This window comes from Streptomyces sp. NPDC058637, from assembly GCF_042717325.1.
Lineage (GTDB): Bacteria > Actinomycetota > Actinomycetes > Streptomycetales > Streptomycetaceae > Streptomyces.
Map to the genome: position 1 here is coordinate 216,425 of NZ_JBHXRD010000001.1, position 56,052 is coordinate 272,476.

Consider the following 56,052-nt stretch of genomic DNA (forward strand, 5'->3'; position numbering starts at 1 on the left):
TGCACGAGGGACGGCCGGTGGTGTACGTGGCCCAGTGCGGCACCGCGACCCGCCCGGCCGGTTACCGGACGGCGGCCCGGGTGATCCGGCTCGCGGACCGGCTCGGCCTTCCGGTCCTGACCCTGATCGACACCCCGGGCGCGGCGAACGACGCGGAGGCGGAACGGGCGGGTGCGGGCGCGGCCATCGCCGACACCTTCGCGGCGATCGCCGCCGCCCGGGTGCCGGTGACGACCCTGGTGATCGGCGAGGGCGGTTCGGGCGGGGCACTGGCCCTCGCCTCACCGGACCGTACCCATGTCACGGCGGACAGCTATTTCTCGGTGATCGCACCGGAGTTGGCGGCGGCCATCCTGAAGCGCGGGCCCGAGGAGGTGCGTGCCACCGCCGACCAGCTCCGTATCCGCCCGCAGGATCTGGTGGACCTGGGGGTGGCCCGCTCGGTCGTGGGACCGGTCGTGCTGCCCTGAGGGCTGCGGGGCGCGGTGCGGGCTCGGGTGCGGCGCGGGCCACGTGCCGCTTGCCGCTACGGCTGCGGGTCCCGGGCGTCGTAGCGGGCGAAGTCGCGCCATCGCAGCCCGAGCAGGCACACCAGCAGGATGCACGCGATGCCGCCGCCGGTCACCGCGACGGCCGGGGAGGACAGGTCGGCGACGGAGCCGGCGGCCAGGCCCACGGAGAGCCCGAACGATCCGGTCGCGCTGAACAGGCCGGTTCGCGGCGGTCGACGGTGTCCGCGAAGGCCCCGCTGTACAGCCCGAGCAGCACCAGCGGGACGAACGAGCGGAGACCGATCAGCCCGACGGAGAACGCGGACCCGGTGATGTCGTAGACCTGGAGCGAGACGGCCAGCGCCGTCATGCCCTGCCCGATCCAGGAGACGGTGTTCCCGAACCAGAGCCGCCGGTGGTCGATCGCGTCCGCAGGGGCGTCAGGTCGGCGAGTATGCGCGTGCGGGGTACAGGTTGTTCGGCTGTTTCGGTCACAGGGGATGGTAGCGACCGCGTACGGTGCGGGGCCCGCCGCCCGGGACGGGCCCCGCGGTGGTCACGCGCAGGCGGCCGGGTCCGGCGGCCCCGTCCGTACGGCGCTGATGGTCACCGGGACGCTGCTGTCGACGGTCCCGTCCGGGCGGTACACCGTCGAGACCCCGGAGCTGGTGAAGGAGGAGCCGCTCTGCTCCGCGTCCTGGTCGATGTCGACCCAGCCCGTCACGGCGCCGCCCTCGTCGTGCCACGTCTCGCGTATGCGGTAGTCGAAGGCGTCGGTTCCCGTCCTGCTCCAACTGCCCTTGCTGGCACCGGCCGGGGACACCAGGCAGACCGTCCGGTCCAGCCGGAACGACAACCGCACCTCGTAGGCGGCGCCCTCGCGCGTCACCTGCGCCTGCCAGCTCCCCACCGGTACGGAGTACCGGTGGGACGCCTCCGCGGTCCCGGCCGCCAACGGGGCCAGCAGACCGACGGCCGCCGCACAGACGGCGGCCCGCCGGGCCGGTCTCGACGTGAGGTTCTTCCACTCCAGCCGCGCGGGCTTCATCCGATTCATGTGCGCAGTCTCGTCGCACGGCCTCTCACCGCACTCGACCGCCGCTGCAGAGAGCCCCGGGGGACTGGAGCACGAGAACCGCAGGCCTGGGACCGCCCGCTCATATCCGAGGGCGTGGACCCGGCCCGCGAGACGGTCGCGTCGGGCGGCGCCCCTACGCGCTCCGGGCGGCGAAGAGCGCCGCCCCCGACGAGGCGATCGTCCGAGGATATGCCAAGCGTCTCGACGGGTCCGAACCGGAGAATCTACGGTACGACGAGGTCTGAGCACGCCGCCGTGCCTGAGCAGCCGCCGTGCCTGAGCAGCCGCCGTGCCTGCCCATGCCGCCGTGCCGCAGGCCGGTGCCCGGCCCCCTTCCCGGGCTGTGGCAACGGTCCGCTCGTCCGCTCGCCTGCCGTAGCGGTTCGTCCGCCCGGTGTCGGCGGGGTTTCTGCCGACACCGGGCGGGTCGTTCTCAGTTCTGGTTCAACGGGAGCGCGATGTCGACGACCGGGCGGCCGGCCGGGAACGAGCCGACGAGGGACGTCTCACCGTCGAGGATGCCGACCTGGTAGAAACGCTGCTTCCCACCCGTGGACAGTGCGGCGAAACCGCGGTTGGAGCCGTCGGAGGGCGTGTAGTAGATGTCGAACCCGGCCCAGGGTCCGGTGTTCACTCCCAGGCTTCCGGTGGGGGCGAGCGTGCCAGCGTTGGCCGGGGACTGGAGGGAGACCCGGTCGTTGACCGTGTCGATGTCGAACAGGGTGGTCGCGGTGGCCGCGTTGAGGTCGTTGTTGGTGTAGGCGGCCCCGGTGACGCCGAGCGCGGTCGAGGGCGGTGCGGTCGGGTTGGTGAGGGTGCCGTCGACGGTGGTGGTGCGCGGTGCGGCCGGGTCGTCGATGTTGTGGCGCAGGTTCTGGCCGGTGTCGCTGATGACGCGCAGGCGGTTGGCGGCGGGGTTGAAGTCGACGCCGAAGTTCCTGCCCGCGAGGGCGACGGTGAGCTGGGAGACCTTGACGGCCCGGGCGTCGCTGTTGACCGTGTAGACGCCACCCCGGTCGCCGACACCGTAGAGCTTGCCGTTCTGGACCCGGAAGTCGATGCCGACCAGCTTCCTGTCCGCCCTCAGGCCGGAGACCTTGCCGAACGACCAGCTGTCGCCGGGGTCGGTGACCTGGAAGCCGATCAGGCGCTGGTCGGAGGTCAGCCCCACGCTGATGAGACCGGGCGACGCCGCACGCCCGCGTGGACCGAACGGGGTGGGCTCGGTTCCGGCCGATGCGAGAGCGGGGGCGGCAAGGGACAGAGCGATGGCGCCGGCTGCGGCGGCCGAAAGAAGACGAGTACGCACGGTTGCACTCCGAACGGTAGTCAGCCCGCCCACGGAACGGGGCGGGTCCACCCGTTACTTCGGCGCCACCTTCACTCCGGTTTGGTCAGACAGGGCAATATGCACCGAATGGCCCATAAGGTACCGGTAGCCACGGACCCGCGGCGGAGGCCTTGCCGTCACCCCACGCACCGATCCGCTGTGCGCGTCAGCTGGTGAGCTGAACGTCACCTACCGGCTGGTCGGCGAGAGCGGCGGCGAGCTGCTGTCGGGCCTTGGCCAAGGCCGCTTCGGCGGTGAGTGTCCCGGTGGACACGCACAACGTGTAGGTGACGTCTTCCAGTTCCCGGCGGATGCCGGCGGAACATTGCCCGGTGTCCTGCGCGAGCAGCGTTTCGTAACGCTGAAGGAGACTGCGAAGTATCGCGGGATGGGCCACCAGCATGGGGAGACTCCTTCGTTTGCCGACCCGTTTCGCCAGGACCGGCTGCCTGCGGGAATGCGCGTACGACGTACCGAGGGCCCGCATCGAGCGGCGTGTACCGCGTTCGGTGGGCTCTCGCGTTCAGCGTGGCCGGCGTTCGCCGCCGGCCACGAAGGGGGTTCAGGCGAGCATGCCGGTGCGAAGCTGGCCGAGGATGCGGTTCAGGAGCCGGGAGACGTGCATCTGGGAGAGGCCGAGTTCCGCGCCGATCTGGGCCTGGGTCATCTCCTGGCCGAAGCGCATCTCTATGATGCGCCGCTGCCGGTCGTCGAGCCGGCCGAGGAGCGGGGCCAGGGTGTGCAGGTTTTCCACGGTGTCCATGGCGGGGTCCGCTTCGCCGAGTACGTCGGCGTAGCTGCGGGCGGCACCCGAGGAGTTCTCACCGTCGCCCGGTAGCTCCAGGGAGCCGGCGGTGTAGCCGTTGGAGGCGACGATCCCTTCGATGATGTCGTCTTCACTCAGTTCGAGGTGCGCGCCGAGTTCCTTGACCGTCGGTTCGCGGTCCAGGGCGGTGGCGAGCTGCTCCTTGGCCTTGGCGATCTCCACCCGTAGTTCCTGGAGCCGTCGGGGCACGTGGACGGCCCAGGTGGTGTCGCGGAAGAATCTTTTGATCTCGCCGACGATGTAGGGGACGGCGAAGGTGGTGAACTCGACTTCGCGAGAGAGGTCGAATCGGTCGATCGCCTTGATCAGGCCGATGGTGCCGACCTGGATGATGTCCTCCATGTCCCCGCTGCCGCGGTTACGGAACCGGCGCGCGGCGAACTGGACCAGGGAGAGGTTCATCTCGATGAGGGTGTTACGGGCGTACTGGTACTCGCGCGTTCCCTCTTCCAGTACCTGGAGCTGATCGAGGAACAGCTTCGACAGGGCCCGGGCGTCCTTGGGTGCGACCTTTCCCGCGTCCTCGATCCACGGCAGATCGCCGGATCTGTCCAGGGGCGGATTCGCGGCCTCGGTGCGTGCGGCGCTCGTGGTGGGCGCAGAAGCGGTTGCCATGGTCCATCCTTTCCAGGTGGTGCGTTCGTCCTGGATCCGCTCCTGCCCCCATGCGGTTACTCCACGCCCGTCCCGCGGTACAGAAACCGTTCCGGGCCGGAAACAGCCGGTGGGCGATGCGGTGCCGGCGCCCCCCGCGGGCCGCTGACAGGCCGTGACCCGGCTCCTGGAACCTGTTGTCCGAAGGCCGTCACTGTCTTAGAACGGCATGCGACCGCGGGAGCGCCGACCGGCTGACCCACTGCGGCCCACCGCCTTGGAGCTGCTGCGGAAGGGCTTGCTGAAGATGCGGCCCAGGACGCCCGGGGCCTTGCCGCCGGCCCGCGATCCCAAGCCCAGAGTGCGCTGGGTGCCACGTTCGGGGCGGCGGGACAGGCCGGGGACGAAGAAGGCGAGGATAGCCAGAACGGCACAAAGGGCGATGATACCGACAATCATCATTCGGGGGCTCCTTGGGTCGGGGTGTATCTGTCGCATGCCCGTAAGGCGCGACGGCATGCGCGGAGATGACCGCCGAGGGAGGACAGGGTGCCGGACCACGGGGTCGGGGGCACAGGTCCACAGGCGTACAGTCGGCTCGCTGTACCAGCCCGCGCCGGACCGGGCCGTGTACGGACCCCGATTCCGATCCTTTTGCCGGCCAGGTGAGGTCATGACCAGTACGCAGAATCCCCCGGAGCTGACCGACGACTCCCCGGAGCCTCGAACCGGAGCGTCGGCCGAGGAGCGCGCTACGCGGATAAGACGTCGGCTGGAGCGGCTGATCGGCGTCGCGGCCACCGAAGGCAACGCCCTCGTCCCCTTGCGGAACGGGGACGAGATCTTCGCGGCGATGCTGGAAGGCATCCGCGCGGCCCGTTACACCGTGGACATGATGACCTTCGTCTACTGGAAGGGTGACATAGCCCGACAGTTCGCCCAGACGCTCGCGGAGCGGGCCCGCGCGGGCCTGCGGGTGCGGCTCCTCCTGGACGGTTTCGGCAGCCGGCTCATCGAGACCGAGCAACTGGAGGCGATGGAGCGGGCCGGGGTGCAGGTGGCGTGGTTCCGTAAGCCGCTCCACCTCTCACCGTTCAAGCAGAACCACCGTTGCCACCGCAAGGTTCTGGTCGTGGATGAGGAGACAGCCTTCACCGGCGGCGTCGGCATCGCCGAGGAATGGTGCGGTGACGCGCGCGACGAGCACGAGTGGCGCGACACCCACGTCCAGGTCCGCGGCCCCGCCGTGGACGGCATCGCAGCCGCGTTCGCCCAGAACTGGGCCGAGTGCCACGACGACCTCTTCGACGACCACGACCGCTTCATCAAGCACAGCCCTCAGGGGAACTCGGTCGTGCAGGTCGTACGCGGCTCAGCCAGCTTCGGCTGGCAGGACATGCAGACCCTGATGCGCGTCATGCTGGAATCAGCCGAGGAACGCTTCCGGCTCTCCACCGCCTACTTCTCACCCGACAGGTATTTCATCGAGCTCCTCTGCGCCACCGCACGCCGGGGCGTCGAGGTGGAGATACTGCTGCCCGGACCGCACACCGACAAGCGGGTCTGCCAGCTGGCGGGGCAGCACTTCTACGAGGACCTGACCGCCTGCGGGGTCAAGATCTTCCAGTACCAGCCGACGATGATGCACGCCAAGGTGATCACCGTCGACCACGTCGCCGCCCTGATCGGATCGACGAACTTCAACCGGCGCTCACTCGACCACGACGAAGAGGTCATGCTCGCCGTCCTGGACGAGGAGTTCACCGCGACGCTGGACAGTCACTTCGATCAGGACATGGCCGTGAGCCAACTGATCAGCCGGGGTCGCTGGAAGAAGCGCTCGCTGGCACAACGCGCCCGCGAGGCGGCCGTTCAGCCCATCCGCCGCTACCTGTGACCGCCTCGGCCGGCCGGCGCCGCGTCACAGCCCGTGAGGCGACTCCCGATTCCGGCGCGGCGTCCCCCTGGTGGCCTTCGCCGAGGCGTTGAGCATCGAGGCGCGGCCGTCGGCGTCAGCCGCCGGGGCGGCTTCATCCCCTCCAGGTTCGGCGGGTACTCCTTCGGTGACCACGGCATCGCGACGCACGTCACTCGCTGCCGTGCGCGGCCCGAAGCACGAAGGCAGCGACGTCCGCACGGCTGGGCCACCGCGTCGTCGGACACCGCGCCTTCACAGCGTTCCGCGCGAAACGCCGCCTCCCTTCGCAGCGTCCGGGCAGCCCCGCGCAGGGGATGTGGACGGCGGTGCGACCGCCCTGAGGTCATTCGTCGGCACTCGGCTCGCGGAACTCACGGATGGCCGTGGCGGTTTCGATCCCGTCGTCGTGCAGCAGATGGCGCATACGGGAGGTGTCGACGTAGGCGGCGTCGAGGGGGTGCGTGAGGAGACGTGAGAGCGCTGTGCCGTGCTTGGCCATCGAGCTCCTGCCCGGCATGAAGATCGACAGCTCGTCCCGGGATTCGAACGTCTCCACCTCGATGTCGGCAGGCAGGGACGCCAACACCACCTCTTCGTCCGCCGCGACGGGGACTTTGACCAGCCACTGCGGTCCCTCACCGGCGAGGATCCGGCTCTTCTGTTCGGGGGTCCCGGCGGCCAGGGTTCGCCAAGGCGTCCCGGCCACCACGGCTCCGTACGACTCCACGGTCCTCACCACATCCTGAACCGCGGCAGTGACCGCGGCGTCGGCCGCGTTCCAGTCGTACGGGTCGCGCCCGGCGGGTGGGCACGGCACCCGCTTCGACGCCACGGTCATCTCGTCGACGTGGCGCAGGACCGCTTCGGGAGGCGACGTGAGCAACTCGCGTGCGTCTCTGATGGCCTCGTCCTGCACCCGGCGCTGCTGTCGCACCTCCGTCACGTGCTGCCGCAAGAGGATCGGTGCCCGGCCAGGCTGGTCGAGAGCGCGTCGGACGAGCGTCACGCTCATACCTGTGCCGCGCAGTACGGTGATCAGCATGGCCCGTTCGACCTGCCCGAACGCGTAGGAGCGGTAGCCGGTCCGCTCGTCGACCTCGGCCGGAACGAGCAGGCCTTCGGCGTGGTAGTACCGAAGTGTCTGCGGCGGCAGGTCACACATCTCGCTGAAATCACTGATCGACAACATGCTGCCATCCTCGGCCTTGCAGCGACCGCGAGGTCCGGTACCGAGCCCATGCACGTGGCACGGGCCTGTCAGCCCGCGCCACGTCGAGGTCCCACGGCGAGCGGCGCGCATGTCGGGCCCTCATCCGTACTCCCCGTTCCGCTACCCGCTGTTCTGTGCGGCGACCGCTGCGACACCCCGCACCCGGCACGCGGCAGGTGCCGTCACCGGCCGGGCAACCGCCCCTGCGCGGCTGCCCGGTCGTGCTGCCGCCATGATGCGCGTCGACCACTGTCGTCGGCTCGACGGCATGCTTCGCGCGGCTCACGGTCCTGCGGTGCGGCAGCGGGGGTACGGCTCGGCTTCCCGCCCTGCGCGTAACCTGCCGCGTGCCACCTCGCGGCAGGTGAGGCGTCGGCCGCTGGTCACTTGGCGAGGAACGTGAGGAGGGCGTCGGTGACTTCCTGGGCGTGGGTCCACAGCAGGCCGTGGGGCGCGCCGTCGATGACGACGTAGTCGGCCTGCGGGAGTGCCTGGTGGAAGCGTTCTCCGGTGGCCTCGATGGGCAGGATGCGGTCGGCGGTGCCGTGCAGGATCAGCGTCGGAACATCGATCTTGGGCAGGTCGGCACGGAAGTCGGTGGACCAGGTGGCCACGCAGGCCAGGGAGGCGTACGAGGAGGCGCCGGCGGCGACGTTCCAGCTGTTGCGGACGGCTTCCTCGCTGATGCGGGTGCCGAGGTTCTCGTCGAGGTTGTAGAAGTTCTCGTAGAACTCGGTGAAGTAGGCGTAGCGGTCGGCGGTGACAGCGCCTTCGATGTCCTTGAAGATGGTGCCGTCGACGCCGCCGGGGTTGTCGTCGGTCCTGAGGAGGAAGGGTTCGAGGGAGGCGAGGAAGGCAGCCTTGGCGATCCGGGCGGAGCCGTAGGTGCCCAGGTAACGGCCGACCTCACCGGTGCCCATGGAGAAGCCCACGAGAACGGCGTCGTTGAGGTCGAGGGTCTCCAGGATGACGTTCAGGTCGGCGGCGAAGGTGTCGTAGTCGTAGCCGGTGGTGGGCCGGCCGGAGCGGCCGAAACCGCGCCGGTCGTACGTGATCACGCGGTAGCCGGCCGACAGGAGTGCGGCGGACTGCTTCTCCCAGGAGTGGCCGTCGAGCGGGTATCCGTGGATCAGAACGACGGGCTGCCCCGTGCCGTGGTCCTCGTAGTACAGCTCGATGCTGGTGGAGTTCTCGTGGTCGACGGTGATGAACGCCATGGTGGTGCTGCCTTCCGGTGTGAACGCGTCTGATGGTGAAGTGCCCGATCGGGCAGGGTTGTGCGGTGAGGTGCGATGAGGCGGCAGGGTGAAGCTGCCGGTCATCGGACCGTGCGGGCCGCCTGCTCGACGATGCGGGTGACGGCCTCGGGGCGCGATACGGACACCGCGTGAGACGCGTCGATGGTCGTCGTGCGGGCCTTGGCGCGGGTCGACATGAAGCGCTGGGCGGCCACGGGGATGTTGCGGTCCTCCGTGGTGACCAGTGACCAGGAGGGGATCGTCTTCCAGGCTGCCTGGGTGGACTTCTCCTCCAGAGCGGCGGCGGCGATCGGACGCTGCCCGGCTGCCATGAGCCTGGTCCTGTCCGCCGGAACATCTGCGGCGAACTGACTGCGGAACTTCTCCGGCTTGATGTACACGTCCGCGCCCTGACCACCGTCGGGCAGGGCGTAGTTGACGGACTCGACGGCCTGCCCGAGTGTGCTGCCGGGGAACTTGTCCGTCAGCCCGATCGAGCTCTCGCCCGTGTCGGGCAGGAACGCCGCGATGTAGACCAGGGCCTTCACCTTGTCCTCGAGGCCCGCGGCGGCCTGGCTGATGACGGTGCCGCCGTAGGAGTGGCCGACCAGGACCACGGGTCCGTCGATGTGGTCGAGGACGCTGCGCAGGTAGGCGGCATCGGTCGCCGGGCCGCGCAGCGGGTTGGCGGCGGACACCACCGGATAGCCGGCGCGCTGCAGCCGGGCGACGACGCCGTCCCAGCTCGATGCGTCGGCGAACGCTCCGTGTTCCAGCACGATCGTCGGACGTATCGCGTGGTGGGGCGCCGCGCCGGCTGTGCCGGGCAGGGTCACGGCGGCGACGGACAGCCCTACGGCCGCGGTGACGCCGAGCAGCGCGGTTCTGCGGCTCGGACGGACGTAACGGGTGGTGCGCATGCGTGAGATCCCTCTTGGTTGGTTGATGGCCCTCGACGGACCGGACAGGCGAAGCAGACCGGTGCGTTCCAGGAACAGGGCCCCGGGTCGCTTCGCCGACGACTGCGTCGGCGTACGTCCGCCCGCGCCATGTGATCAGCACGGATCGGATCGGACTGCTGGTGGCCGGCGGGCGGCGGCTGCCGGCCTGCGGCTCGAGTGGTTCCGGGGCATCGCTCTCGCCCGGTCACCGGGAGTGGAGCGCGCCCTTCGTCTCGTATCTCGTATGACGACGGGACGGCCGGAGCGGTTCACCCGGAAACGGGCTGCTCGTTCGCTGACAGTGGATGGGCTGTGCGGGGCACCGCGATCAGCGGCTTCCCGACGTGATCGAGCCTATGACCGAGGGGACGCCACAGCCCTCACCCTTCGGGGCGATTACCGCCTCGCACCGTGGGTGCAGAAGCTGCAACCCAGGTAAGAGGCCGGGCTCCCCCTCCAGCCGGACGACGGCCGCTCCTTCGCGGTCCTAGTCTTACGTCCGCCATGAACCGAACCGATGACCGACTGCTGCCGCTCCTTCTGACAGGCTCCCAGGCCGCGGTGTGGCCTGGGGCGGACCTGGTCCGCGGAACCGTCCCGCCCGGGTCGGCCCTTCTCGTGGCGGCCCTCGTCGTCGGCCTGGTGGCTGCCGCGCTCTCCCTGCGTCGCTCCAGGCCGGTGCTTGCCCTCGTCGTGGTCGCCGCTGCCTGCGCGCTGGGCGCCGGACCGCTGCCCACGGGGGCGATGGCGGTTCTGGGGACCGCGGGCGTCGCTCTCGCCCTGTACACCGTGACCACTGAACGCGACTCCTTCACGGCGCTGTTGTGCGTGATCGCGCTCACCGTGTGGCAGACCCTCTACGGCCTCACACTGCACGGGCTGGAGGAGCGCGACGGACTGGACATCGCTCTGACAGCGGTGCTGTACGCCGCCGCGTCGACGGCCGGGCTGCTGGTGCGGCGGACCCGTCGTGCGCGACGGGCCGCGCGACAGCGACTGCACAGGGCCGAGATCGAACGGCACCGGCTCCCGGCCGTCGAAAGGCGTCGGATGGAGAGGGAGTTGCATGACGTCAGCGCCCACCATCTGACGGCCGTGGTGGTCACGGCGGGCGCGGCTCTCGGCTTGCGTGACCGTCGTCCCGAGCTGGTGGGTGAGGCACTCAGCTTCGCGGCCGAGACCGGCCGCGAGGTGACCCAGGCACTCGGTGCGGTCAGGTCACCGGCGCCCTCACGGGAGCAACTGCCCACTCCGGCGGAGCGCCTGCTGGAGTTGGCCGCCGGGTTCTCCCAGCTGGGCCGGGGGGTGGAGTGCGCGATCGATCCGATGCCGGACGGTGCTCCGGCGGACGCGGCGTACGGCATCGTGCGTGAGGCCCTCACCAATGTGGCACGGCACTCGCCGGGCGCCGCCACGACCGTGACCTGCCGGTACGGTGACGCCGGCACGGAGGTCGTGGTCACCAGCGCACCGGCGCCGGCCGGGTCGGTGGCGCACGGCGCGGGCCTCGGTTCGGGACGGGGCCAGGGCTTCCTGCGGTCGCGGGCTCGGGAAGTGGGTGGCACGCTGACCAGCGGCCCGACGGCCGAGGGCGGGTGGGAGGTGCGCGCCGTCCTGCCCGGGCGGGCCGCCACAGCCTCGAAGGAACGGTCGGTTCCGTACGGCTATCGCCTCGCACAGGCCGTGGCCGCCGCCGGTCTCGCGACGCAGCCGCTGCTCCCCATGCTGGTGTTCGGGGAGGACATCGCGTCGAACACACAACGGGTGTCGGCAGGGTCGCTCTTCGCGCTGCTGGCCGCGGCGCAGGCACTCGCGCTGCTGTGGCGGCGTCGCGCCCCCGGCACCGCACGAGGCATCGTGCTCGGCCTCGTCCCGCTCTGGCCGGTGGCGATGGCCGTCGGTGAGTACACCGGCTGGGTACTTCTGCCGCCCTTGCTGAGCATGGTCGCCACGTGCGCGATGGTCGCCTCGGCGGCGGCCGCGGCCACTGCCCGCCCGCTCGGCACCGAACGGCGCCCGCGTCTGCGGGCCGAAGCGCTCGTGGCTGCCGCAGCCGTGGGAGTACACGGGACGGCCACGACGGCCGCCGTCCTGCACCGGGGTACGGACCTCCCCCTCTGGTCACTCGTCGCGGGAGCGACGGCTCAGGCGGCGCTGGCGGTGGGTGCGTCCTGGTGGGCCGGCGCTCTGCGCGGGCGCCGGGACCGGGCCGTGCGCCGTGAACAGACGAAACACCTCGCGGCGTGGACCGAGGAGGCGGTCCGGGACGCGTGGGCGGAGCGCCGTCGCATCGCCGCCGGGCTGGAGACCACGGTGCTGGCGCGCACCGCCGACATGGTGGCGCAGGCCGAGGCGGGCCGACTCGACGCGGTCGTCGCACGCGCCCGCGAGGCCCTCGCGGCGATGCGGGTCCTGCTCGACACCGTCCGCGAGACGGATACGGCACCTTCCCTGGGGCCGCAGCCCACCCTCCAGGCTCTCGACCTCCTCGCCCTCCAGATCCGGGCGACCGGTCGTGAGGTCGACATACGATGGAGCGACCGGATGCCGAGACGGTTGCCCACCGCTGTGGACCTGGCCGCCTACCATGCCTGCGAAACGTTTCTCACGGTCGGCGGCGATGGTCCGATGACCGTGGCACTCGACGCCGACGGGTCCGCGTTGACCGTGACGGCGACCGGCGTGCCGGACACCGCCCGCTCCGCCCTGTGCCGGCGGCTCGCGGTACGTGCCGCGGTGATCGACGGGACTCTCACCACCGGCCCGCGGGGCCCGGTGTGCGTCCGGCTGCCTCTGACCGCGCCACCGACGGTGCGGCAGGACGACGAGGAAAGACAACGATGAGTCTCAGAGTGCTGGTCGCCGACGACCAGGGCATCGTGCGGGCGGGATTCGCGGCCGTGATCGACGCCGAGGTGGACATGACGGTCGTCGGCGAGGCCGCCGACGGCGCCGAAGCGGTACGTCTGGCCGAGGAGTTGGCGCCCGACGTGGTCCTCATGGATGTCCGCATGCCCGGACTCGACGGCATCGCGGCCACGCGGATCATCACGGGCCGCCCCGACGCACCCCGTGTCCTCGTGCTGACCACCTTCGACCTCGACGCGTACGTGTTCGACACGCTACGCGCCGGCGCCTCCGGCTTCCTCCTCAAGGACATAGAGCCCGGTGAACTGCTGGAGGGCATCCGCGTGGTTGCCGCCGGCGAGAGCGTTCTCGCCCCGTCCGCGACCCGCAGGCTCATCGGTCACTACGCGTCCGGACCGGGCGCCGGAATCCCGGGCGGCGACGTCCCCCGCGAGCTGGGCAGCCTGACCGGCCGTGAACGCGGCGTCCTGCCCCTGCTGGCCTCCGGGCTGACCAACGCGGAGATCGCCGACCATCTCGGAATCACCGTCGGGACCGTGAAGTCCCACATCAACGCGCTGCTCCGCAAGCTCGAACTACGGGACCGGGTCCAGGCGACGATCTTCGCCTACGACCTCGGGCTCGTCCACCCGAACCCGCCCCGCTGAAGTGCCGTTTCGCAGCCATGCCCACCGAGGAGTCCACCGTGGTGACCCGACCAGACTTCCTTCCTCTTCGCTCGGCCGGCCGGGCCCTGAACACCCTTGCCGCCCGGCTGTACCTCACAGCCTGCGCGCTCCTGCTCGTCTGGGCGATCCTGGCCGCCTCCGAGGGGTCCATGGCGCTCGTCCTCCCGTTCGTCGCCACCGTCCCGGCCGGTGTCGTGCTACTGCTCGTCCTGCCCGAGGGAGCCGCGGCGTTCTACCTCTCCATCGTTCTCGGTGCCCTGCTCAACGCCCTGGTCATCGGGTGGTGCGCCCGCGCCCTGAGGCGGGGGCGCACCCCGGAGACGGCGCCCTGACCCGCCGGGGCGACAGCGCCACGCACGGAGCCCCAGGGGCCGAGCGCGCGCGGCTCCCACCTCAGCCGGTGGACTCCAGGACTTCGTAGACATGCCTGAGGTAGCTGTGGGTGCGCTCCGAGCCGAGGATCCCGTCGCCCACCCGGTTCATCGTGTACGAGAACGTGACGCGCCGGTCGAGGTCCATCATGACGATCGAACCGCCCCTACCTACCCAGAAGCAGATCCTCCCGGTGGGCATGTTCGGCATCGTCCGCGGATCGGCGAGTGCGTAGCCCATGCCCCAGCGGACGGGGACGCCCAGGAACAGGTCGACTCCGTCGGCCTGGACGTCGAACACCTTGTCCACCGTCTCCGCGGAGAGGAGCCGGAGGCCGTTGACCTGGCCGCGCCGTGAGATGACGGAGAGCGCTCTGGCCAGACCTCGTGCGTTGCCGTGACCGTTGACGGCTCCGAGTTCGGCGGAGCGCCACCGCGGGGTGTCGACGTGCTCGTCACGTGCGGGGCTTCCGAACAGCGTCCTGGTGAAGATCCCGTCGGGATCGAGGCCGGTGGGTATACCGGAGAGCTGTGAGGGCGCCACCAGATCGGCGATGCGCGGCCAATCGGCCCGGCGCGCGCCGATCTGGACATCGGCTCGTGCCGGCCCGGCGATCTCGGTGTCGACGAACTCCCTCAGGGTACGGCCACTGACCCGCCGGACAAGCTCTCCCACCAGCTGACCCTGGGTCTGCACGTGGTAGCCCGAAGCGGAGCCCGGCTCCCACCAGGGTGCCTGCGCGGCCAGCCGGGCGCTCGCGGTGGGCCAGTCGTACAGGTCCTCCACGGAGAAGGGCTGCTCCCAGCCGGAGAGTCCCGAGGTGTGGGCCAGGACGTGCCGCACCTCGATGTGCTCCTTCCCCTGGGCGGCGAACTCGGGCCAGTAGTGCGCGACCGGGCGGTGCAGATCCAGTGCGCCCCGGTCGACGAGGACGAGGGCCGCGAGATTGGTGAGGGTCTTCGTGGTCGACCACATGCTCACCAACGTGTCCCGGTGCCACGGAACGGTCCGCGCTTCGTCCGCGTGGCCACCCCACAGATCGACTTCCATGACCCCGTCCACATCGACGGCGATCGACGCCCCCAACTCCTCGCCGGCTTCGAGGTGCGCTGCCAGCGCCGCTCGTACCGGCTCGAACCGGTCAGTGCTCGTTCCCTCGACGACCATGCTCTTCTCCACTCCGGACGACAACCGTTCGCTCACTCAACGGGCTGAACGTCACGGCGGTTCACGCATCGCCACAGGTCATGACATCTGCTCACATGCCGCTCCCGAAGGGGCCGGTGACGGAGCCCGTCCGCACGCGTCTCGTTCTGCCGTGCGACCCCGGAGCGGACGCGCTCCGCACGAGCCGTCGGACCCGGACGGCGCAGGGACCCGTCCGCGGGTTCGCGGGCAGCGGCTACCTGTCGGTGGACGGACGGGAGGCGTTCTCCACCCTTGGTTGCACGCGACGATCATCCATCCTCCTGAGGACCGGACAGGGCCTCGGGCCCTAGTCTCGAAAACGTCGGGGAGGCAGCCCGGGGCGATCCGCAGACGGTGTCACCGTCCTTCCCGCCCCGGCCCTCCCGTCCGAATCGCCAGGCACACCACGCCGGCTCCCGCACGAACCAGGAGACCCCCATGTCCAAGCGCGTCCTTCTCCCGTCCCTCATCGGCGTCGCCGTCATCGGCGCGGTGACCGCGGGTGGCCTCGCCATGGCCTCGCCCGCCACGAAGCCGACCGTGAAGAGTGACTCGCCCCATTACGTCGCTCCGACGGGCAGCCGCGCCGGGTCGCTGACCTTCTCGGCAGAGGTGCACGACGATTCGGGCGTCCGCGGTCTCAAGGTCCTCGTCTGGCCGGCGAGTGCCGAGCTCGATCCGACCGAGGCGGAGATGCGCGACGTGGAGAGCGCCACGTGCCGCGGCACCGCGGACGGAACCGCTCGCTGCGTCTACTCACTGGAAGTCGGCGCCGAAGAGGCGGCGGAGCTGGGCCGGGGCACCTGGTACATCTCGACGCTGGCGACGGCGAAGGACGGGGAAACCGTGTTCCTGCGCCACGCCGCAACCTTCGACCTGGCCCGCTGACCCACCACCGGCATCCCGGGTGGCGGGGCGCCCTTGTCGCGGCGGCGCATCGCGCGGTTGACGAATCCGGCCGCCGGACGACGTCCTGCTAATGTCCTGTCCGATATGCGGGAAGCGGACAACGACGTCCTCGTCGCTCTTGTCCCCAGAGCCACCGCGACAACATTCCTGTGGGTTTCCGGTGGGGTCGAGACCGGTTTCCGTCACCGCGCGAACAGGTCATCCACATGCCAGGTCCTGGTCGGTGGATGCTCCCGGGGTGACGCCGTCAAGTGAGATTCTGGTGGGTACGGTGACAGCTGTGGGACAAGATCTCGACTTCGGACTGCTGGGTCCGCTGGAGGTACGGCGGGCGGGGGCGGCACTCGATCCGGGTCGCCGCAGGCAGCGACTGCTGCTGATTCGCCTGCTGCTCGCCGACGGCCTGGCGGTCTCCCCGCAGACTCTGTGCGAGGAACTGTGGCCGCGGCAGCCGGGGCGGGCACCGGGTACGGCGATGGGTTCCCTGCACGCCCACATCAGCAAGGTACGCGCGACCCTGGAACCCCGGCATCTTCGCCGGCAGGGGGCCTTCGAGACGCTGGTCACCGAACCCCTGGGCTATGCCCTGCGGGTGCCGCCCGGGAACCGCGACACCACGCGCTTCGAGCGCGCCGTTGCCCAAGCACAGCGGTTCATGGACCAGGGCCGACCCGATCGCGTCGTGGAAGAGGCCCAGAAGGCCCTGGGCATGTGGCGTGGCACGGCGTTCGCCGACGCCGCGCACCACCTGTTCGCCGCCCAAGAGACAGCACGCCTGGAAGAACTGCGGCAGACCACTCGCGAGATCCGCACCACCGGCCTCCTCCTGCAGGGCCGGATCACCGAAGCCCTCAACGCGGCACAGGAGATGACCGCGCAGCACCCCCTGCGGGAAACCGGCTGGGCCCTGCTGCTGCGAGCCCTGTATCTCGCCGGCCGGCACCCCGAGGCGCTGCGGCGCTATACCGACGTGCGCCGGCACCTCGCCGACGAGCTCGGCCTCGAACCGGGCCCGGCCCTGCGCGCCCTGCACCAGGGCATCCTCCACCATGACCTGCCGCCACTGCACCCGGCCGGCCGGCCGAACGACACGGTGACCGAGCACGGCCGCCACCCGGGCGTGACCACCCCGGCCGGGGCGCCGGACGGGGGCGAAGCAACCTCGTCGACCGGCCCTGCCGCCGACCGCCCCGACGACGCGGAAGCGGAGTCCGACGCACGTGGCGCAACGGTCGCGGATGGCGGGAGAACAGCGTCCCTGTCCCTGACCTCGGCGCGTCCGGCGCAGCTGCCGCGTAGCCTGCCGGTGTTCGTGGGACGGGCGGCCGAAGGCGCGTGGCTGTCCGCCGTCAGCGGTGCACCGGGCCGCCCCGGACCGACCACTGCCCCCGCTGTGGTCATCAGCGGTGCTCCCGGTGTCGGCAAGACCACCTTCGCCGTGCACCACGCGCACCGCATCGCCTCCTCGTTCCCCGACGGGCAGCTCTTCGTCAATCTGTGCGGATTCCACCCGCACGCACCCGCCGTCGAACCCGGCAGCGCCCTGCACGGCTTCCTCACCGCGCTGGGCGTCCCCGCCCCGCGTATCCCCGAAGACACCGCCGACCGGAGCACACTCTTCCGGAGTCTCCTCGCCGACCGGCGGATCCTCCTCGTCCTGGACAACGCCCGCGACGAGCAGCAGGTGCGCCCTCTGCTGCCCGCAGGAGCGGGCTGCCTGACCCTGATCACCAGCCGCAACCAACTTCCCGGCCTGATCACCACCGACGGTGCCAAGTCCCTCCGGCTCGCGCTGCCCTCACCGACGGAGGCGCACGAGGCCCTCGAACGGCGTCTGGGAACCGAACGGCTCGCCGCCGAGCCCGCCGCCGCGGCCGACATCATCCGTCTGTGCGGACGGCTTCCCCTGGCCATGGCCGTGGTAGCCGCCCGCGCGGAACTCGATCCCTCGCTCCCCCTCCACGCCATGGTCGACGACCTGGACCACACCCACGGCGGCCTCGAAGCATTCGCCGGCTTCGACACCACCACCGACGTGCGCACCGTCTTCTCCTGGTCCTACCGGTCACTGGATGAGCACACAGCCCGGCTCTTCCGCCTGCTGGCCCTGCATCCCGGTCCCGACATCACCGCCCCCGCCGCAGCCAGCCTCGCCGACCTTCCCCTCTCCCGGACCCGCCGCGCACTCGCCGAACTGCTCAGCTCCTGCCTCGTGGAGCAACCGCAGCCCGGTCGCTACGGCCTGCACGACCTCCTACGCGGCTACGCCACCGAGCTCACCCACGCCCACGACACCGGCCAGGGACGTCATCACGCCACTCTCCGGGTCCTGGACCACTACATGTTCACCGCCTGCGAGGCGAACCAGTTCCTCAAGCAGGACACGTCGCACGACCTGGAACTCGGTGCGCCCCGCTCGGGCGTCGGTCCGGAAGTCCTCACCACCGTGAAGCAGGCGACCCGATGGCTCACCGCCGAACAGCACGTGCTGACCGGCCTGCTCCACACCGCCGTCAGCCAGAAGCTCGACCACCACACCACCGGGCTCGCCTGGTCGCTCAAGGAGTACCTCAACCGTCAGGAGTTCTGGCCCGAAGCCATCGCCGCGCTGACCCCCGCCCTCGAAGTCGCCCGGCGTCTGGACAACCCCGTCGAAGAGGCCCGTTGCCTACGACACCTGGGTGGCATCCACGGCTACCTCGGCCATCAGGAGCAAGCTCTGCACCAGCTGCGACGAGCGACAGCGATCTTCGAAGAGCTCGACGACATCGGTGAACAGGCACGAGCCCACTACGTCACGGCCTGCGCGCTGTTCCTGTTCGGGCGGACCACGGAAGCTGTGGCGGCCTCCGAGCGAGGGCTGGAACTCTCCCGGGAAACGGGAGAGGAGTTGTGGTTGGCCGAGTGCCTCCTCGAACTCGCCTGGTTCCACTCCAACCTGGGCAACCTCGAGAAGAGCCTTCTGTACAGCGAGGAGGGCATCGCCTTGTTCCACCGTCTCGACGCGCCCTGGCAGCTCGCCCAGGGGTGGGACATCCTGGGCCACAACCTCCGCCTGCTCGGCCGTTACGAGGACTCGGTGACCACGTACCAGCGGGCGTCGCGGGCGTTCGAGGAACTGGGCGACCACAGAAATGCCATCGGCACACTGATGCGGCTCGGCGACACCCGGCTGGCCATGGGCGACCGGGAAGGCGCACGGACGGCCTGGGTCGACGTCCTCGAGAACGCTGAAGCGCGGGAGATGGCACACAGCGCTCAGCAGGTCCGTGACCGGCTCACCGCCCTCGACATGGACGAGGACCCCGCGCCCCCCGTGCCGGAGAGGGTGGTCGGGAAGCACGAGCTCCCGGTTCCGAGGAGTATGGGTCCCGCGCTCGGAGAGCCTTGACCGGGGACGGCCCGGCGGGCCGAAGGACTCCACGAGCCGGCAGCTGGTCAACTGACCGCTGTGGAACGGCATGGCGTCGGTCGAGCCGCTGCCGACGTCGGGTGTGCTGTTCGGGCCGGAGGAGAAGCGGCCTTCGTAGTCGCTGTGCTGCCGGATGCGGAGGTGCCGGGAGGACACCGGCTGTGGTGCGCCTACGCCGCTGGGGTGTTGACCGTCATCAGTGCGCCTGCCGGCACTCTTCCGGACAGCGGGACTCGGCGAAGCCGTGAACCGGTCACAGATGTGCCTCCTCGTCTCGTCACGGGCGAACTCGCCGGCCCCTCAAAAGACGCGGCGGTACGTCCGCCGCGGAGCTGCGTGCCATGATCACCGAACTGTGTGTCCCTCTGCTGTGAACGACCGGAACGAGGCGCCGGTTCACCTGTGTGTGGAGACGCGCGAGGGTGCGCCGGTGCGTGAACCGATCCTGCCGTTCACTCGTCCTCATCCGAGGAGAGGCCGTGCTGTCCGCCGCCCGGCCGTCGGCAGCCGAGTGGTCGAACCGCGCCTCTTCCGTCTCGGCGTGGTGTCTGCCCACGGCCCAGGCCCGGCCCTGGACCAGGGCGTCTTCACGTACCGGGACACCGAACGGAGTTCGGACATCCCGGGCGGAGAAGGCCGCCGACGTCGTCCTCGGGCCCGTCTGCCTTCCGCACCGGGTGTCCGTCCACCGGCCCCACCTCCCGACCCACCCCTCTGACCCCTCGGACGAATGAGAGCAAGAACGATGCCCCAGACGGACAGCACGGATCCAGCCGGCATCCCGGCGGGTGGCGGGACAGGCCCCGGGCCCAACCCGTTGCCGGTCCGGAAGCCGTCGACGGGCCCGGCGAAGACGTCCGGCGAGACCCGGACACCGGACGAGGCGCAACGCGCCAACGTCGCCCGGGCGCTGCGGGCGACCCGCCGTGCGGCGTCCGGCACGTCCGGAACACCGGTCCCCACGGCTCGCCCTTCCGGTGCCGGGGGCACACCCCCGCCGCACGGCCACCCGCCTGAGGAGAGTGCGGCATCGTCGTCCCGCCTTCCGCGCAAACCGGTCCTCGTCAGGGCGGTCGCAGGCGCCTTACTGCTTCTCGGGGCGCTCCTGCTGCCCGGTATCGGCGACGACCCGACAACCCCCACCGCGTCCCAACGCGCCGGCGAGGACCCGCGGGCCGGAAGCACCCCCGAAGTCGCCCCTTCCGACGACGGGGCGAAGAACAGCGCGGAGGAGAAGCGGAAGGCCGGCGACACGGAGGAGGTCCCGCCGGACGGCGCGGAGAAGGACCAGGAGAAGGGGAAGGGCAAGGGCAAGGACACCAGCGGGTCCCCTGCGCCCGAGGACGTCGGCGAAGCCGTGTCCGATGACTCAGGAGCCGGTACGAAGACGTCCGGCGACGAGGTGGGCCCTGACCGCAAGGACGGTACGGTGACCGGGCAGACGCTGACCGGCCGGCAGTCGGGCAAGTGCCTCTCCGGAGGAGGCACCGGGGCTCAGCTGACCATCCGGACCTGTGACGGCTCCGCCGATCAGCGTTGGGATTTCCGCTCGGACGGTACGGTCCGTTCGCGGGGACTGTGCATGGACCTCGTCGGCGCCTCGAAGGACAACGGCACAGCCGTCCGGGTGGCGTCCTGCTCCGGCGCGGCGGCTCAGCAGTTCCATCTGAACGCGACCGACGACTTGGTGGCCCGCTTCGCCGCCAAGTGCGTGGATGTCTACGACAGCCGGTCCACCGACGGAACCCGAGTCGTCCTGTGGCCTTGCACCGGTGCCGCGAACCAGACATGGACCCGCTCATGACCCGGACGGCGAGGCGGTCTTCGCCCGACACCAGGGGCGCGGGGCGAGGATCGCCTCGCAGGAACCGTCCGTTCGCCCGTCCGGACGCCACGCCGAGCAGCCCCGGCTCACAGGACCGTACGCCGAGCGATCAGCCGCAGGAGGGCTGGTCAGACCCGGTTCTCCGCCTGAAACATCCAGCTCTGCTTCTCCAGATCGGCCGTGAGTCCGATGAGGAGGTCCTCGGTGACGACATCCACCGGGCCGATCTCGACGATGCGCTCACGCAGTCTCCCGGTCACTGCCGAGAGCGCGTGCACCAAGGCCTCGACGGCGTCGCTGTCCTTGGTCCAGCCTGACGGAAAGGCGGGCACCGAACTGGTTCCCGCTATGGTCGCGGCCCGTCCGTCCGGGCTGACGCCCAGGGCGGCCGCTCGCTCGGCCACCGTGTCGGCGTGGTCCCTGGCGATGGTGGCGGCCTCGTCGAGCTGGACGTGAACCGAGCGGAAGCGCGGGCCGTACAGGTTCCAGTGGGCCTGCTTGGCCACCAGGGACAGGTCGAGAAGGTCGGCCAGGGTCGCCTGCAGCGCCGCACCCGCGGTCTCGCGGTCGCGCTCCGGCAGGGAGTTGTTGATGACCGGCATAGGAGTGCGGTCCTTTCGTGAGTGGCGCCGCCGTCCTTCTCGCGGACGTCGGCGACTGCCGTTCGCAGAAACATGCCGCAGCTCGTTTCTGTGGGGCGCTGATGAGCCCGAGGCTAGGAACGGTGGAAGCCCTCCGTGGGTTCAGCTCGTCCCGCATGTGATTCCGCACGCGGCGCTCGGCCCGAAAACGGCGGGCCCCGGGTGGAGCCCGTACGTCCATGCGTCCGTGACCGCGGCCGACCGGGCCCCGGCGGCTCAGCCCTCACCCGTTCACGACTCCCGGCAACCGCTACCGAAGGTGGAACTCCTCGTGCAGCCGACACCGACAACCCCAGCCCCGGGCCCGTCCCGGCTGAGCGAAGAACGCCGACGCGTCATCTTCGCGGCGGTCCGGGAAGTGCTCAAGGACGTGGGCTTCGAAGCGCTGACGATGGACATGGTCAGCGCGAGGGCGCGCACGAGCAAGGCGACTCTCTACCGCCGGTGGCAGCACAAGACCCAGCTGGTGGCAGCGGCCCTCGAACAGAGCGAGCGCATCCGCATCGACGCCGTCGACACCGGCTCCCTCGCGGGCGACCTGGACGAGGTCGCCGTGAGGGCGGGAGAGGACGGGGGGCAAACCGCCCGTCTGCTCTCCTCGATGACGCACGCGGTACGCGGCGACAGCCATCTCGCCAAAGCCCTGCGCGGACATGTCGTCGAAGGGCATCTGGAGGCACTGCGTCTGCTGCTGTGCCGTGCGGTTGAGCGGGGGGAAGTCTCCGGGGACTGTCCTGCCATCGCCTACTTCCCCCAGCTGGTGCTCGGTGCGATGGTGTCGCAGCGGGCGGTGACGGGAGCAGACCCCGACACGGCCCACCTGCGCGCGTACTTCAGGTCCGTCGTGCTTCCCAGCCTGGACTACGGGCACCACTGACGACCGTGCGACCGGGGCCGCGCCATGGTCACACCCCCAGGATCCCCTGCTTCTCCAGCGCTTTGCGCAACGCCCGCACGGCGTAGAAGGCACGGCTCTTGACGGTGCCCGCCGGTATGCCGAGGTGCTCGGCCGCTTGGGCGACGCTGCATTCCAGGTAGTACATGAGGCAGATGACGGTTCGCTGCTGCTCGTTCAGCTCCCCCAGGGCCTGCGACACCACATGGGAGTCGATCGTGGATGCCGTGTTGTCGCCGGAGACGTCCAGCTCCTCGATGGACATGTGCTCCAACGGCCGTATCTGACGCGCCCTGTGATGGTCGATCACGAGGTTTCTGGTCACGGTGAACAACCACGGTCTGAGGCTTTCGCTGCGGGTGCCCAGGAAACGGGCGTGTTTCCAGGCGCGGGCCGCAGTCTCCTGGAAGACGTCCTCCCCCTTGTGCCAGTCACCGTCCAGCAGGCGCGCGGCGTACCGGACCAGCAGAGGGCCGTACTGGTCGTAGATGTCTCTGATGAAGGCGTCGCAGTCGGCGTCGGACGCGGGGTTCCGATCATGCGACCAGGTCGGAGCGGAGGCAGTGGTCCGCGTTTCCATGATCCCGTTCATGCGTGGTGCTCGATCCTGTCCAAGTGTTCCGTGGCGTGCTCAGCCGCGTGCGCGGACGAACGGCTCACACACTCGCCGGAAGCCCTTGGCGAGACCTTGTCGCTTTCTTGCCGTTCCGTAGGGGCCGGAGTGTTGCTCCGGCCCCTACCGAAGAGGGAGGTGACTACTTCTTGAGCCGCTCGTACACCTCGACGGCTGTGATCAGGTGGCCGACTGCGTTGGGATGTGCCGATCCGGACGTCACCGGCAGCAGCGGGTTGATCCACTGCGCGGAGGATGGCCGGCACATGTCGTGGCCCCGGAACACCGTCGAGGTGTCGACGTACTCGGCATCCTTCGTGAGGGCTACCAGCTCCAGCATGAAGTTCAGCCGGTTGGTGGTCTGGTGGAGCCAGGCGACGTCACCCTTGGCGACGGGCACGGACGAACCGCAGGTACTCCCGTCGGCGGGGAACGGGTTGGGATACCCGACCACGACGACACGCGCCTGAGGGCTGCGCCGCTCGATGTCGGCGAGCATGTCGGGCAGGCGGGTGTTCAGCCTCGCGAAGCCCGCGTCCACCTCCTTCGCCGCCTTGTCCCGGCAGGGTGTCCCCTCCCGGGTGGTGAGACCGGCCAGGACACACCTGGTGATCACGTCGGAGAAGCCGAGGTCGTTGCCTCCGAGCGTGACGGTCACCAGGTCCGTGTCCCGGGTGAGGGCGTTGACCTGGGGTGCGGACGATCCCTCGTGATTCCACAACGAGCGCGTGGTGGCTCCGCTGCACGTGACGTCCTTGAAGACGGAAGGCTTGTACGTCTCGGCGATCCACGCCGGGTAGCTGCCCTTGGAACGCATGCACTCCGCGTCCGTCTGCTGGGAGAGGCCTGTTCCTGCGGCGTAGGAGTCGCCGAGGGCCACGTAATGGTTGACGGATCGCTGCCCGGAGACATCGGCCGCGGTGGCCGGAGCGGCTCCGGAAGTCAGCAACGAGGCGGTGAGCGCAGCAGCCGTCACCAACCCCTTGCGGACCGTCGAGTACGGGTGGGAAAGGGCCATGGAATCCCCTTGAGATGGAAAGAGGCCGTACAAGTCGCCGGCCTGCCCTTGCGCACGCGACGCGTGCGGGCGTGTCTTCCGTCTCTACGACAGCGGCACCCACCGGGTTCACGTCCGGCGAGCGCGCTTACCGGGTCGCGTCCTTGCGGGCAGCTGTCTTTCCCCTGGGGGCGGTGGCCGATCCTGCGCGCCTGCAGCGGCCCGTGAACGCCTTGCCGAACTCGACCTCCGTGACGCTCCTGGCCCTTGGGGCGAAGTGGCCAGGCGGCGCCCGGGCGGCGGGGCGCGACCGGTTCCGGCGCCCGGCCGGGAGCGTGGGGACGCGTTTTCGGGCGAGGGGCCGACAGGCAACGAGGGAGATCGCGACCGCGTCCGAGAAAGGCGCTCAAGTGGTGAACGGGAGCGCACTTTCCCACGTTGCGCTGATTGGACGTGCACGCGTCCCTGGGATGCCGCCGTGCGCTGTGGCCCTCGGCGGCACCACACCACCATGGAAGGAACAACTCACCAGTGAAGCGCTTCATCACACGCCTCGCGGTAGTCGCGGCGGCCGGAGCTATGGCCGTTGTGCTGCCTGCTTCGTCGGCGTCCGCCATCAACCGCACCGATTGCAATGGATTGGGTCTCCTGAAGCTTCACAACGCGGGCGGCGACCTCTGCTTCGCCAACGCGGGCGTGCAGAGCGTGGCGATCTACGGCGTGGACCGGATCTGGACCGGAGACAACAAGGTCACGTTCGAGTACGTGCCGAGGCTGGGCGAGCCGGCGACCAGCGGGACCGTGGACAAGTGGCATTTCGGTAACCTCTCCATCCACAAGATCACGAAGATCAGGATCTGGTAGCGCCCGTCGCCGCGAATGAGGTGACAGCGGGTCCTCGTCAGCGATGGCGCAGGTACTCGGTTCCGGAACCCACCGTGTCGCAGAGGTGGGGGCGCGGCAGGGCGCAGCCGTAGTGGTCCACACGGCTGTATGGCGTCGCTGCGATGGGTTCATCGAGCCTTTTCAGCTTTGCCCGCGGGTCTGGGCGAGTGCCCGTTTCAGCGTCTGCCCGGTCGGTGACGGTTCGCCGTTGGGCGGGCGGCCCGGCAAGGCCGGCGAGATCCACAGAAGCCGGCCTTCGGGATCGGTGATGACCTGCACGTTCACGCCATGGCGCCGGTGCTTGTGGGCGTGATCGGCGCGTCCGCCGCCCAGGCGGTCGCACTCGCCGAGGGCGCCGACCGGGAGCACGTAGCCCGGGTCGTGCTCGCGCAGGTCTTGAGCAGGCCCGGGCATCCGGTCGGCGAGGAGCCGCACGCCGGCAGTGGCATGTCCGTGGGCGATGCCTACGGACATGCCCGACCCGGCGATCTGCGCGAGAGTGTCGTGCTTGCGCGGGTTGGCGAGACGACGAGGGCGCACTTGAGCGGCGGGAGCTTCCGGCGGCGGCCACCCTCACGGGTGACGATACGCATCGTGACCCACTCGACCAGCGCATGAGGCAGGCCGAGTGCGGCAGAACAGGGAGCCAACAGGGCTTCTGGGCCGCCAGGTTGAGGCTTCGAACACCTCACCCGACGGCACGGGAGCCCTTGTCCGTTGCCGGCACCAAGGTCATCGCCCGATCGGTGGCCACGCCGAAAGGCTCACCGACTGCTGAAGACGTGCTCGTGCCCGGAGCCGATCCGTGTAACTGGTGGGGCGCGTGGGACCTGAACCGGTGACGCCTCTCAGCTGCAGAGGTGTACTCGCCACACCGCCGCCACCCCCTCGTGCCTACTCACCAGTTGACTTCGAGGAGCCGCTACACAGCGTGACCGGTGGCGCGCCGGTCGAGTCCGGCGAGGACGTAACCGAGCAGTACGTTCAGAACCAGGTCGACAAGGGGCGGTGGGAGTGAGCATCGAAGAGGAGTCTCCGAGGAGGTTTCGCTGCTGCGTGTGCGGCGACGGCACCGCCGGCTCACCGGATTACATCACCATGGAACTGGCGGTGGAGCATCTGCCGACCCGCCAATGGTTCGGAGCGCACGCGAGGTGTCTCAACGAGGTGCTGGCTGAGGGTTTCCGTGTGGAGATCCATGAGATGTAGGCCTCGGATGCAGGACTCGTCCGGCAGGTTCCGGACGCGTGGAGGAGGAGCCCGTGACTGAGTCAGGATTCACCCTGAAGATCGGGGCGGACGCCGGGAGCTCGTTCACCGTCATGTTCGAGCCGAGCGGAATGCCCTATGAGCTCGGTCCCTCCGAGACCATGTCCGCACACGTCGAGGAGGCCGACCCCGAGGAACCGGAGATCGTGTACCGGGACGGTGGCATCTCCATCTAAGCTGAATCTCCTCGAGCGCAACAGCTTCGCCCCCGGTACTCTCGGCTCCGGCCGCGCGTCAGCGGCGGGGCGGGTGGGACTCGAACCCATAGCAGTGATGCCTCTCAGCTCACGGCGCACTTCTCTCCACGTCGGCCACTGTCCAGCCGCGATTGCCACAAGGGCACGCCCGCGCAAGCGCACCGCGACCGTTCAGGGCCCGAGGCGAGAGAGCCGGGCATGAATCGTCTTGCCCGCGCCGGGGCCGGGGGTGACGGTCAGGTCGGTGGTGAGGCGGCGGACCATGTGCCAGCCGAAGCCGCCGCTGCCACCGTTCAGGTCGGGTGCGCGCTCGCGCGGGGGCACCGGGCTGGGGTCACTGATCGCGACGGTCACCGTGTCCGTCGTGGCAGACAGTTCGAGGGTGAACTGACCGCCGCCATGGCGCAGCGCGTTCGTGGTGAGTTCGGAGACCACCAGCACGAGGGTGTCGACCGTGTCAGGGGCCGGGGCCGGGACAAGGCCGCAGGCGAAGGTGCGCGCGGCCTCACGAGCCCAGTGGATACTCTCGGTACTGCGGCCCCGCGTCGTCCTTGGCGTAGAGGGCGTAGCAGCGATACTGATCTTCGAGCCGTCCACGTCTAATCACCCCGCTCGTTGTCGATTGTGCCGCTTTACGATGACAGGCAGTGTGCCCTCTCTCTGCGGCCCCACTCGTCCCGGTGCAGCTCTCCGGCATCGTTCCGGCGACAGAACACGGTCATTCGACATGCAGAAAATCTGCCGCGGGGGTGAGATCGCGGGTTCCCGGCATGGACCGGTCCCTCGATGCGGGCGTTCATGGCGCCCTCCCTCGGCACGAGACCGGTCTACAGATTCCGCGGACGGTTGGCGTGAGAGTTCTGGGCCGATACGTCGAGCAGACTGTGCGTGACCTCGGCCGTCGCCCGCACCCACAACTCCCTCTGTTGCGACCTCTCGTACAGGCGGGCATTGTCGATGGCCACCCCGGCCGCCACGGCGAGTGTGGTCAGGATCGACTCGTCCTCGGCATCGAAGTGGGCGCCGTCCAGCTTCTCGGTGAGGTACAGGTTGCCGAACACCTGGCCGCGGATCCGGATCGGCACTCCCAGAAAGCTGTCCATCGGGGGGTGACCCGCGGGAAATCCGTACGAGGACTCGTGCTCCGAGAGTTTCGCCAGACGAAGGGACTCGGGGTGCGCGATCAGCTCTCCGAGAATGCCGTGGCCCGACGGCGACGAGCCGATCGAGGCGACGTCACTCGTCGTCCACGCCGACGGTCAGGAACTGGACGAGCTTCTCGTGATCGGGCCCGATGACGCCGAGCGCCCCATACCGCGCCCGGACCAAGGACGTAGCCGCTCGCACCACGTGCCGCGGTACGTGTTCCAGGTCCAGATCACGGCCGACGGACGTCACCACTTCCATCAGGTCATGAACCCGGTCCCGGGCGCTGTGCGCCGCGTCCAGCCGGCGCTGGAGGAGTGCGAGTCGCTCCGCGCACTCCTCCAGGTCATCCTGCGTACAGCTGTCCTGGGTGTGCGAACCGAAAACACTCCTCGGGCTGCGGGAGAAGACTCATCTCAGAACTGCGGGTGCCCCGAGAACTTGATCGTCTTCTCGGCGAGATAGAGCCGCAGGCCGATCTCACGGTTGGTCAGTCCGTCGCCGATCAGCGCGGAGATGTCACGTTCCCGGTCGGTGAGACCGTACAGCGCATCCCGTTCTGAGTCCTTGCGCTCGCTCGTCCCCCCCGTAGCCGCGACATCAACCGGGCGGCAGCGCTGGGGTCCAGCATGGAGCGGCCGGAGCCCACCGTGCGTACCGCAGCCACGAGGTCACCTCCCTGGATCAGCCTGAGCACGTATCCGGACGCCCCGGCCATGATGGCGTCGAACAGGGCTTCCTCGTCATCGAAGGACGTGAGCATCAGGCAGGCGAGGTCGGGCGTGCGCGAGCGCGCTTCGCGACAGACATCCACACCGTTGCCGTCCGGGAGTCGTACGTCGAGCACCGCCATGTCCGGGCGCAGGGCCGGAATCCGGGTCAGAGCCTGTTCCGCGGTCCCCGTTTCCCCCGCGACGCTGATGTCGGGTTCGTCACCGAGGAGATCACGCACACCGCGCCTGACCACTTCGTGATCGTCAAGGAGGAAAAACCCGGATCGGGTTCTCAACACTGCGTGAACTGCTGTCCTGCGTGGACCGCTCCACAACGCTGTCGGTCGCGCAGTCCGCGGGAACAAGCGTTCCCGCGGAGTCAAGAGTGCAGCATTCCTTCTTCTGCGGCCAGGGCCGGCGAACTGTTCGGGGTGCCGGCGACCGCTTCCGTGCTCGCTTCCGTACCGCCCTCCGCGCGGCGAAAAGCCTTCCGCTGACGAGGGCTCTGGCCCTATCGTCTGAGCCCGTGATCAGAAACGGCGTTCCAACGGCCCCGACGGTCTACCGGCTCGCCAAGGGGCGTGTGTGGGCCATGCTGGCCGGCTCTCTGGTCTTCGTCGCTCTGGGCATCGTTTTCCTGGTCGCCCACAGCACCGTGAAGATGACTGTGGCGGGGGTGCTGGCCTTGCCCTTCTTCGGTTTCTGCTCGGTGATCATCATCCAGCGCCTGCTTCGCGACCGACCGGAGCTGGTGCTGGACGACGCGGGAGTGGACCACGTGAGACTGGGCCGATTCACCTGGGAGGAGATAGCCGCCGTGCGGATACATGAGCAGCGGGTACGGAACACCTCGCAGCGGTTCGTCGAGCTGGTGCTGCACGACCCGGACGCCTATCTGGCTCGAGCACCCAAGCCCGTCCGCAGAACCGCGTCCATGAACGCACGTTTGGGCTTCGGTCCGGCCTACATCGCCACGAACACCTTGCCGGTGCCGCCTGAGGCGGTCCTGGGCGCGATGCGGCGCCACCACCCCGGACTCGCAGTACAGCACTGAGCGCGCCCGTTGCCCGACCGGCTACGGCTGGGTCGCGCAGTTGTCTGTGCGCGGTCCGGGACGATCCGAACTCGTCGGGGAGGTCCCGCCAAGGCGAGCTGATGGGGTACTTCCACACGATGGCTTCGAGCGTGCGGCGGTGATCGGCCCACCGCCGTCCGCGAACCGGATTGGCCGGCATCAGCGGCTCGATCGGGTCCCACATCGCATCAGTGATCACTAATCGGACAGGCATGTCCGATCCACTAGAGCCCACCGAAGAGACACGTTCTGGGTGAGGTGGGGTGTGCCGCTCAAGACCCGAGCAGCGCATCCTCAGGGCCGCTCGACGTTCGACTCCCCTCGTACGCGGCAACGTGCGCGTCGACGAAGGCGCTCTGCGTGGTCGTGCGGCATTCCAGCCGTGGACAATGGGCACCGCTCGCAGAAGAGCATGCCGGACATCTGTACATCTCCAGGAAGCACCGTCGCCACTCGCATTCAGAGCCACGACGTCTCCGGCGAGCGGGATGTCCTGCGGCACAGGCTGAACCTGATGCGGACCGCGGCGGACTGCTCAGCCTGTCAGCCGACGGGCCGCATCGCTGGTGGGAGTGTCGTAACAGGGCGATACCTTGCCGCCATGGCTGACATCTATGAGCTCTCAATCGTCCTGAACCTGCGGGAAGGTCTGTCGGACGAAGAGACCGCAGAGCTTCGGTGGCATCTCGGGCTGGGCAACAAACCGCAGATTCTCCGCCTCGTGACCTCGTTTCCGGTCATGGTGGAGGACGATTGCGGCGAACCCGTCATAGAGAACCATCCCGTGCCATTGCTCGGCCGACATGGCGAGGCGTGGAAGGTAGACGGAGCGCTCTTCTCGGTGCTGCTACGCCCTGCGGAAGCCCTTCACGGATCATGGGCCCTGACCGTTCGGCAGGAGATCCACCCCGACGAGTTCGACTCCACCGGTGAACTGCTCAGGTGGCTGGCTACCAAGGCCGGTGACCGGCACCGTTCCTCCACCGGTGAGGTCCGCCTGGGGTGGACCAGGTTCTACGAGTCACACCAGTACGAGCCCTTGGTGGTCCAGGACAACGAGGTTCTGTGGCCGTAGAGCCGCAGCTTCGCCCTCAGCCTGAACGGCGGACCTACGTCCCATGACAACGGACGTTGATCGTTGTCATCGCCGTCAGATCCGCCACGGTGCTCCCGGAATGCTCGCAACCTGCGCCGCAGTTGCCGCCGACACCCGCAGGCAGCCCGCGACCGGCACAAGCGCCCGGAACGGTGTCACCGGGCCGGGATCGGCTGGGTCAGGTTCACCGGGTTGCCGTCGGGGTCCTGAATGTGGGCGACGCGCTGTCCCCACGGCATGTCGTCGGGGCCGCTGCGGACCGAGCCGCCCAGAGCCTCCACGCGGCCGAGCGTCTCCTCGACATCGTCGACACCGATGCTGAGCAGCATTCGCGGTGCTGACCCGGCCCCCAGGCCCGTCTTGGCCACCAGCCCGAGGTCGGTGTCACCGATGCGCAAGCCGCGGTAGAAGGCCGGCCCTTCCTCCGGTACTCGGGAGATCTCCTCGGCGCCGAACAGCTGCGTATAGAAGCCGAGCAGGACGTCCTGGTCGGCGGTCAGGATCACTGGCTGGATGGTGGACATGGCACTCCTGTCGAGAACGGTCGTGTCGCTGGTAGACCGTTCGCGGACGGTGAACTCATCGGCAAGGCCGCCATGTCAGCCGATCTACGCCCCAGACTGCCTCAGTCCGGCAGCAGCACTACCGCTCGGGGAAGCGCTCGGGCTCCCGGGTTCGGCGTGGTAGATCACCAGTTGTTGTCCCGGCGCGCCGCGGACGTCGAAGGTCTGGTACATGAGGTCGAGCGGACCGACGTCGGGGTGGACGACCTCCTTGCCTGGCGGATTTAAGGAAGTCCGGGGGTACCGCTTGCCGTGGGGGAACGGGTCAGTTGAGCCCCCGAGCCGGACACTGTGAGCTGCTCCTCGCCAGCCGTTCGGCCACAAGGAATAGGCGTGGATCAATGCAGCCCGCAGACTGGTACAGCTCGTCGGCGTCATGCGCATGGCAGCGCCGCTCTCAGCACCCCGCAGATCGGCGGCGAGACCGGTATGGAGGTGCTGATCGCCGTGCTGACGCTCTTGAGTGGCCCGCACAATGCAGGATCGACCCCGGATGATCTGCTCACCGGCATGCGAGCGACCTCCTTCGCTGCGGCTGCGGGCCCGGGGCCCGTTCCGGCGACGGGTGGATCCGGGCGAGCAGGCCGTGGAGCCGGTTGGTGACCGTGGCTCGTCTGGCCGAAGAAGCAGGCCCGTGCCGCCTGGCCCGTGTCTGTGCGGCCGTGTGCCGCGACTCACGCCGCCGTGGTGCGGAACGTGCTGGGGCTGAGTCCCTTGTGGCGTTTGAAGGCGGTGCTGAAGCCGAAGGCGTCGGCGTAGCCGACGGTCTTGGCGATCTGGGCGATGCTGAGGTCGGTGTCGGCCAGGAGTGCCTCGGCGTCGTCCATGCGGCACTCGGTGAGGTAGGTGAGGGGCGGACGCCCCATCAGCTCGGTGAAGCGACGGGCGAACAGTGCCCGGGAGACGCCGGCTTGAGCGGCCAGCGACGCGACCGTCCAGCTCTCGGCGGGCCGCCCGTGGAAGGCCTGCAGGGCGGGGGCGAGGACTGGGTCGGCGAGGCCGCGGTACCAGTCGGGCGCGTCGGTGCCTGCCCGGTCGAACCAGGTGCGCAGCGTGCAGACCAGAGCCCAGTCGAGGAGCCGGTCCATCAGCGCCTGCGAACCGGCTGAGAGCCGGGCGGCGTCGGCGGCGGAGTTCTCCAGCCAGGCGCAGACCTCGGCGTCCTCGGCCACGACCAGGACGGGCGGCAGGGCGCGCAGGAGCCGTTCGTGGCGGTGCCCCGAGGCGCGGTAGGCGCCCACGATCAGCGCGGTCGCTCGATCCGGGCCGGTGCCCCAGTGGATGCCGTCGAGTTCCTGGCCGGTGCACGCGGCGTCCGCGGCGAAGCAGTTGATCTCGTACGCGGTGTGGGGGCGGTGGACAGTGCCAGGCTCGTCCGCGAGGCGGAACCGTGCGGGGCCTCGGACGATGGCCGTGTCGCCCGCGCCAATCGCGCGCTCGGTGCCGTCGGGCAGCAGTAGCGTGCCGCCACCGCGCAGCACGCTGACCATGGTGAGCGGAGCGGCGTCGGCGAAGGTGATACTCCAGGGCGCCGTCAGGACGGCATGGCTGACGACCGAGCCCTCGGCTCGGATGCCGCTCAGCAGTGAACTCAGAGGATCCACACCGCAATCGTAGACGATCTCCAATGTATTGGAGCGCTTCTCCCATGGATCATCTACGGTGCCGCGGTTGTACTGGACTCACTGCACAGATCGAGCCCTCGGGAGACACCGTGCCGCAGCACAGCAGTGACACCAGGACAGCCCTCGTGGTCGTCGCGCACCACCGCAGCGATTCCCTCACCGCCCACACCGCCCGCCGTGCGGCTGCCCAGCTTGAGGCTGCCGGATACCGCATCGACCTGCTCGACCTGCACGCCGAGGGGTTCGACCCGCGGATGAACGTGGAGGACCAGCCGGATTGGGGCGACCGGGAGAAGCCGTACTCGGACCAGACGCACACCCACATGCGGCGAATCCTCGACGCCGATGTCGTCGTCGCTGTCTTCCCGGTGTACTGGCAGAGTGTGCCCGCCCTCCTCAAGGGATGGATCGACCGCGTATGGAACTACGGGTTCGCCTACGGCCGCAGCAAGCCCCGCCTGGCGGGCAAGCGCATGCTGTGGCTGGCTCTGGCCGGCGCCACCGCCGACGACCCCATCGCGGAATCGATGCAGTCCGTCCTCGAGGCCAACCTGAGTGACGGCATCGCCTACTACTGCGGCTTCTCCCGCTCCACCGTAGGTCTGCTCCTGGACGCGGAGGAGCGACCGCAACGCATCGACGCCGAGGGCAATCTGCTGGTCGGCGACGCGGTCGCCGGCGCCGAACGGGAGGCGCAGTACACCGATTTCGACCATCGGGCACGGAAGTTCGTGGAGGAGTTCCTCGCGGACGAACTCGTCACGGCCTGACGGCCTCCGGATCCCGTGGGCCGACGCCGCGGCAGCACGTGCGGGAACCTGGTGGCCAGGGTCGCACCGCGGCGGACGCCTGGCGCGATTCCGCCGCCTGCTGGTCGAGCGCTGCGCCGCCGGGATGCCGCAGGACGTGCGCGCGCTGCTAGAGCGTGTCTCTCCGGTCGGCCGGCCAGTTGATCAGACATGTCTATCCGGTTAGTGATCACTGATGCGATGTGGAGCCGGATCGAGCCGCTGATGCCGGCCGATCCGGTCCGCGGGCGGCCGTGGGCCGACCATCGCCGCGCCCTTGAGGCCATCGTGTGGAAGTACCGCACTGCCGGCGGGACCTGCCGGACGAGCTCGGCTCGTTCCGGGTGCGGGAGGCCGACCTCCCGCGTTCGACACCGAGGCGTACAAGCAGCGCAGTGCTGTCGCGCGATGCATCGCCCGGCTCAAGCAGTGGCGTGGTCTCGCGATGAGAACGGACGAGCCGGCCGGTGTCCACCTGGCTGCACTCCACCTTGCTGCCATTCTCATCCGGGCCCGGCGATAGCCCCCTGCCTCAGCGATGGCCATCCGGCGTGCGCTCGGGTCACGTGAGGTTCATGACGGGGACCTTCAGCGAGTTCCCGTATGTGAGTACCTTCTTCAAGCCCCTACGGAGCTCATCGATGTCGATGTCCGGGTCGATCCCCAAGGTGATGGTTCTGGACGGCAGTTCCAACTCATCCACGGAATCGGCCCGGAACTGGAGGGTGAGCTGACCTGGCAGCAGGGTTGTCGCTTCAAGACCGCCGTAGTCGACGCCGTCGCTCTCCGACACGATGCAGTAGCTGTCCAGTTCGAGATCGATCTCCTGCTGACCCGGTTCCCCGATCATGCGCTGCAGATCGAAGTAACGGGCGTCCTCGGTGTCGTCCTCGGCGATGAACACGGTGAATGTGTGCCCGGGAACCGCCTCCCCGGACTCCAAGTACCGCATGGTCCAGTAAGGAACGATCGGATCGGCCATCTGCCACTGCTCCATTCCTTGGAGTCCCTTCTGTCACGGAGGTCGCCCGAGCCCCAATGTCGGCAAAGCCGGCGGTGAGGCCCGCCTCGATCACGAGCACGACGATCTCATGGGCGGACCTAGGAGACATGCTCTAGGGGACCTCACCGGCACGCTGCTGCCGTCCGGCTGACCCGCTGTCGTCGCACGTGCTCGACGCGCTCCTCGCACCGGCACCCGCCTCGCCCCCCGTCGTCGGGCGCGGGCTCGGTGTCGCGGCCCCACGAGCGAGACAGTGCCTGTACGCCGGCCTGGGCCCGCTGCGCGAGAGATCCGCCGCGCGGGGCGTGCGCGACGCCCACGAATTGGAAAAGGTTCCTCACCGCCCGGCTCGGTCTACCCGCCCCCGGCGGGCAGCCAGTTGCCGGGGCGGGCACGAAGCCTCCAAACGCGCCCACCATGCAGTGAGATCGCGGGCAGGAGCCTCCGTCAGTAGGGAAGACCTTCCGAAGCCGCGCGCAGGGCGGCGAGCAGGCATGTGGCGATCTCACCGCCCCCGGCGTCCGGATCGTCCGCGTACCGGCGGGCGAAGTCCTCGGAGGCCGCGCGCAGTGCGCCGTTGAGGGTTGCGGCGTGCACTCTGATTCTCAGGTCGTCGGCGCTGCCGCCGGACCTCTCGGCAAGAAGGTGAGCCAGGACGGGCAGTGCGTCGTCGTGAGCCTGGAGCCAGACTGCGCGCAGGGCCGGGTCGGTGGTCGTCATGCGGATCAGGTCGAGGATGACGGGGGCCACGGCGGGCAGTTCGCCGCTTCGGAGGGAATCCGAGACGAAATCCAGCAGACCCTCCCCCACCGGCCAGTGGCGCAGTCGGTCGACCGCGACGTCGAGTCCTGCGGAGAGGAGCGGCAGGACGCAGCTCTCCTTGGTGGGGAAGTGCCGCCACAGGGTGCGGGAGGAGATGCCCACGGCGCGGGCGATCTGCTCACCCGTCGTCCCGGCGACACCCTGCGCGGCGAACAGCCTGACGGCCTCGGCGGCGATCTCGAAGCGGAGCGTCGCCTTACGGCGTTCGGCGAGCGACGGCACGGCATCTTCCTGAACCCGCGTTCCGCGTATCGCGGTTGGCGCCTCGCCCACCCTTGACCCCGCTCTCTGTCCCGTCACCGCAGCATAGCGAGCCGTTCGAAAATGGCGCATGCAGACGTCTTGTCTCTCACTGACACGGAGACCTACGCTGCCGTAAGTAACCAGCGAGTAACAGTGCTGCTGCGCACGCCATGGGGTGTGCCTGGCCATACCCCACGAGCTCGAAGTTCAGGCGACATCGACCACCGAGGACCCGCGCAGCCTGGGCAGCTCGAACGCCCCACTGATCGGACGGCGCCCCACCCCACCCCGAGGAGCCGCTCATGTCCACTCCCAGCAGGCGTGCCCTGCTCACCGCTACCGCAGGACTCGCAGCCGCGAGCGCCCTCCCCGCCCCCGCCGCCGCAGCCTCCGGGCCGGACCGGGTGAGACTGGCCCGTGAGGAACGCCGGGCCGTCGTCATCGGCTCGGGCTTCGGCGGCGGTGTGGCCGCGCTGCGGCTCGCGCAGGCAGGCGTGCCGGTCACCGTCCTGGAGCGCGGCCGGCGCTGGCCCACCGGGCCGAACTCGGAGACTTTCCCCCGCGTATCCGGCCTCGACAAACGGGCCCTCTGGTACGGCACTCTCCCCGCAGCCGTCCGGCCACTCGCCCAACTCATCGGCACACCGCTGAACTTCGGGCCGTACGTGGGCCTGCTGGAGCCGATACTCGGGCAGAACATCCTCGGCGTCTGCGCGGCCGGGGTCGGCGGTGGTTCCCTCGTCTACCAGGGCATGACGCTTCAGCCCTCCGAGGCGGTCTTCAACACCTGGCTGCCCCAGGAACTCGACTACCGACGCATGAACGAGGTCCACTACCCGCGGGTCGCAGCGATGCTCCGGGCGGCCACGGCACCGGACGAACTGGTCAGCTCGTCGAACTACCACGCGGCGCGGGTCTTCGCCGAGCGGGTGCGCAGGGCCGGGTACGGCCTGGAGAAGATCCCGATGCCGATCGACTGGGACTACGCCCTGGCCGAGCTGCGTGGGGAGATGAAGCCGTCCTACACGAACGGGGACTGCGCGCTCGGCGTCAACAACGGTGGCAAGCACTCCGTCGACGTGACCTACCTCAGCCAGGCGGAGGCGACGGGGAAGGTGACCGTCGAAACCCACCACAACGTCTCCTCCGTGGCCCGGGCGGCCGACGGCCGGTGGGAGGTGCACGTCGACCGGACCGACGACACGGGCCGCGTCCTGGAGCAGAAGATCCTCTCCACCCGCGCCCTGGTCATGGCGGCCGGCAGCATGAACACCAGCAAGCTCCTCGTCCGCGCGGGAGCCACCGGTGCCATCCCCGACCTGCCCGACGGTCTCGGCGAGGGCTGGGGAACCAACGGCGACCGCATCTACGCCTGGACCAATCTCCAGGAGGACTTCGGGGCCGAGCAGGGCGGCCCGGTCGTCTACGGCAGCAAGGCGTGGGACGACCCCCACACGGCGAACACCATCATCCAGGCCTCACTCCCGCCCCTCGGCCTCAACTCCCGGACGACCATGCTCGTCGGCTTCGGGGTGAGCGCCGACCGCGGCCGGTTCCGCTACAACGCCGCCACCGACTCCGTATCCCTGCACTGGCCCCTGGGCGGCGACGCCTCCAGCCACCGCAGCATCCAGCGGCGCGTTGACAAGGTGTCCAAGGGACTCGGTGTCCTCACGGACACGAACGCCCTGGTCAACAGCACCTGGCACCCGCTCGGCGGCGCCCCGATGGGCACCGTCTGCGACCTCGAAGGACGCGTCCGGGGACAGCGCGGCCTGTACGTCCTCGACGGGGCACTGATCCCCGGCACCACCGGCGCCTGCAACCCCTCGATGACCATCGCCGCCGTGGCCGAGCGGGCCATGGACGCCATCATCGCGCACGACATCGACACCATCATCTGAACGACGAACGAGGAGCACTCCATGAGCCGCAAGAGAACCCGTTCCCGTTCCACCCTCCCCACTCCCGCCGCGACGCCCGGCCGCGCCACCAAGCCGGGACTCCGCCTGCTGGCCGGGATCGTCGCCGCGGGCACGGTCTGCGCCGGCCTGTCAGGTGCACCGGCCTCGGCCGCCGCACCCGAACCCGTCGTCTCCCGCGGGGTCACCATCCCCGCGTTCTACACGCCACCGGCCCAACTCCCTGCCACGAACGGCGCGTTGATACGCACGGAACCCCTGCCACTCGGACTGGGCATCCCCGGCCTGGACGGCCGGCCGATGCCAGGCACCGCGACCCGCCTGATGTACAGGTCCACCGACTCGGCCGGACAGCCCGTCGCCGTGACCGGCGCCTACATCGAACCCTCGGCAGCCTGGAAAGGCACCGGACCACGCCCCCTGGTCGCGGTGGCCTCGGGCACCATGGGACAGGGCGACCAGTGCGCCCCGTCCTTCGCCCTGCAGAACCCGCTCACCCTCAACGGCGACACGGTGTCCGTGGGCTACGAAGCCCTCGCGATCTACCGCATCCTGTCCACCGGGGCAGCCGTCGTCGTCACCGACTACGTCGGCCTCGGCGCCACCGACCGCCTGCACACCTACGTCAACCGTCTCGACCAGGCGCATGCCCTGCTCGACGCGGCCCGAGCCGCCCGCGCCGTACCCGGAGCCTCGGTCACCGCGGCGTCCCGCACCGGCCTGTACGGATACAGCCAGGGCGGCGGAGCCGGCGCCGCCGCCGCCGAACTCCAGCCCTCCTACGCACCCGACGTCCCGCTCGCCGGCACCTACGCCGGCGCGCCCCCGGCGGATCTGACCTCGGTCATGAAAGGCATCGACGGCAGTGCGCTCGCCGGTGCGCTGGCCTGGTCGATCAGCGGATTCGCCCAGGCCGACCCTGATCTGCGCGCGATCGTGGACGCGAACATCAGCGCCACCGGCAAGGCCGCCCTGGCGGACGCGTCGACCATGTGTGTCGGGGACGCGCTCTTCGGCTACGGCTTCACCAAGAGCGGCAAATGGACCACCAACGGCAAGTCCATCGGGGACATCATCGCCGCAGACCCCCGCGCGAGAGCCGCCCTGGACAAGCAGCGGATCGGCAGGCTCAAGCCGACCGGACCGGTCCGTCTTGCCACCGGCGTCCAGGACGACATCGTTCCGCACTCGCAGGCCCGGCAACTGGCCGTCGACTGGTGCAACAAGGGCGCCGACGTCACCTACGACGCCATCGTGCTGCCCAACCTCGGCGACAAGATCCTCACCAACCACCTCGTACCCCTCATCACCGACCAGGGCGACGCGATCTCCTGGCTGAGCGACCGTCTCGCCGGCAAGGCGGCCACCTCCAACTGCTGGTCGATGCCCATCCAGCTCTGAACCAGGTATCCACACCAACTGTGCCGTGCCCACCGGATGACACCGGTGGACACGGCACGTTCGTGCGTGCACCGACAAGATGGCGCACAAGAGTCCCGCGGAGGCGGCGAAGCCCTTTCACGATTCGGCCGTCGCATCGAGCGGAGTGGGCGACCGCCTGGGCCACGGTCGGAAAGCGTCTCCCGGAATGAGGAAGCGGCGCTCAAGGACACCTGCGCATGTGCGGTCAGTCTGTCGCTGCTGACGGCACCGGCGGCGCAGCGGCGGCATGGATGGGTGCGTCGCTGGTGTGAGGGGCCGGCGGCTGCTGGGCGGCAACGGCCCTGCGGACGAAGAGGGTGCCGATGATTGCGAGGCAGCCGATGGCTGCCGCGGTGGCGAAGGCCGCTTGTGCCGCCGAGACGGACTGGGCCAGATCCAGTGCTCCCGCGTCTTTCGCGTGGGAGCCGATGGTGTAGGCCGAGATCAGGACTGCGCCGCCGGCTCCGCCGGCCAGCTGCTGGGCGGTGTTGAAGGCCGCGGTGCCGTGCGGGTAGAGCTCGGTGCGCAGGGAGGACAGCGCGGCCGTCGTCATCGGAGCCCACATGAGGGCCTGCGAGGCCGACAGGACGAGGTAGGCGGCCAGGAGCGCGGTGACACTGGTGCCCTCGTCCACGCGGCTGAGGAACCACAGGGAGCCCGTCCAGATGACCGATCCGGGGATGGCCAGGGGCCGCGGTCCGTAGCGGTCGTAGACGCGTCCGCCGAGAGCCGAGACGAGGGCGATCAGGGCTCCGCCGGGGACCAGGAAGAGGCCGATCTGGAACGTCGTCAGGCCGACGACGTCGGTGAGGACCAGGGGCAGGACCATCGTGGTGCCGAAGCCAACCAGCGCGACGACGAGCATGACCAGCAGCGGCACGGTGAACGAGCGGGTGCGGAAGATCCTCATGTCGAGGAACGCGTTGTCGCTGCGCTGGAGCACGGTCTGCCGGCGGACGAAGACAGTGAGGGCGAGGAGCCCGATGACGATGGGGATGTAAGGCGGGACCGGTGCGTGGCCGGAGGCGGACTCGCCGATCGTGGACAGGCCGTAGACGAGGGCGCCGAACCCGACGGCGGACAGGGCGAGGGACAGCACATCCAGCCTGACCTGCTCGGGGCTGGTGATGTTGCGCAGTTTGGCGGCGCCCAGTGCCAGCGCGGCCAGGACGACGGGCAGAACCAGGATGAACAGCCACCGCCAGCTGAGCTGGGAGATCACTACGCCGGACACCGCCGGGCCGACCGCGGGTGCCACCGCGGTCAGACCGGTGACCAGCGCCATCGTCCGGCCTCGGCGGTGCGGGGGAACCAGGCGCATCGTCGTGGTCATCAGAAGGGGCACGAGGGCGGCCGTGCCGACCGCCTGGATGATGCGGCCGGTGAACAGCACACCGAATCCCGGGGCGACGGCGGCGATCGCCGTGCCCAGGGTGAACAGGGACAGTGAGCCGATGAAGATCGTGCGGAGGTTGAACCTCCGCAGCAGGAAGCCGGTGGCCGGGATGAGGATGGCCAGGGTCAGCAGATATCCCGTCGTGAGCCACTGTCCCGTGGTGGGAGTGATGCCGAGATCGCTGATCAGGGTGGGGAGCGCGACTCCCAGCAGCATCTCGTTCAGCAGGACGGTGAACGCGGAGACCATCAGGATCCCGATGACGAGAACGTCTCCGGAAGCCAGTTTGTCGTCGTGGCGGGTCGGTGGCGATGCGTCCGTGGCGGCCTGCACCGGAGTCTCGTCGGGGAACATGTGATCTCTTCCGTGTTGCTGTTGCTGTTGCTGTTGCTGGAGAGGGCGTGCGAAGGGCCGCGTGGGTTCGTCCATGCCGTCGGTGCACGCAGGTGGTGTCCGGCTGTACGTTCCGGGGCTGGCCAGGATCGCCGGGGAGCCGTCGCGTGGGGTCTGCCCGCCCTGGGCGGCGGCCGGGTCCCAGTGACCCGTCGACGCGGGACGCCTGTGTGCCGCGCCGGGCTGCCCTGGGAGTTACGGATGCCTGCCGAGACCAGCGGTAGCATCGGAACCGATAAGGAGATAGTCTCCGTTTCGTGAACGACGATACGGAGAGCGTCTCCACATTGTCAACGAGAGGTGCACGGACATGGGTGAGGCAGCCACCGGCGAGCGTCGGCAGCGGACGGACAAGCAGCGCAACCGCACGCACATCCTTGAGGTCGCGGAGGAGTTCTTCGCCGAGCAGGGCATCACCGGCTCCATGGACGCCATCGCCAAGCGGGCCGGTGTGGGCCCGGGCACCCTCTACCGGCACTTCCCCAACCGTGAGGCGCTGCTGGCTGCCTTGCTGCGGGCCCGCGACGAAGAACTGGAGGCCCGTCGCGACGCCATCCAGCGCGAGGTGACCGACTCCCGTGCCGCGCTGGCGCAGTGGCTTCAGGCGCTGGGCGAGTGGGTGACCGCCTTCGACGGCCTGCCCGACCCCCTGCGGGCCGCGCTGACCGAAGGCACGTCCCCTCTGGCGATCACCTGTCAGGGCTTCGTCACGACCACCGAGGATTTCCTGCACGCGGCCCAGCGCGACGGCGGTGCCCAGTCCTGGGTGCGGGGACGCGACCTGTTCCTCAGCACTCTGGCCACCGCCTGGGCACGCAGCGCCGCCATGGCCGACGAGTCGTCGCCCGACGCACTCGTTTCCCTCATGCGCACCGGGTGGGAAAAGCCCGCGACGGAAACAACCCCCGAGAGCGGCGAAAGCCCTGCGTAATCGCAGGCGGAGAGCAAGGAGAAAGAACATCAAGATCGGCATTCTGGGCGTAGGACACATCGGGAAGACCCTGACCCAGCAGCTGGCCGCGGCAGGACATCAGGTGAAAGTGGCCAACTCGCGCGGCCCGCACACGATCGAGGCCGATGTGCTGTCCACGGGCGGCCGCGCCGTAACGGCGGCAGAAGCCGCAGAGGACATCGACGTCGTGATCCTCTCGATTCCCCTGCACCGTCTTCCGCAGGTCACGCCGCTGATCGCAGATGTGCCGGCCGACACCGTCGTCATCGACACGTCGAACTACTACCCGGCGCGTGACAGCCGGATCGAGGCCATCGACGCCGGTCAGGTGGAGAGCCTGTGGGTCGCCGAGCAGCTGGGGCGGCCGATCGCCAAGGCGTGGAACGCGATCGGTTCCCATTCGTTCGCGGCCAAGGGCAGGCCCGCGGGAGGCCCGGACCGCATCGTCATCCCCGTCGCCGCCGACCGTGACCGGGACCGTCGGGTGGCCATGACGCTGGTCGAGGACACCGGGTTCGGCGCCTTCGACGCCGGGACGCTCGCGGACTCCTGGCGCCAGCAGCCCGGGGCGCCGTGCTACTGCACGGACCTCACCCATGAGGAGATGCCGGGGGCGCTGGCGGCAGCGGTGGCCGAGCGCCTGCCCAGGCGGCGCGACCTGGCCGTCGCCGCGATCCAGGAAAGGGTCGGGGACGCCACGACCAACCCCGACGCGGAGTACGGCGTCCGCCTGAACCGGGTCCTGTTCATGTGAGCCCCCGGGGCATGCGCCGTACCCGGACTCATGGTCGTCGTCGAGCGGTACACGCCCCGCCTATCTCACATGCCTTGGCCCCGGCGTCGACCGACGCCGGGGCCAAGGTCCACAGACAGCGCAAGGGGCTACGGCGCTGCCCGGACACGTGCTGTCAGAAGGTGCGCGCGGCCACCTTCACCCGCCGGGTCGTCCGCAGCGCCTCTTGCAGCTTGTCGACGGGCAGCGGTGCCGCGGGGGCCTGGAGCATGTGCTCGGCCGGCACGTCGGGATCTGCGAGGTAGATACGGGTGTAGGCGCCGGCCTCGGGCTCGAAGCGCCAGCTTTCGTCCAGGGTTCCGGCATCCACCGTGTCGAAGCCGAGTCGGCCGATCAGTTCTGCCGCCCGGGCCTTCGCGTCGGGGTCGTTGCCGGCGATGGGCAGGGCGCTGCGGTCCGGGGCTCCGGCGGGCCGGGCGAGCTGGGGGATGTGGTGGGCGAGGATATTGTTGAACGCCTTGACCAGCAGCGCGCCGGGCAGGAGCTGCTGCTCCAGTTCGGCCGTGGTCACCTCCTCGGAGTCGAGTTCGGTGATCCGGCCGTCGCGGTACGGGTAGTAGTTGCCGGTGTCCAGCACGGTCCTGCCCGTCAGCAGGCCGGCGGGCAGGTCACGGTACGCGGTCAGGGGAATGCTGAGCAGGGTCGCTTCCCCTGCGCGGGCGGTCTCCTCGATGGTGCCTGCCGTGGCGCGCGGCCCCAGCTCCTCGATGAGGTCGGTGAGGCTCTGGGGACCGCGTGAGTTGGCGATCACCACGTCGATGTCCGCAGCTACCGCCAGCCGTGCGACTGCGGACCCGATGTTGCCGCTTCCGATGATTCCCAGGGTCGGCATCGTTGCTCCTTGCTTCCTTCATGTGTGCCCGGGACCGGTCGGTTCGGGCGGTTTCGGTTCATTGCCTGCAGTGCGACGTGCCGGGTGGAGCAGGGCGTGCAGGCCGTCTCGTGCTGCGGGCCCGTGATCAAGGCCCGCTTTCGCCTTTCTCAATGTGCCGCAGGGTTACCGGATCAGTGCTGTGTGGGTGCCGAAGGAGCGCCGGTGATATGTGAGCGGTCTCAGGTATCCCTCGCCCGGCTCAGCGGCCATGACGCGGGCGAGCAGAATGGTGTGGTCCCCGGCGTCGACGCTGTCGGCCACCTCGGCGGCGATCCATGCGGCGGCATCCGGGAGCCGCGGCAGTTCCTCGCTCGGTGACCAGTCGATCCCGTCGAATTTGTCGGGGCCCGAGCGGGCGAAGACGGAGGCCAGGTCGGCCTGATGCGCGCCGAGGACGTTGAGGCCGAAGCGGCCGCCGCGCCGGATGACCGCCAGCAGATGCGAGCGTTCGTCCAGCGACACCAGCACCATGGGCGGCGTCAGGGACAGGGACGTGAAGGCGCTGACCGTGGTGCCGTGCGGGCGGTCACCGTCCAGGGCCGTGACCACGGCGACCGAAGACGCCACGGCGGCCATGACCTCGCGGAACGCCTGCTGCGCCGCGGCGCCGGATCGCAGAGAAGCACTCGTGGACATCACCGGGTCGCCGTGTCCGTGACGCGCGGGTCGAGCCCGTACCGCTCGCGGGCGTGGAGATGGTCGCGCAGCGTAGGGCCTTCGTAGTCGAGGTGGAACAGGCCGCGTTCCTGCAGGAGGGGAACGACCTGGTCGACGAAGGCGTCGACACCGTCGTGGTAGCCGTCGATGGCCAGGGAGAAGCCATCGCAGGCCCCGGCCTCGAACCACTGCTGCATGTGGTCGGCCACGTCGGTGGCGGTGCCGGCCACGACCGGGTGGTAGTCGATGACGCCGTGGGCGAGCACGTCGCGCAGGGTCCAGCCCTCCCGGGCCACCTCCAGAGCGCGGGCGGAGCGCGGGTCGTGCGGGCTGGGCACGGCGTCGGCCAGCTGGTCCGCGGTCAGCGGCTCGTCGATCTGCCCGTAACCGAGCGGCAGGCCGATCATTGCGCCGAGGTGGCGAACACGCTGGCGCAGGTCAACGGACTCGTCCAGGAACCGCCGCCGGTCGAGGGCTGCCCGGCGGGAGGCGGCGATGGCCGGCATGAAACCGGCGAACATCTTCACCTCGTCCGGATCGCGCCCGGCGCGCTTGGCGGCATCGCGGAGTGCCTGGCGCTGCGTCTGGCCGTCCTCAACGGTGTAGGGGTTGGCGTAGACGCCGTCGGCGTAGCGGCCGGCCAGCTCCAGGCCGTGTCCGCCGCCGCCCGCCTGGAAGATGACGGGCTGGCCCTGCTCGGAGGGCGGAATGGGCAGCGGACCGCGAGAGGCGACATGGCGGCCCTGGAGGCCGACCGGCTGGATCCTGTCCATGTCGGCGAACCGTTTGCCGTCCACATTCAGGACCCACGCGTCCTTCTCCCAGCTGCCCCACAGCGCCTGCACGATCTGCACGACCTCGTGGGCCCGCTCGTACTTCTCCGCCCGCGGCGGGACTGCGCGGCCGAAGTTCGCCGCAGCGGCGGGGTCGGATGTGGTGACCGCGTTCCAGCCGGCCCGGCCGTGGCTGATCACGTCCAAAGCCTTGAACTGGCGAGCGAGGTTGTAGGGCTCGTTGAAGGTGGTGGAGGCGGTGGAGACCAGCCCGATCCGCTCGGTCTCGCGCGCTATGGACGTCATCACCAGCAACGGGTCGATCGCGAAATGCGGGACCTGGTGTTCGAGGTCCACGTCCAGAACCGGAGTGTCCGCGAAGAACAACAGCTGGATCTTGCCTCGCTCAGCTGCCTGTGCGTACCGCACGAACTGGTCCATGTCCGTATAGCTGCGCAGGTTCGCCCCAGGAAGGCGCCACGCCCCGGGTTCAGCTCCGTAACCGCTGGTGAACTGCATGCACAGGAGCATCTGACTCAGCACGAGTAGCCCTTCCAGGCGAGACGATGAAACGGAGGGCATCTCCGATTGCCCGTCACGACAATACGGAGACGTCCTCCGCATTGTCAAAGAGGGTGCGCCGGGCAGGATAGGCGCAGACGGGATGCGGGAGCCTCAGGCGTGCAGGGGCGCGTGCGAGACAGCAAACCCCGACTCGGCCACCGCACCAGGGGACGCCAAGCCACGTGTGGAGTGGGCTATGCCGCGTCGAGGCGGTGAGGTTGCGCGGAGTTCGGCGTCTCCCCCGGGGGCGGGGGACCGCTCCACGACGCACCCACAAAAGCATCACTGCAAACCCCCAGGTCAAAGCCATTTGGGGGTCAACCTCGATACGCGAGAATCCGCGTTCGCCACACCGTCGCGAGGCGAACGCGACACGCAGAACGTCCGAACGTGCAGAGCGATTTCCGGAACCCCCACGACGGCCACTGCCTGACGGCCACCACGGCGGGTCACCGCGGATGGGGCCGCGCGGACGGGGCGGGCGCTTGGGCTTCGGCAGCCCCAGGAGGGCAGCGAAAAGTCCCACCCGGTTTTGCCCGCGTACTCACGGCTGTGCGGAACCACAGAGACCGTCCCGGCGTTCCAGCCAGCCAGGAGCGGGTAGGAGATGTCGAGCTTCTCGATGGCCAGCCCTGCTGAAGAGACGTCGCCGCACGCAGTGAAGTACCAGCGCTGTCCGAGGTCCGAAGCGCCGCAGTCCCCCAGGCAGACGTCAGCGCCGTTGGTGTCCAGGCACCGGCCGCTCTCCACGTTCCTGAACATCAGCCCGCTGTCGGCGGAAGTTCTCATCTGCCATCGCGCCGCGCTCCGGTCGTCGCAGTCACCCAAACCCGCTGCCCGGTTGGCCTTCTCGGTCAGGCACGCTTGGGTCCCGTAGTTGTAAAACCTCACCGGGTTGGTACCCCAGTCTCCGGCATGCGCCGGTACCGTCGTGCTCGCCGGTGTCGCCAGAAACGTGATGATGCCTGTTCTCTTCTTCGAGGTGATCCGTTCGACAAGGCCGTTACCGGCCGGGACGGCAGACTGAGCCGGGCGATGCCGGAGCGCGGTGGACACACCGGCCGTGCAAGCCCGGAGTGCTGGAGCTTCCGCGCGGCGCGACGGGAGACCGGAAGCCTCCGGCATCTCACCGGTGCGATCTTTCAACGCCCACGGAAGCCCACCAGGGCCAACGACTGCCGAGCGGGGCTCACTCATGCTCATCTCCCGCACCGCCGGCACCCCCATCTCTCCCTGCCTCAGGCCCGCCCTCCAGAGGCGGGTGTGACGCAGGTCTCGGGAACCCGACTCCGTGGGCCGACAGTTGACCGAGGTGACCACAACCATGCGCGCACGTATCCGAGCGGGGGATCCGCATGCCTTCGCGGAACTCTTCGACGAGTACGCCAGAACCGTCTACAACCACGCCTACCGGCTGACCGCCAACTGGGCGTCCGCCGAGGACATCGTCTCGGCGACCTTCACGGAGGCATGGCGCAGCCGCCTGCGCCTCGAGGCGGAAGGCGGCAGCGTGCGCCCGTGGCTTCTGGGCATCGCCACCAACCTTGTACGCGCCACATCACGCAGCGAGCGGCGATACAAGGCGGCCGCCGCGGCAGCAGCGGCCGCCGCCGGACTCAAAGGAGAGACGGCCGTCACCGATCACGCGGACGACGTCGCCGGCCGTCTGGACGACCGCCGGCGCCTGGCCGCCACCGTTCGCGCACTCGCAGGGCTGCGGCGCACCGAACGGGAAGTCCTGAGCCTCTGCCTGTGGCAGGGCCTGGACTACGCCACCGCCGCACAGACGCTGGGCATCCCGGTGGGCACGGTGCGTTCGAGGCTCTCCCGCGCCCGAACGAAGCTCAAGAAGCTCGCCGACACACAATTGCTCGCCGAATTCAGGGAACCCCGGCCGGTGAAACGGCAGACAAGAGGCAACCGCACGAACGCGGCCCGGTCCGCACAGGAAGGAACCCGGTGAACAGTCAGCCCCGTCCGCGCGAGTCCCGCCGCACGCCTGATGAACGGCACGAGGGCGAGCAGCTGCTCTTTCTCGGCGAAGCCGACCTCCCCGCAGGCCGCCACGCCTTTCACAGGGAAGAACTCATGACATTGATCCAGCAGGACACCCAGGCCGCAGCCGCTACCACGCCCGCTCCCCCCGCCGCTCCGGTCCGCCGCAGGCTCCTGCGCCCTCTGATCATCCTGCCCGCCGCCGCGTGCTCACTGGCCGTTCTCGCCGCAGGCGTTCTCACCCTCACCGGCAACAGCGACACCGGCAGGGAAGCGGTCGCCGGGCCGCCACTCACCACAGCAATCGGCAACAGCACCAGCGCGGGCCTTCCCCAGCTACTGAATCAGATCTCCCTCGCCTCCTCGAAGAACCCCCCGGTCCGCATCAGCGCGGGCCAGTACGTCTACATCGAGAGCAAGGTCGGCAGCACCTACGAGAAGACCGTCGGCGACAAGACCACCCTGGTCAGCGACGGCATCCACCGCCGCCAGATCTGGAACTCCACCGACGGCACCGAGGGCTGGCTCATCGACCCGGCCGTCTCCCCGCCCGGCGGCGAGAAGCTCGACCGCACCAATGAGAAGAACACCAGCGAACCGGCCTACCTCAACTCCCCGACCTACGACTACCTCAAGGCCCTGCCGACCGACCCCGACGCCCTCCTGAAGAAGATCTACAAGGAGACCAGGGGGAAGGGCAACAGCCCCGACCAGCAGGCCTTCACCACCATCGGCGACCTGCTCGGCGAGTCCCTGCCGCCCGCCGACCTGAGCACCGCCCTGTTCAAGGCCGCCGCCAAGATCCCCGGCGTCGTACAGGTCAAGGACGCCGTCGATGCCGTCGGCCGGCACGGAATCGCCGTCGCCCGCCTCGACGAGACCTCAGGCGCCCGCACCGAATGGGTCTTCGACGCCAAGACGTACACCTACCTCGGAGAGCGCACCATCCAGGTACGCCCCAACGGGGGCGACTCCGGCCTCATCACCCCTGGAACCGTCATCTACACCAAAGCTGTCACCCTGCGCCAGGCCGTCGACAACCTCAAGGAGGTCCCCGCCTCCGCCGTGTAGAGACCACACGAGCGCCGCTTGAGCCTGCCCCCATGGCATCAGGCCTCCCGCTACGAGCGTGGCCGACATGACTGTTCCCAGGCGATGCCTATTGGCGCCGCCTGGGAACGGGAGGACCGGAGCCGTCCGTCTGACGAGGGCCACGGGTGAGCGGGAGGTTCGGTCGTTGAGCCTCCCGCTTCGTTCCTGAACGTTTCCGCAGGGGTAAAACTGGTGAGGCGGGTGGGACTCGAACCCACAAGCGTGACGCCTCTCACCTGCGACGATGCCGGAACAACGGACGTAGCCACCCGTTTCTATGCGACTGCATCCCCCTCGATCCCGCTCGAACGGGGATCGGTTAGGCGTTCGCCACACAGCCCTCCACCACGGCCGCCCTCTGCATTTGAGCGGCAGAGGCAACTTTTCCACATATCGCCACTGGAGCGGCCCGGGCCAGAGGAGCCCTCCAACCTTCGCGACCGACGGCCCCCTCGGGCAGTCACGTTCCGTAGCGGACAGCCCAAACATTCGCTCACGCGGAGAATCCGAGGCCCCGGCGTCGAGCAAGGTCAGGCTGTGAAATCGGGTGCCCGGCATTGGCCTTCACGTTGTGTCCCAGCGTGCGCCCGCAGCGGGGCAAGCCGTTGAGGGTGCGGGCGAGCTCTTCACACCCCTCTCGGCCACCGAGTCTCGTCGAGTGTCGGGAGCGAGCCGAAACACGTCGAGGCAGCGGTCCTGGGTGCCGACGGTGAAGAAGTCGTCGTCCGTCAGCCTGCGGGCCTCGCCGACCACGGCGGGAGCGGCGTCCTACTGGACGGCGGAGAACGGGATGCGGATGACCTTTCCGGGTGAGGCCGAGCCAGGTGACGATCTGGCCCGGGAAGAACTGGAGCTTCAGCTCCTGCTTCGTGGTCCAGATCGATGCACGTCGCCCATCCGTCAGAGCTTCGACATCACAGGGGTTTCTTTGACCGATCGGTAACAAGTACCACCGCTCCGCGGTATGGTTTTCCCTGCGCTGAACTGCTAGGAGTGAGTAGACTATGAAACGTACGTCGGTAGAACTCTTCGCGGGCGGGGGCGGGCTGGTCCAGGCCAGCACGAACACCGGGTTCCGGCACGTGCTGCTCAACGAGTTCGCCAAGAGGGCGTGCGAGACGCTCGAGGGGAACCGCTTCGACGCGTATCCCGAAGGCGTTGACTCCGAGGTGCTGGTCAAGGTGCTGCGTGAGATCGACAAGCAGCGAGCCACTGGAGTCGGGAGCGAGGGCCCCGACGAGAAGCCGCTCTACCCACCTCTGGTTACCGGTGACGTCCGCAAGCTGGACATGACGTTCCTCAAGGACCGCAAAGTCGATCTCCTGGCGGGAGGTCCTCCGTGCCAACCGTTCAGTCTTGGTGGGATCGCGAAGGGCGACGAGGATGAGCGGAACATGTTCCCGGAGATGTTCCGGGCCGTTCGCGAGATCCGCCCCAAGGCCGTTGTCTGCGAGAACGTCCGAGGACTTCTTCGCCCGTCCTTCAGGCCCTACTTCGAGTACATCAAGCGCGAGCTCACTCTGCCGTTCGTGCGGCGTCGAGAGGGCACTTCGTGGCAGAAGCACGACCAGGCTTTGCGCGATCGGATCGAGGCCAAGGACACCGATCCGGCGGAGACCTACGTGGTCACTCAACATGAGGTGAACGCGGCCGACTACGGAGTGCCGCAGATCCGTAACCGCGTCATCCTCCTTGCGTTTCGCGCTGACCTGGGCGTGGATCCTGGTCTGGTCAAGCGTGCTGTCGCGCGTACCCACTCCCATGCGGCCCTCGCGCGAGCGATCCTCGACGGCCCCTACTGGAGCCGTCACGAGGCGGAGGGCGCCAAGATTCCGCAGCGGGTCATCGACCTGGTGAAGACGCGCTACGAGAACGAGCAGCTGACGTTCGAGAGCGGGGATGAGGAGCTCCAGCCATGGCTCACCCTTCGGGACGCGGTACTGGGGCTACCCAAGATCAACCCTCGCGCGCTGGACAAGACGACTGAGCAAGGTGGTTTCCCTGACCACATCGGGTGGCCCGGTGCGAGGATCTACCACGGGCACACTCCTAACGAACTCGACAGGCCAGCCAAGACCGTCAAGGCTGGAGTGCATGGTGTCCCCGGCGGCGAGTCGGTAATGCAGCTCGACAACCTGGTGCGCGACGAGAACACGGGCCTGATGCGCCCCGAGCACCGGTACATGACCGTGCGCGAGGCCGCCCGGGTCATGACGTTCGGCGACCAGTGGAGCATGGCTGGTCCGCGCGGTGAACGGATGCGGCAGCTCGGCAACGCGGTTCCCGTGAAACTGGGCGAGGTCTTCACCAGCGCTGTCGCGAAGGCCCTCGACGACGCGGAGCGCCGTTCGTGAAAGACGCCACCGCGTCCCGGCAAGAGGGCTGGAAGGACAAGCCGCCGCCCGAGAGCGCATGGCGAGGGCGTCAGGGACGTACCAGGAAGACGATCACCGCGGAGCAAGATCGCGCTGCTGGGGGTCGCGAGGAACGCTACGTCAGGCGGAAGGACGGCGAATACGCGCTGGGCTCGATCACGTTGAAGGTGTTGCCCAGCACTCGCCGTATCCGGGCCTATCTCCGATGGTCGGAGGATGGCCGTTCACCCACTCTGTATGTCGGTGAGGTCGAACACCTGACGCGAGTGGCGAATCTCGAGCAGGCATGGAAGATCGCCCAGAACCGGGGCATGGTCGAGAAGCGTCCCGTCCCCGAAGGATCGTGGGCGTCTTCATCCGCCACACGGTCGGTGATGCGCGGGAACCGCGGTCGCGATACGGCGCCTGAACTGCGGATCCGCTCGTTGCTGCACCAAGAGGGCCTGCGCTATCGCGTCTCCGCTCGACCGCTACCCGGCGTGAGGCGAACCGCTGACCTGGTCTTCAGCCGGGCCCGCGTCGCCGTCTTCGTTGACGGGTGCTTCTGGCACGGCTGCGCTGACCACTGCCGGCCCGCCCGGACGAACAGCGACTTCTGGCGCACCAAGATCGAAGGGAATCGAGCCAGAGACGCCCAGACCGACCAGATTCTGGCGGACGCGGGATGGCGCGCCATCAGAATTTGGGAGCATGAGGATCCTGTGCGAGCGGCACGCCGGGTCGCCGCGGCCGTTCGCGGCTTTGCGGTACAGGACGATCACAGCGTCCCGTGACGCAAGAGGTCGTCGATCGCGTCTGCGGCGCGGCGGAGGACGATGCGACCGTCTCCGTCGCTGAACGCGACCAAGCCCTCCCCGACGTTGAGGTCGGCCTCGGCCAGCAGCCCAACGGCAGTTCGACGCGTCCATCGGACTCTACGGATACCTCGGCGGGTTCACGGATCACGGGGCAAGTCTCCCAAGAGCCGCCTACGTCCACCACCAGACCTGCTGATCCGCGGTGCGGATTGCACTTGCGATGATCCTTTTGTCGCACCGTGAGACGCGCCCTCGTTCTCTCAAGTTGGTTCATTGGAACGAAACTTGGCGCGCGTTGTCAGTCGCACCCTCTAGTGTCTTCATCACGCGTACGGCTCCTCCGAGCCACGCGCCGAAATGCGGCCCGCGGTAGGGCCTCCTTCGGCGTGCCTACGCGAGACGATGACAGGGGGTCCGCCCACCAATGAAGATCACTCCTTCCGCGCGTGTGCTGCGCATGCTCGGTGAGATCGAGTTCGACGAGTGGCAGTGCATCGCGGAGTTGATCGACAACGCCTTCGACGACTTCACCGAAATCCATCGCTCCGGAACCCCTTGGGCGGGCGGGTACCGGGTGAGCGTCGAGCTCCCCGACTCGGCCCAGGGCCAGCTCGTGATCACCGACACGGGACGTGGCATGACGTATGACCGGCTGGAGCGGGCCGTACGGGCCGGCTGGTCGGGCAACGACATGCACGACAAGCTCGGCCTCTTCGGCATGGGGTTCAACGTCTCGACGGCGCGGCTCGGCAAGCGCACGCGCGTCCTGACCACTCGCCAGGGCGACACCGAGTGGATCGGCGTGGAGATCGACCTCGACCGCATCGGAGACGACTTCGAGGCCGAGGACATCACGGAGCCGAAGGCCGATCCAAACGAGCACGGCACCCGCATCGTCATCAGCCGCCTGCACCCCACGCGCGCTGCGTGGCTGCGGAAGAACGGCTCGGCTCTTCGCAACATCCTGGGGCAGGTCTACTCCTGGCTGCTCCTGGAGCGTCCGTTCGAGCTGTGGATCGGCGGCTTCCAGGTGAAGCCCGTTCGGCACTGCCGCTGGGGGGAAGATCGCTCGGTTCTCTACAACAACAAGGAGCGCATCCCCGCCTACATCGAGATCGACCAGAAGCTGGAGAACGGTCTCGCCTGCGGCGACTGCGGTCAGTGGCAGCTCACAGATCGTGACACCTGTGAGGACTGCGGGAGCAACCGGCTCACCGAACGCGAGCGCCGCGTGCACGGGTGGCTCGGCATTCAGCGGTACATGCACAAGAACGACTACGGGATCGACTTCCTGCGCAACGGCCGCAAGATCCTGCGCTGGGACAAGCAGCTGTTCACCTGGCGCAACCCCGACGGGGCGGCGGGCAACGAGGAGCCGGAGTATCCGGTGGACCTCGCCCATCAGGGCGGCCGCATCATCGGAGAGATCCACCTCGACCACGTTCCGGTCACGTATCAGAAGGACGCCTTCGAGTACGGGGACCGCAGTTGGCGCTCGGCGGTCGAGATCGTGAGGGGAGTCGCGCCGCTGCTGCCTCGACGCGCGGCGGACATGGGTTACGAGGAGAACGGCAGCCCGCTCGCCCTCCTCTTCAAGGCTTTCCGTCGTAACGACGCCGGTCGCCGCTACCTGGTCCCGGGTGACGGACGCAAGCCGATTCACGACGACACCCGCCGGTGGGGACAGGAGTTCCGCCGGGGCAACCCCGACTACCAGACGGACGAGCGCTGGTGGCAGGCGGTCGAGGATCACGAGGCCGCCAAGAGCAGGGGCAAGAACGCGAAGGCGGCCGCCGTTACCCCGGGGAGGCCCGACGAGGCGGCGGTGTTGGAAGCCCTTGGCTTCGGTGAAACGGAAGCCGGCGAGCCGAGCACTCCCGCGAGCGATGAGGACGCGTCGAAGCACGCCACCGAAGCGCAGTCGCCGAAGGACCTCGGCGGCTCCGCTCCCTCCGCGCCGGCCTCGGAGCAGCGTCCGGAGACCAGGCAGGAGCGTGTCACGCGCTACATGGATAGCTCCACCACCTACCCGGCGCTCAGCCGCTCCTTCGGCCACCCGCGCGTCGGCTTCGTCGAGGTCGAGACGCGTCAGCTGACGGCCGGCGGCCTGACCGACGAGAACCTGCATCGCACCCCCGTTCTACTCGATCAGCGCGCTGGCAATAGCCTTGTAGCGTTCCTCGACCTCGATCACCCGATCTTCCAGAAGTTCGGCGCGGATCCGGCCGACCTGCTGCTCGCCGAAGTCGCGGTGCTGCTAAGGGTGCGGGCGGAGACAGAGTGGAGCCACTCCGAACTCATCGCGGCGATCCGGGCCGAGTCGCTGCCCGCCACCGCCCTGGACGCCCAGTTGATCAGCGCCGAGGCGCAGGAACTCCTTGCCGAGATCCGCCACCGCATGGTGGCGGAGCTGGACCGCACCGGTGAGGCGGAGAAGGCGTATCACTTCCTCTCGCCGGACGAACTCACCGCGACCGAGCACGCAATGATCGCCAACGGCAAGGTAACCCGTACGGCCGACCTCGGTACGAACGGTGAGTTCCTGCTCCACGTGCCGGCACTGTTCCTGGTCCGTCTCGTCGAGTCGCTGCCGTCGGCGTTCATGGACAACCGCGTCTTCCAGGGTGTCTATGAGGGCGTCGCCTCCGCCTCCGCGCGGCGGCTCAGCCTGGCTCGCACCGTCGGTTACCTCTCCGACGTAGCGACGCAGGCGACCTTCGCAGGGGCCAGCCTCCCGAATCAGCTGCTGCGCACGAGGCTGAGTATCCGCCTGCTGGCCGACGACCTCGCGGAGGAGAAGTGACCGCCGTCTTCCTCACGGCGGAGGAGCTGTTGAGGGGAGGGCCCGCAGGTCTCACACATGCCACGGAGCGGGCCCTCTGGCACCTCGGCTTCAACGACGTGCGCGTCATCGACGGAGCTGGCGACCACGGCGCGGACCTTCTGGCCGTACGTGGGCGGGAGCAGTGGGTCTTCCAGTGCAAGTGGAAGTCGGGCGGAAAGGTCGACCGCAGTGGCGTGGACGACCTGGAGCGAGCCCACGCGCGCTACCGCGCGGACAAGGCCGTCCTCGTGACCAACACCGATATCAACGCGGTGGCGGCTGCCCGCAGCGCGGCACTCAACGGTGTCGGCGTGCCCATCAGCCTGTGGCATGGGGCGACCCTGGGATCCATTGGTGACCAGATGCCTGAGACGGTTCCCGCGAAGTACGCGCTGCGCCCCTATCAGGCGGAGGCGGCCGAGGCGGTGATCCGTGACCTCGACGCGAACGGCACCGCCCTGCTCGTACTAGCGACAGGACTCGGCAAGACGGTGGTGGGCGGAGAGATCATCGGTCGTCATCTCAGGGTCAACCCGGACGCCAAGATCCTAGTCGTCGCCCATATGAAGGATCTCGTCGCGCAGCTTGAGAAGGCGATGTGGCGGCACATCCCCAAGTCGGTTCCCACGCGCCTACTCACGGGGGATAGTCGGCCCGAGAGCCTCGACGGAGTCGTCGTCGGAACCGTCGAGTCCGTCTTGAGTGCCGTACGTGTGGGCTATCAGCCGGATGTGATCATGATCGATGAAACCCATCACGTGGCCGAGACCGGCAGGTTTGCGGAATTGCTCGATCTGTGTGGGGATGCTGAGCAGTTCGGGGTGACGGCGACGCCCTGGCGTGGCGACAAGTTTGACATCACTTCTCGCTTCGGGTACCCGAGCTTCAAGATGGGCATCGCGGAAGGCATGGCCGCCGGTTACCTGTCGGCCGTCGACTATCGGCTGTACGTCGACAATGTCGACTGGGACGTGGTCAGAGACGCCAGCGTGCACGGCCAGTCGATCAAGGACCTCAACAAGTCTCTGTTTCTGCCGCAACGCGACGAGGAGATCGTCGAGCACTTCCGCGAGGCGTGGCGAACGACGGTCGACCCGAGGGCCATCGTCTTCTGTCAAACCATCGAACACGCCGAGCACATGGCCCGGTTGTTCGCCGCATCCGACTCGGCGTGGTCCAACGCGTCCTTCCTCCACAGCGCGCTCCCGCGGCAGCGGCGACAGGTCCTACTCAACGAGTTTCGGCTCGGCCGGGTGCCAGTGATCACGTGCGTCGATGTCTTCAACGAAGGGGTGGATGTTCCGGACGTCAACCTCATCGCTTTTCTGCGGGTCACGCACAGCCGGCGAATCTTCGTCCAGCAACTCGGGCGCGGGCTTCGGCTCAGCCCCGGCAAGGAAGCCCTGCGGGTACTCGACTTCGTGACCGACATCCGGAGGGTGGCGGCGACCCTGGAACTCCGGCGATCGCTTGAGGCGCAGGAAGTCCAGGAGAGCGAACACCTGCGCGTACGTCTGCCGTACGCCTCCCGAATCCAGTTCAGCGACGAGACCGTCGGGTCCCTGATGGACCACTGGATCCAGGACGCGGCGGACCTTGAAACCCAGGCGGACGAGGTCCGTCTGCAGTTCCCTTTGACGAGAGGAATCGAATGAGCAACTACGCGATCCCCACGGACCTCGAAGAAGAAGTCGTGCGCCTCCTCTACAAGCGGATGGCCGACCTCAACTGGATCTACCTGCCGGATGCCGACCGCACCCGTCACTACGTGGCGTGGACGTCCG

The 56,052-nt window shown here is 68.9% G+C and carries 49 protein-coding genes and 7 pseudogenes (2 of these 56 only partly in view); 27 read left to right on the forward strand and 29 right to left on the reverse strand.

From position 1 onward, the window contains the following. Positions 1-470 carry the end of a carboxyl transferase domain-containing protein gene (locus ACFWVP_RS01020; RefSeq protein WP_384492819.1) on the forward strand. It extends 886 nt beyond the left edge of the window, so 470 of the gene's 1,356 nt are visible here — the last part of the coding sequence; the start codon falls outside the window, past its left edge; the stop codon is at positions 468-470. 56 nt (positions 471-526) lie between these two features. Here ACFWVP_RS01020 and ACFWVP_RS01025 read toward each other — a convergent pair whose 3' ends face one another. The 7 genes and pseudogenes from ACFWVP_RS01025 to ACFWVP_RS01055 all read right to left on the reverse strand — a co-directional run bounded on the left by ACFWVP_RS01025 (position 527) and on the right by ACFWVP_RS01055 (position 4,781). Then, a complete protein-coding gene (locus ACFWVP_RS01025) occupies positions 527-676 on the reverse strand; it encodes a hypothetical protein (protein ID WP_384493017.1) in 150 nt (49 codons plus the stop codon). Continuing rightward, positions 661-986 (reverse strand): annotated as a pseudogene (locus tag ACFWVP_RS01030) (MFS transporter); the annotation flags it as partial. The gene ACFWVP_RS01025 and the pseudogene ACFWVP_RS01030, both read right to left, overlap by 16 nt. Before the next feature lie 61 nt (positions 987-1,047). Then, positions 1,048-1,548, reverse strand: a complete 501-nt coding sequence (locus ACFWVP_RS01035; protein ID WP_384492820.1) for a hypothetical protein — start codon at positions 1,546-1,548, stop codon at positions 1,048-1,050. A 454-nt stretch (positions 1,549-2,002) separates the two neighbouring features. Then, a complete protein-coding gene (locus ACFWVP_RS01040; protein WP_384492821.1) occupies positions 2,003-2,878 on the reverse strand; it encodes a DUF4394 domain-containing protein in 876 nt (291 codons plus the stop codon). 187 nt (positions 2,879-3,065) lie between these two features. Continuing rightward, positions 3,066-3,302 (reverse strand): DUF5133 domain-containing protein, encoded by a 237-nt coding sequence (locus tag ACFWVP_RS01045; RefSeq protein WP_384492822.1) that lies wholly within the window; start codon positions 3,300-3,302, stop codon positions 3,066-3,068. A gap of 159 nt (positions 3,303-3,461) precedes the next feature. Beyond that, positions 3,462-4,340 (reverse strand): RNA polymerase sigma factor SigF, encoded by an 879-nt coding sequence (locus tag ACFWVP_RS01050; protein ID WP_384492823.1) that lies wholly within the window; start codon positions 4,338-4,340, stop codon positions 3,462-3,464. 198 nt (positions 4,341-4,538) lie between these two features. After that, positions 4,539-4,781 carry a DUF6411 family protein gene (locus ACFWVP_RS01055; protein WP_384492824.1) on the reverse strand — a complete coding sequence of 81 codons (243 nt, stop codon included), beginning with the start codon at positions 4,779-4,781 and terminating at the stop codon, positions 4,539-4,541. Between the two features lie 211 nt (positions 4,782-4,992). On the opposite strand from ACFWVP_RS01055, the gene ACFWVP_RS01060 reads away from it, so the two are divergent. Further along, the gene (locus tag ACFWVP_RS01060; RefSeq protein ID WP_384492825.1) at positions 4,993-6,216 is read left to right on the forward strand and encodes a phosphatidylserine/phosphatidylglycerophosphate/cardiolipin synthase family protein; all 1,224 of its coding nucleotides are present in this window, start codon (positions 4,993-4,995) and stop codon (positions 6,214-6,216) included. A gap of 364 nt (positions 6,217-6,580) precedes the next feature. Here ACFWVP_RS01060 and ACFWVP_RS01065 read toward each other — a convergent pair whose 3' ends face one another. From ACFWVP_RS01065 to ACFWVP_RS01075, 3 genes are all read right to left on the reverse strand, one after another. Further along, positions 6,581-7,426 (reverse strand): MerR family transcriptional regulator, encoded by an 846-nt coding sequence (locus tag ACFWVP_RS01065; RefSeq protein WP_384492826.1) that lies wholly within the window; start codon positions 7,424-7,426, stop codon positions 6,581-6,583. Positions 7,427-7,830: 404 nt separating this feature from the next. After that, the gene (locus ACFWVP_RS01070) at positions 7,831-8,664 is read right to left on the reverse strand and encodes an alpha/beta fold hydrolase (protein ID WP_384492827.1); all 834 of its coding nucleotides are present in this window, start codon (positions 8,662-8,664) and stop codon (positions 7,831-7,833) included. Between the two features lie 101 nt (positions 8,665-8,765). Further along, complete coding sequence (locus ACFWVP_RS01075; protein WP_384492828.1) at positions 8,766-9,605, reverse strand: alpha/beta fold hydrolase; 840 nt, start codon at positions 9,603-9,605, stop codon at positions 8,766-8,768. 525 nt (positions 9,606-10,130) lie between these two features. Between ACFWVP_RS01075 and ACFWVP_RS01080 the strand changes: the two genes are divergently transcribed. The 3 genes from ACFWVP_RS01080 to ACFWVP_RS01090 are packed head-to-tail and all read left to right on the forward strand — an operon-like array spanning position 10,131 to position 13,494. Next, positions 10,131-12,470, forward strand: coding sequence for a histidine kinase (locus ACFWVP_RS01080; RefSeq protein WP_384492829.1), 2,340 nt, complete (start codon positions 10,131-10,133; stop codon positions 12,468-12,470). Next, positions 12,467-13,141, forward strand: a complete 675-nt coding sequence (locus ACFWVP_RS01085) for a response regulator (protein ID WP_384492830.1) — start codon at positions 12,467-12,469, stop codon at positions 13,139-13,141. The genes ACFWVP_RS01080 and ACFWVP_RS01085 overlap by 4 nt, the downstream gene beginning before the upstream one ends. 38 nt (positions 13,142-13,179) lie before the next feature. Next, the gene (locus ACFWVP_RS01090; RefSeq protein WP_384492831.1) at positions 13,180-13,494 is read left to right on the forward strand and encodes an SCO4225 family membrane protein; all 315 of its coding nucleotides are present in this window, start codon (positions 13,180-13,182) and stop codon (positions 13,492-13,494) included. A 61-nt stretch (positions 13,495-13,555) separates the two neighbouring features. Here the strand turns inward: ACFWVP_RS01090 and ACFWVP_RS01095 are convergent, their stop codons facing one another. Beyond that, positions 13,556-14,701 (reverse strand): serine hydrolase domain-containing protein, encoded by a 1,146-nt coding sequence (locus ACFWVP_RS01095; protein WP_384492832.1) that lies wholly within the window; start codon positions 14,699-14,701, stop codon positions 13,556-13,558. Positions 14,702-15,160: 459 nt separating this feature from the next. Here ACFWVP_RS01095 and ACFWVP_RS01100 point away from each other — a divergent pair, with 459 nt between their 5' ends. The 3 genes from ACFWVP_RS01100 to ACFWVP_RS01110 all read left to right on the forward strand — a co-directional run bounded on the left by ACFWVP_RS01100 (position 15,161) and on the right by ACFWVP_RS01110 (position 20,847). Next, positions 15,161-15,610, forward strand: a complete 450-nt coding sequence (locus tag ACFWVP_RS01100; RefSeq protein ID WP_384492833.1) for a DUF5707 domain-containing protein — start codon at positions 15,161-15,163, stop codon at positions 15,608-15,610. 301 nt (positions 15,611-15,911) lie between these two features. After that, on the forward strand, positions 15,912-19,022 hold the full coding sequence (locus tag ACFWVP_RS01105) for a BTAD domain-containing putative transcriptional regulator (protein ID WP_384492834.1): 3,111 nt from the start codon (positions 15,912-15,914) through the stop codon (positions 19,020-19,022). 766 nt (positions 19,023-19,788) lie between these two features. Further along, entirely contained in the window at positions 19,789-20,847 is a 1,059-nt protein-coding gene (locus ACFWVP_RS01110) for an RICIN domain-containing protein (RefSeq protein ID WP_384492835.1), read from the forward strand. A 149-nt stretch (positions 20,848-20,996) separates the two neighbouring features. On the opposite strand, the gene ACFWVP_RS01115 is transcribed toward ACFWVP_RS01110, so the two are convergent. Further along, on the reverse strand, positions 20,997-21,470 hold the full coding sequence (locus ACFWVP_RS01115) for a Dps family protein (protein ID WP_384492836.1): 474 nt from the start codon (positions 21,468-21,470) through the stop codon (positions 20,997-20,999). Positions 21,471-21,780: 310 nt separating this feature from the next. Between ACFWVP_RS01115 and ACFWVP_RS01120 the strand changes: the two genes are divergently transcribed. Further along, positions 21,781-22,386: a TetR/AcrR family transcriptional regulator gene (locus ACFWVP_RS01120; protein ID WP_384492837.1), complete on the forward strand. Its 606-nt coding sequence runs from the start codon at positions 21,781-21,783 to the stop codon at positions 22,384-22,386. 28 nt (positions 22,387-22,414) lie between these two features. Here the strand turns inward: ACFWVP_RS01120 and ACFWVP_RS01125 are convergent, their stop codons facing one another. Next, the gene (locus ACFWVP_RS01125) at positions 22,415-22,984 is read right to left on the reverse strand and encodes a sigma-70 family RNA polymerase sigma factor (protein ID WP_384492838.1); all 570 of its coding nucleotides are present in this window, start codon (positions 22,982-22,984) and stop codon (positions 22,415-22,417) included. Positions 22,985-23,159: 175 nt separating this feature from the next. Beyond that, a complete protein-coding gene (locus ACFWVP_RS01130; RefSeq protein ID WP_384492839.1) occupies positions 23,160-24,035 on the reverse strand; it encodes an SGNH/GDSL hydrolase family protein in 876 nt (291 codons plus the stop codon). 510 nt (positions 24,036-24,545) lie between these two features. Here ACFWVP_RS01130 and ACFWVP_RS01135 point away from each other — a divergent pair. Next, entirely contained in the window at positions 24,546-24,878 is a 333-nt protein-coding gene (locus ACFWVP_RS01135) for a beta/gamma crystallin domain-containing protein (protein ID WP_250287146.1), read from the forward strand. 237 nt (positions 24,879-25,115) lie between these two features. Here the strand turns inward: ACFWVP_RS01135 and ACFWVP_RS01140 are convergent. Further along, positions 25,116-25,549: pseudogene (locus ACFWVP_RS01140) on the reverse strand (IS5/IS1182 family transposase); the annotation flags it as partial. Between the two features lie 364 nt (positions 25,550-25,913). Here ACFWVP_RS01140 and ACFWVP_RS01145 point away from each other — a divergent pair. After that, a complete protein-coding gene (locus ACFWVP_RS01145; protein WP_384492840.1) occupies positions 25,914-26,108 on the forward strand; it encodes a hypothetical protein in 195 nt (64 codons plus the stop codon). A 53-nt stretch (positions 26,109-26,161) separates the two neighbouring features. Continuing rightward, entirely contained in the window at positions 26,162-26,344 is a 183-nt protein-coding gene (locus tag ACFWVP_RS01150; RefSeq protein WP_384492841.1) for a hypothetical protein, read from the forward strand. A 192-nt stretch (positions 26,345-26,536) separates the two neighbouring features. Here the strand turns inward: ACFWVP_RS01150 and ACFWVP_RS01155 are convergent, their stop codons facing one another. The 3 genes and pseudogenes from ACFWVP_RS01155 to ACFWVP_RS01165 all read right to left on the reverse strand — a co-directional run. Beyond that, positions 26,537-26,962 carry an ATP-binding protein gene (locus tag ACFWVP_RS01155; protein WP_384492842.1) on the reverse strand — a complete coding sequence of 142 codons (426 nt, stop codon included), beginning with the start codon at positions 26,960-26,962 and terminating at the stop codon, positions 26,537-26,539. A gap of 269 nt (positions 26,963-27,231) precedes the next feature. After that, positions 27,232-27,856 (reverse strand): annotated as a pseudogene (locus ACFWVP_RS01160) (GAF domain-containing protein); the annotation flags it as partial. Positions 27,857-27,951: 95 nt separating this feature from the next. After that, a pseudogene (locus ACFWVP_RS01165) lies at positions 27,952-28,557 on the reverse strand (response regulator); the annotation flags it as partial. Positions 28,558-28,816: 259 nt separating this feature from the next. On the opposite strand from ACFWVP_RS01165, the gene ACFWVP_RS01170 reads away from it, so the two are divergent. Next, positions 28,817-29,278, forward strand: a complete 462-nt coding sequence (locus tag ACFWVP_RS01170; protein WP_384493009.1) for an STM3941 family protein — start codon at positions 28,817-28,819, stop codon at positions 29,276-29,278. Here the strand turns inward: ACFWVP_RS01170 and ACFWVP_RS01175 are convergent. Further along, positions 29,265-29,513, reverse strand: a pseudogene (locus ACFWVP_RS01175) (transposase); the annotation flags it as partial. The gene ACFWVP_RS01170 and the pseudogene ACFWVP_RS01175 overlap by 14 nt on opposite strands. A gap of 387 nt (positions 29,514-29,900) precedes the next feature. On the opposite strand from ACFWVP_RS01175, the gene ACFWVP_RS01180 reads away from it, so the two are divergent. Beyond that, positions 29,901-30,374, forward strand: a complete 474-nt coding sequence (locus tag ACFWVP_RS01180; protein ID WP_384492843.1) for a hypothetical protein — start codon at positions 29,901-29,903, stop codon at positions 30,372-30,374. Between the two features lie 176 nt (positions 30,375-30,550). Here the strand turns inward: ACFWVP_RS01180 and ACFWVP_RS01185 are convergent, their stop codons facing one another. From ACFWVP_RS01185 to ACFWVP_RS01195, 3 genes and pseudogenes are all read right to left on the reverse strand, one after another. After that, a complete protein-coding gene (locus ACFWVP_RS01185; protein WP_384492844.1) occupies positions 30,551-30,919 on the reverse strand; it encodes a VOC family protein in 369 nt (122 codons plus the stop codon). Between the two features lie 84 nt (positions 30,920-31,003). Continuing rightward, positions 31,004-31,171: pseudogene (locus ACFWVP_RS01190) on the reverse strand (transcriptional regulator); the annotation flags it as partial. 461 nt (positions 31,172-31,632) lie between these two features. Next, on the reverse strand, positions 31,633-32,562 hold the full coding sequence (locus tag ACFWVP_RS01195; RefSeq protein ID WP_384492845.1) for an AraC family transcriptional regulator: 930 nt from the start codon (positions 32,560-32,562) through the stop codon (positions 31,633-31,635). A gap of 110 nt (positions 32,563-32,672) precedes the next feature. Here ACFWVP_RS01195 and ACFWVP_RS01200 point away from each other — a divergent pair, with 110 nt between their 5' ends. Together ACFWVP_RS01200 and ACFWVP_RS01205 are read left to right on the forward strand one after the other, a co-directional pair. Continuing rightward, positions 32,673-33,353 (forward strand): NAD(P)H oxidoreductase, encoded by a 681-nt coding sequence (locus tag ACFWVP_RS01200; RefSeq protein WP_384492846.1) that lies wholly within the window; start codon positions 32,673-32,675, stop codon positions 33,351-33,353. 189 nt (positions 33,354-33,542) lie between these two features. Beyond that, positions 33,543-33,894 (forward strand): annotated as a pseudogene (locus tag ACFWVP_RS01205) (transposase). A gap of 39 nt (positions 33,895-33,933) precedes the next feature. Here the strand turns inward: ACFWVP_RS01205 and ACFWVP_RS01210 are convergent. After that, entirely contained in the window at positions 33,934-34,368 is a 435-nt protein-coding gene (locus ACFWVP_RS01210; RefSeq protein WP_384492847.1) for an Imm10 family immunity protein, read from the reverse strand. 453 nt (positions 34,369-34,821) lie between these two features. Next, positions 34,822-35,529: a TetR family transcriptional regulator gene (locus tag ACFWVP_RS01215; RefSeq protein WP_384492848.1), complete on the reverse strand. Its 708-nt coding sequence runs from the start codon at positions 35,527-35,529 to the stop codon at positions 34,822-34,824. A gap of 212 nt (positions 35,530-35,741) precedes the next feature. On the opposite strand from ACFWVP_RS01215, the gene ACFWVP_RS01220 reads away from it, so the two are divergent. Both ACFWVP_RS01220 and ACFWVP_RS01225 read left to right on the forward strand, forming a co-directional pair. Continuing rightward, on the forward strand, positions 35,742-37,343 hold the full coding sequence (locus tag ACFWVP_RS01220; RefSeq protein WP_384492849.1) for a GMC oxidoreductase: 1,602 nt from the start codon (positions 35,742-35,744) through the stop codon (positions 37,341-37,343). Positions 37,344-37,364: 21 nt separating this feature from the next. Further along, positions 37,365-38,762, forward strand: coding sequence for a lipase family protein (locus tag ACFWVP_RS01225; RefSeq protein ID WP_384492850.1), 1,398 nt, complete (start codon positions 37,365-37,367; stop codon positions 38,760-38,762). Between the two features lie 226 nt (positions 38,763-38,988). On the opposite strand, the gene ACFWVP_RS01230 is transcribed toward ACFWVP_RS01225, so the two are convergent. Beyond that, positions 38,989-40,533, reverse strand: coding sequence for a DHA2 family efflux MFS transporter permease subunit (locus ACFWVP_RS01230; protein ID WP_384492851.1), 1,545 nt, complete (start codon positions 40,531-40,533; stop codon positions 38,989-38,991). Positions 40,534-40,882: 349 nt separating this feature from the next. On the opposite strand from ACFWVP_RS01230, the gene ACFWVP_RS01235 reads away from it, so the two are divergent. Beyond that, on the forward strand, positions 40,883-41,503 hold the full coding sequence (locus ACFWVP_RS01235) for a TetR/AcrR family transcriptional regulator (protein WP_384492852.1): 621 nt from the start codon (positions 40,883-40,885) through the stop codon (positions 41,501-41,503). Further along, a complete protein-coding gene (locus ACFWVP_RS01240; protein ID WP_384493010.1) occupies positions 41,496-42,278 on the forward strand; it encodes an NADPH-dependent F420 reductase in 783 nt (260 codons plus the stop codon). The genes ACFWVP_RS01235 and ACFWVP_RS01240 overlap by 8 nt, the downstream gene beginning before the upstream one ends. A gap of 154 nt (positions 42,279-42,432) precedes the next feature. Here ACFWVP_RS01240 and ACFWVP_RS01245 read toward each other — a convergent pair whose 3' ends face one another. The 4 genes from ACFWVP_RS01245 to ACFWVP_RS01260 all read right to left on the reverse strand — a co-directional run bounded on the left by ACFWVP_RS01245 (position 42,433) and on the right by ACFWVP_RS01260 (position 46,241). Beyond that, positions 42,433-43,149, reverse strand: coding sequence for an NADPH-dependent F420 reductase (locus tag ACFWVP_RS01245; protein WP_384492853.1), 717 nt, complete (start codon positions 43,147-43,149; stop codon positions 42,433-42,435). A gap of 165 nt (positions 43,150-43,314) precedes the next feature. Then, positions 43,315-43,827, reverse strand: coding sequence for a flavin reductase family protein (locus ACFWVP_RS01250; RefSeq protein WP_384492854.1), 513 nt, complete (start codon positions 43,825-43,827; stop codon positions 43,315-43,317). Beyond that, positions 43,827-45,140 carry an NtaA/DmoA family FMN-dependent monooxygenase gene (locus tag ACFWVP_RS01255; protein WP_384492855.1) on the reverse strand — a complete coding sequence of 438 codons (1,314 nt, stop codon included), beginning with the start codon at positions 45,138-45,140 and terminating at the stop codon, positions 43,827-43,829. The genes ACFWVP_RS01250 and ACFWVP_RS01255 overlap by 1 nt, the downstream gene beginning before the upstream one ends. 345 nt (positions 45,141-45,485) lie before the next feature. Continuing rightward, a complete protein-coding gene (locus ACFWVP_RS01260) occupies positions 45,486-46,241 on the reverse strand; it encodes a hypothetical protein (RefSeq protein ID WP_384492856.1) in 756 nt (251 codons plus the stop codon). 268 nt (positions 46,242-46,509) lie between these two features. On the opposite strand from ACFWVP_RS01260, the gene ACFWVP_RS01265 reads away from it, so the two are divergent. From ACFWVP_RS01265 to ACFWVP_RS01295, 7 genes are all read left to right on the forward strand, one after another. After that, the gene (locus ACFWVP_RS01265; protein ID WP_384492857.1) at positions 46,510-47,148 is read left to right on the forward strand and encodes an RNA polymerase sigma factor; all 639 of its coding nucleotides are present in this window, start codon (positions 46,510-46,512) and stop codon (positions 47,146-47,148) included. Next, positions 47,145-48,251, forward strand: a complete 1,107-nt coding sequence (locus ACFWVP_RS01270; protein ID WP_384492858.1) for a CU044_5270 family protein — start codon at positions 47,145-47,147, stop codon at positions 48,249-48,251. Before ACFWVP_RS01265 ends, ACFWVP_RS01270 begins: the two co-directional genes overlap by 4 nt. 1,025 nt (positions 48,252-49,276) lie before the next feature. After that, positions 49,277-50,626, forward strand: coding sequence for a DNA cytosine methyltransferase (locus ACFWVP_RS01275; RefSeq protein WP_384492859.1), 1,350 nt, complete (start codon positions 49,277-49,279; stop codon positions 50,624-50,626). Further along, the gene (locus tag ACFWVP_RS01280) at positions 50,623-51,420 is read left to right on the forward strand and encodes a very short patch repair endonuclease (RefSeq protein ID WP_384492860.1); all 798 of its coding nucleotides are present in this window, start codon (positions 50,623-50,625) and stop codon (positions 51,418-51,420) included. The genes ACFWVP_RS01275 and ACFWVP_RS01280 overlap by 4 nt, the downstream gene beginning before the upstream one ends. Before the next feature lie 448 nt (positions 51,421-51,868). Further along, on the forward strand, positions 51,869-54,247 hold the full coding sequence (locus ACFWVP_RS01285; RefSeq protein ID WP_384492861.1) for an ATP-binding protein: 2,379 nt from the start codon (positions 51,869-51,871) through the stop codon (positions 54,245-54,247). Then, entirely contained in the window at positions 54,244-55,923 is a 1,680-nt protein-coding gene (locus tag ACFWVP_RS01290; protein ID WP_384492862.1) for a DEAD/DEAH box helicase family protein, read from the forward strand. Before ACFWVP_RS01285 ends, ACFWVP_RS01290 begins: the two co-directional genes overlap by 4 nt. Further along, on the forward strand, positions 55,920-56,052 hold the 5' end (the start) of the coding sequence (locus ACFWVP_RS01295) for a hypothetical protein (RefSeq protein WP_384492863.1). The gene runs 467 nt beyond the window's last position; only the first 133 of its 600 coding nucleotides appear in the window; it begins with the start codon at positions 55,920-55,922; its stop codon lies off the right edge, out of view. Before ACFWVP_RS01290 ends, ACFWVP_RS01295 begins: the two co-directional genes overlap by 4 nt.

Excerpts from the sequence above, each read along its gene's own strand:
- ACFWVP_RS01080 (WP_384492829.1), top strand. The coding sequence starts at position 10,131 with ATGAACCGAACCGATGACCGACTGCTGCCGCTCCTTCTGACAGGCTCC.
- ACFWVP_RS01170 (WP_384493009.1), top strand. The coding sequence starts at position 28,817 with ATGCTGGCCGGCTCTCTGGTCTTCGTCGCTCTGGGCATCGTTTTCCTG.
- ACFWVP_RS01115 (WP_384492836.1), bottom strand. The coding sequence starts at position 21,470 with ATGCCGGTCATCAACAACTCCCTGCCGGAGCGCGACCGCGAGACCGCG.
- ACFWVP_RS01250 (WP_384492854.1), bottom strand. The coding sequence starts at position 43,827 with ATGTCCACGAGTGCTTCTCTGCGATCCGGCGCCGCGGCGCAGCAGGCG.
- ACFWVP_RS01055 (WP_384492824.1), bottom strand. The coding sequence starts at position 4,781 with ATGATGATTGTCGGTATCATCGCCCTTTGTGCCGTTCTGGCTATCCTC.
- ACFWVP_RS01045 (WP_384492822.1), bottom strand. The coding sequence starts at position 3,302 with ATGCTGGTGGCCCATCCCGCGATACTTCGCAGTCTCCTTCAGCGTTAC.
- ACFWVP_RS01070 (WP_384492827.1), bottom strand. The coding sequence starts at position 8,664 with ATGGCGTTCATCACCGTCGACCACGAGAACTCCACCAGCATCGAGCTG.
- ACFWVP_RS01225 (WP_384492850.1), top strand. The coding sequence starts at position 37,365 with ATGAGCCGCAAGAGAACCCGTTCCCGTTCCACCCTCCCCACTCCCGCC.
- ACFWVP_RS01065 (WP_384492826.1), bottom strand. The coding sequence starts at position 7,426 with ATGTTGTCGATCAGTGATTTCAGCGAGATGTGTGACCTGCCGCCGCAG.
- ACFWVP_RS01035 (WP_384492820.1), bottom strand. The coding sequence starts at position 1,548 with ATGAATCGGATGAAGCCCGCGCGGCTGGAGTGGAAGAACCTCACGTCG.
- ACFWVP_RS01275 (WP_384492859.1), top strand. The coding sequence starts at position 49,277 with ATGAAACGTACGTCGGTAGAACTCTTCGCGGGCGGGGGCGGGCTGGTC.
- ACFWVP_RS01180 (WP_384492843.1), top strand. The coding sequence starts at position 29,901 with ATGGCTGACATCTATGAGCTCTCAATCGTCCTGAACCTGCGGGAAGGT.
- ACFWVP_RS01185 (WP_384492844.1), bottom strand. The coding sequence starts at position 30,919 with ATGTCCACCATCCAGCCAGTGATCCTGACCGCCGACCAGGACGTCCTG.
- ACFWVP_RS01255 (WP_384492855.1), bottom strand. The coding sequence starts at position 45,140 with ATGCAGTTCACCAGCGGTTACGGAGCTGAACCCGGGGCGTGGCGCCTT.
- ACFWVP_RS01285 (WP_384492861.1), top strand. The coding sequence starts at position 51,869 with ATGAAGATCACTCCTTCCGCGCGTGTGCTGCGCATGCTCGGTGAGATC.
- ACFWVP_RS01235 (WP_384492852.1), top strand. The coding sequence starts at position 40,883 with ATGGGTGAGGCAGCCACCGGCGAGCGTCGGCAGCGGACGGACAAGCAG.
- ACFWVP_RS01125 (WP_384492838.1), bottom strand. The coding sequence starts at position 22,984 with ATGGAAACGCGGACCACTGCCTCCGCTCCGACCTGGTCGCATGATCGG.
- ACFWVP_RS01215 (WP_384492848.1), bottom strand. The coding sequence starts at position 35,529 with ATGCGCCATTTTCGAACGGCTCGCTATGCTGCGGTGACGGGACAGAGA.
- ACFWVP_RS01095 (WP_384492832.1), bottom strand. The coding sequence starts at position 14,701 with ATGGTCGTCGAGGGAACGAGCACTGACCGGTTCGAGCCGGTACGAGCG.
- ACFWVP_RS01220 (WP_384492849.1), top strand. The coding sequence starts at position 35,742 with ATGTCCACTCCCAGCAGGCGTGCCCTGCTCACCGCTACCGCAGGACTC.
- ACFWVP_RS01050 (WP_384492823.1), bottom strand. The coding sequence starts at position 4,340 with ATGGCAACCGCTTCTGCGCCCACCACGAGCGCCGCACGCACCGAGGCC.
- ACFWVP_RS01060 (WP_384492825.1), top strand. The coding sequence starts at position 4,993 with ATGACCAGTACGCAGAATCCCCCGGAGCTGACCGACGACTCCCCGGAG.
- ACFWVP_RS01075 (WP_384492828.1), bottom strand. The coding sequence starts at position 9,605 with ATGCGCACCACCCGTTACGTCCGTCCGAGCCGCAGAACCGCGCTGCTC.
- ACFWVP_RS01110 (WP_384492835.1), top strand. The coding sequence starts at position 19,789 with ATGCCCCAGACGGACAGCACGGATCCAGCCGGCATCCCGGCGGGTGGC.
- ACFWVP_RS01210 (WP_384492847.1), bottom strand. The coding sequence starts at position 34,368 with ATGGAGCAGTGGCAGATGGCCGATCCGATCGTTCCTTACTGGACCATG.
- ACFWVP_RS01245 (WP_384492853.1), bottom strand. The coding sequence starts at position 43,149 with ATGCCGACCCTGGGAATCATCGGAAGCGGCAACATCGGGTCCGCAGTC.
- ACFWVP_RS01100 (WP_384492833.1), top strand. The coding sequence starts at position 15,161 with ATGTCCAAGCGCGTCCTTCTCCCGTCCCTCATCGGCGTCGCCGTCATC.
- ACFWVP_RS01130 (WP_384492839.1), bottom strand. The coding sequence starts at position 24,035 with ATGGCCCTTTCCCACCCGTACTCGACGGTCCGCAAGGGGTTGGTGACG.
- ACFWVP_RS01230 (WP_384492851.1), bottom strand. The coding sequence starts at position 40,533 with ATGTTCCCCGACGAGACTCCGGTGCAGGCCGCCACGGACGCATCGCCA.
- ACFWVP_RS01085 (WP_384492830.1), top strand. The coding sequence starts at position 12,467 with ATGAGTCTCAGAGTGCTGGTCGCCGACGACCAGGGCATCGTGCGGGCG.
- ACFWVP_RS01265 (WP_384492857.1), top strand. The coding sequence starts at position 46,510 with ATGCGCGCACGTATCCGAGCGGGGGATCCGCATGCCTTCGCGGAACTC.